Here is a 56,818-nt window from a genome sequence, read left to right on the forward strand (position 1 = left end):
ATGACGATGAACGTCTTCTTGGTCACAAACGGTTAGCAGCCATGGTCGGTCTCCCGCGGGGGAGCCCGACCATGACCCGACGTCAGGAACTCAACGATGACCACCACCACGTCCGCGCGGAACCGCGCGGCCCAACCTCAGCGTCGGAAGCAACGAAGCATCCGCCCGCGATTCGCCCCTTATCTCTTCAGCGCGCCGGCGGTGCTGCTCTACATCCTCTTCACGCTGATTCCGGTCGGCTACACGATCTGGATAAGCTTCCGCGCCTACCGGCTCGAAGGGTCCGGCATCGGCGGCCAGCGCGTCGACGTCTTCGCCGGCTTCGACAACTACGCGAGTGTGTTCGCGGACCCGGAGATGGCAGCGGGCTTCCTCCGGCTCGTCATCTACGGAGTCATCGCCGTTCCGCTCACACTCGGACTCGCTCTCCTCTTCGCCCTTCTTCTCGACGTGCCGGCAGTGAAGGCGAAGCGCTTCTCCCGCACGGCGATCTTCGTGCCGTACGCGGTGCCGGGCATCGTCGCCGCGCTGATGTGGGGGTTCATGTACCTTCCGAGCACGAGCCCGTTCTCCTACGTCACCCGATCGCTCGGCTTGGGGTCCATCCCCTTCCTGGAGAATCCCGGGCTTTTCGGCTCCCTCGCCAACATCGCGATCTGGGGAGGCGTGGGATTCAACATGATCATCATCTACACGTCACTGCGCGGGATTCCCGCCGAGCTGTACGAATCCGCCCGTCTCGATGGAGCCAGCGAGGTTCAGATAGCGCTGCAGATCAAGGTGCCGCTCACGCGGCCGGCGCTCATCCTGACTGCCGTGTTCTCGCTGATCGGGGCCCTTCAGCTGTACGGCGAACCGACAACCCTGAAGCCCTTGACCAGCCAGATCACTCAGACCTGGGCGCCCCTGATGACGATCTATCGCGATGCGTTCATGACAGACAACCTTCCCGCTGCCGCCGCGGCATCGACCGTGTTGGCACTGGGCACGCTGATCGTCTCGGCGTTCGTGCTCTGGGTGTCAAATCGCCGCAGGTTCGGAGCTCAGTCATGACGCGCACACTCGAGAACGTTGAAACGGGCCGGCGGGGATCTGCCCCGAGAATCGGCGCGCGGCCGAGTGCGTGGGGCCGGCTCATCCCGACCCTCATCCTGATCCTCGGATCGATCTACTGCCTGATCCCCGTGGCCTGGGTCTTCGTCGCCGCGAGCAAGACGAAGAGCGAACTGTTCACGACGTTCACCTTCGCCCCGGGCGGAGGGCTCTTCACCAACCTGGCCGACCTGTTCGCCTACGGAGACGGTCAGTTCGGTCTGTGGGCAGCCAACTCGGTTCTCTACGCGGGAGTCGGAGCGCTTCTGTCGACATTCGTCTCGACGATGGCGGGCTACGCCCTCGCGAAATACGAGTTCCGCGGCCGGAGCGTGATCTTCTACACGATCCTCGCGGGTGTGCTCATCCCGGGCATCACGCTCGCGATTCCGCAGTACCTGCTGTTGTCGCAGCTGGGGCTGGCGGGCAATCCGCTCTCTGTGCTCTTGCCGTCCATCATCAGCCCGTTCGGAATCTACCTGTCCCGGGTGTATTCCGCCTCGGCGATGCCGCAGGAGACCCTCGAGGCGGCGCGGATCGACGGCGCTTCGGAATGGCGGATCTTCCAGTCCATCGCCCTGCCGCTCTTGGTGCCTGGCATGGTGACCGTCTTCTTGCTTCAGTTCGTGGGGATCTGGAACAACTTCCTGCTTCCCTACGTGATGCTCTCCGACCAGAGCAACTATCCGTTGACCGTCGGACTCTTCACGCTTCTGTCGAAGGGTTCGGGGTCTCCCGCTCTCTACAGCCTCGCCATCACGGGCGCGGCAGTCTCGATCATTCCGCTCGTCGCGCTTGTGCTCTTCCTGCAGCGCTTCTGGAAGCTCGACCTGATATCCGGAGGAATCAAAGGATGACCACGACCCCGAGTCACCGACACTGGCCCACGGAAGGGCTGAGCTTCGGCGGCGACTACAACCCGGAGCAATGGCCTCGCGAGACCTGGCTCGAAGATGTGCGCCTGATGAACGAAGCCGGCGTCAACATCGTCACCCTGGGAGTGTTCAGCTGGGGCACTGTCGAGCTTGAGGAGGGACAGTTCGACTGGAGCGCGACCGACGAGATCATCGAGCTGCTCTGGGCGCACGGTATCGCGATCGACCTGGCCACCCCGACCGCTGCGCCACCCTCGTGGCTGCTCACCAGTCACCCCGAGATCCTTCCTCAAGACAAGGACCTCATCCCGCAGTTTCCCGGTGCGCGGCTCGGCTGGTGCCCCAGTTCGCCCGTGTTCCGCGACAAATCCCTGACGTTCGTCACCGAGCTCGTCAACCGTTACGCGCATCACCCCGCAGTCGCCCTCTGGCATGTCAGCAATGAACTCGGCGGCGGCAACGGACGATGCTACTGCGACGTATCGGCACGCGCTTTCCGGCACTGGCTTGAGAGCAAGTATTCGTCGATCGACGCGCTCAACAGCGCGTGGGGGAGCGACTTCTGGGGCCACCGCTACGGCAATTTCGACCAGGTGCACCCGCCGCGGGGCAACGAAGCGCAGAACCCGGCAGCCATACTCGACTTCGATCGGTTCTCATCCGACGAACTGCTCGGCCAGTTCCTCGCCGAACGTGACGTGATCAAGAGCGTCGATCCGAACGCTCTGGTGACCACGAACTTCATGGTCGGCCCCTCCCAGGACGTCGTGAACTATCCTCGCTGGGCCGAGGTCGTCGATGTCGTCGCGAACGATCACTACACGATTCCGGATGACCCTCACTCCGCCCAGGACATCGCCTTCTCGGGCGACCGCTCGCGAGGGATGTCCGCCGGCCACGGTCCGTGGCTCCTCATGGAGCACTCCGTCAGCGGCGGAACCTGGCATCGAGTCAACCGCTCCAAAGCGCCCCGTGAGCTGATCAGAAACAGCCTGGGCCACATCGCCCGAGGCTCCGACGGCGCCCTCTTCTTCCAGTGGCGCTCGTCTCCTTCGGGTGCGGAGCAATTCTTCTCGGGCATGGTTCCGCATGCCGGCACCGACAGCAAGATCTGGCGCGAGACCAAAGAGCTCGGTGGAATTCTCCAGAAACTCGGGGACGTCGCCGGCTCGAGGGTTGCGCCCGCCGAAGTCGCAATCCTCTTCGACGACGAGGCGGGATGGGCGTTGACCCGCGGCATGAAACCGCGGCACGGGCTCAGCTACGGCGCCGAAGCCAGGAAATGGCATCGCGCACTCTGGGAGAAGAACATCCCCGTCGACATCATCGGCCCCTGGGCCGACCTCACGAGCTACGAACTCGTCATCGTCCCGACCTTGCATCTCGTGGACGACTCGTCCGCGCGCAACATCGAATCGGTCGTGTCGAACGGTGGGACGGTCATCGTCACGTACCTCTCGGGGGTCGTGGACGAGAACGACCGGATTCGGCCCGGCGGCTTTCCCGGGGCGTTCTCCGAGCTCCTCGGGACATCCACCGAGGAGCACTTTCCTCTCCTCGACGGCGAGACGGTGCATCTGGACAACGGGGCCACCGCGACCGAATGGACCGAGCTCATGAGGGAGAGCGCTGACGCCGACGTGATCGCCCGCTACGCATCCGGGCCATTGGCGGGCTACCCGGCCATCACACGCTCGAAAGGGGACGGTGAAGGCGCTGCCTGGTATGTGTCCGCCAGTCTCGACGACGATGGCGTCCGATCGATGATCGACGAGATCACGCAGGATCGACAAATCACCGGGCTCCGAGTGCCGGAGGGCGTCGAGGCGGTCAGACGGCACCATGCAGAGGTCAGCTTCCTCTTTCTGACGAACCACACCAGCGAGCCGCTCAGCGTCGAGGCCGACGGCGTCGAGCTGGTGACGGGAACGACGACGAACGGCACCCTGCTGGTTCCTGCGGGCGAAGTCAGAATCGTCAGGGAAGAATCGTGAAGAGCGTCGCATCGCTGGACCCCGCCGCAACCGCTGCCGAAAGCCTGATCAAGGTCGCCGCAGGCGGAACGGCTGTCATCGTCTCGATCGCGGACGGCGTTCTTCCCTGCGTGCTCCATTGGGGCGCCGATCCCGGCCAGCTCGACGAGAACGATCTCCGGGAACTGAGCATCACCACGCGTCGAGGGGTGTCGTCGAGCGCGCTCGATCAGCCGTGGCCGCTCACCGTTCTGCCCACCGAGACCGACGGATGGGCTGGACGACCCGGATTCGTCGCAGAACAAGGCGACGAGCTGATCGTCGCGGAGTGGGACGACGTCAGCGTCGACGCACATCCATCGGGGCTCAGCTATCGGGCCGCGTCGCGGCAGCTCGCATTCGAGTACACGCTCAGAATCGACGAGGCGGGTCTTGTGCATGTGCACCAGAGTCTGGCCAATCTCAGTGGCGCTCCGATTCGAGTCGACGCCCTCGAAGCGACGATGCCCGTGGGTGGCCACGCCCAGGAGTTGCTCGACTTCACCGGACGATGGATTCGCGAGCGCTCGCCGCAACGGTCGCGGCTTCTGCAAGGCGCGCAGGTACGCGAGAGCCGACGAGGCCGGACCGGCCACGACTCGCCCTACCTGCTCATCCTCGGCACGCCCGGGTTCGACAACGGTCACGGTGAAGTCTGGGCGACGCATCTCGCGTGGAGCGGTGATTCCATCTATCGCCATGACGCGCTACCGGAGAGTGCGACGATCATCGGGGCCGGTGAGCTCCTGCGCCCCGGCGAGATCGTGCTCGAAGCCGGTGAGTCGTATTCGTCGCCGGAGACGCTGTTCGCGTGGTCTGATGCTGGACTCGACGGGCTGTCCCAAACGTTTCACCGGTCGTTGCGTTCACGACCAACGCATCCGGATACGCCGCGCCCTGTCATCCTGAACACCTGGGAAGCCGTGTACTTCGATCACGACGAGACGCGTCTTCAGAACCTCGCCGATGTCGCAGCAGGCATCGGCGTCGAACGGTTCGTTCTCGACGACGGGTGGTTCCACGAACGACGCAGCGACGATGCCGGGCTGGGGGACTGGTTCGTCGACCGCACTGTGTGGCCGCAGGGCTTGCACCCTCTCGTCAACCGCGTGCGGGCGAATGGAATGCAATTCGGTCTGTGGGTGGAACCGGAGATGATCAACCTCGATTCTGACCTGGCGCGAACGCATCCGGACTGGATCTTGGGCCCAACGACGCACCTGCCCCGAGCGTGGCGAAACCAGCAAGCCCTCAACCTGGCGATCCCCGAGGCGTGGGACACGGTCTTCGAGCGGCTATCCGCGCTCGTCGACGAATACTCCATCGACTACCTGAAGTGGGACCAGAACCGCGACCTGCACGAAGCGGTCCCCGCCGGACGAGCCGGGGTGCACGCGCACACCGCGGCCCTCTATCGCCTGCTCGATGCGCTGCGCTCGAAATATCCCCGGCTGGAGATCGAATCCTGCGCATCCGGCGGCGCGCGTGTGGATCTCGGCATCCTGCAGCGCACCGACCGGGTATGGGCGTCGGACACCAACGATCCACTCGAACGACTGAAGATTCAGCGCTGGACCGAACTCCTTCTGCCTCCGGAGCTGATCGGCAGCCACGTCGGGCCGCAACGGGCGCACACGACCGGCCGTCAAGCGGATCTCGGGTTCCGGATGGCCGCAACCGTCTTCTCCTCGCCGGGGCTGGAACTCAACATCGCCGACTGCGCGCCGGAAGAACTGTCCGTGCTCGCGAAATGGATCACGTTCTACAAGCGGCACCGCAAGCTCATCCATACGGGCACTCTCCTGCACGGGGACACCGGCGATTCGGGCACGGAACTCACCGCGGTCATCGGGGATGGTGCGCAGGTCGCGCTGTATCGCTACGCACGATCGGCCACCTCGGAATTCGCGACCCCGCCCCGGCTGCTGTTGCCGGGCCTCGACCCTGACACGCGCTATCGCGTCTCGGTCGTCGAAGGTCTGCCGCTGCCGTCGATGCGCGACGACTCGCCTCCGGTGTGGCTTCAGCGCCGTGAGGCGAGCGGAACGGGTCTCACGCTCGGGAGGGTCGGGCTGGCTGCCCCTCTTCTCAATCCGAGCCAAGCGCTCGTGCTCGAGGCCGTCGCCATCGACTAGCCGAGAACGCGCGCTAGCCCGTCGCGGGCGGCCTGCACGTAGCGGGGAACGAGGTCCGGACGGCGGGCGACCGCCCAGCGTGCCAGGTCCAGGTGCCTCAGCGCGCTCAGGGCGTCGAGGGTCGGCGCTGCTCGGACGGGATCGATTCCGGCGGCATGGGCGAAAGTACGGAAGGCAGCGAGAGGCACGGTGCCGGCGTCGACCGCCCACTGGTAGACCGTCAGCACGTCCGTCCACGGCGCCGGCCCTGTCGTCGCCGCGCCCCAGTCGATCAGCACCGGGGCGCCGGTAGCGGGGATGAGGTTGCGGGGAGCGAGGTCTCCGTGCGCCAAGCCGAACTCGAAGTCGGCACGGTCGAGGGAGGCGAGAAGGCCGGTGAGCCTACCCTGCTCGCTGGGAGGGTAGACGCCGAGCGCCAGAAGGTCGTCGTGCTCGTCGAGGGCGGCGATGTTGTACCGCACATGCTCCGCCCAGGCTCGCGGAAGGTCGCGGCCGAAACGCGAAAACAGCTCTTCCGGTGCATCGTCGCCGATCGGGAGCTGAGCGATCAGGGATGCGTACCGACCCAACCAGCGCCAGTGCTCGATCGGCTCCGCCGACGTCGCCTGGACATACTCGAGAACGAGGAATTCGACCCCCTCGTGAACGCCGCTGCCGAGCACCGCGGGCGACGGGATGCCGGCCGAGCGCGCGGCGCCGTAGCACCACTCCTCGAGAGGGAACTCGTTCGGGCGTGAGTCGTCAGCGGCGAACCGCACGACGGCATCCGCTCGATCGCCACTCACGCGAACGACGACATTCACCACCCCCGGCAGGGTCTCGGCCTGCTGCACGTCGAGCCCGAGCCCGCGCGCGACAGCGAGAGCCCGCGTCTCGTCGGTCGTCACTGGTCCCCTTTCCTCGGGCTGTTCGAATCTACGCCGTGACGGACGACCGCGCGCCGCGCGCCGAGGCGCGGCATCCAGGACGTTCGATCAAGCGGCCAGGACGTTCGGTGAGGCAGTGTAGCGACGCTTCGACCAGGCTGGTGCCATGACCGTCGACACCGCTTCCCTCCACGCGATCGAGAGCGCACCCACCCGCCGGGGCTCTTGGCTGGGCGTCGTCGCCCTGATGATCGGCATCTTCGCCCTCGTCACGAGCGAGTTCCTGCCGGCCAGCCTGCTCTCGCCGATCGCGACCGAGCTCGGAGTGTCCGACGGGACAGCCGGGCAGGCGGTGACGGCGACGGCGCTCATCGGGGTCGTCGCCGGGCCGGGCATCGGGCTGCTGTTCCCGCGGCTGAACCGGCGCTACCTGATGGTCGGGCTCGCACTGCTCGCCGCGCTCTCGAATCTGCTGGTGGCCGTCTCTCCCGAGTTCTGGATGCTGCTCGTGTCCCGGATGCTCCTCGGCGTCGCGATCGCGGGCTACTGGTCGATGGCGCTCGCCGTGACCGCACGGCTGGTACCGGCCGAGCACCTGGGGCGCGCGATGATGATCGTGAACACCGGTGTCTCGATGGCCACGGTCGTCGCGGTGCCGCTCGGCGCGTTCCTCGGCGCGCTGTGGGGATGGCGCGCGGTGTTCCTGTCGGTGGCGACCGTGGCCCTGGTCGCTGCGGTGATCATCTTCGTGTGCCTGCCGCCCGTCGCCGCCGCCAAGGAGGCGGGGGTGCGCTCGCTGATCGACACCCTGCGCTCGCCGGTGATGATCGTCGGGCTGGTCGCCGTCGTGCTCCTGGCTGGCGGTCACTTCGCGGGCTTCACCTACATCCGCCTCGGCTCGGCCGAGATCCCCGACCTCACGGCGGGCGGGCTGGCCCTCCTGCTCGCGATCTACGGCGCGGGCGGCTTCGTCGGCAACCTCGTGGCCGGCATCCTGGCTGATCGCCGGCTGCGGCTCGCGCTGGTGCTGATGCCGGCCATCCTCGGGGTGGCGGTGGCGACGTTCGCGATCCTGCCGGCGATCGTGCCCCTCGCGTTCGTTGCTGTGGGGCTGTGGGGGTTCGCGTTCGGCGGGGTGCCGACTCTGGTGCAGACCTGGTCGGCTCGCGTCGAGCCCGACCGGATGGAGGCAGCAGGCGGTCTCGTCGTCGCCGGATTCCAGATCGCGATCACGCTCGGAGCCGCGCTCGGCGGCCTGCTGGTGGATGGCGCCGGTGTGGAGGCGACGTTCGTCTCCGGTGCTGTCGCAGCGGTGCTGGGCGGCGTGCTTCTCGGCGCCGTCAGCCGGGGCGGTGCGCGCGTGCTGCCGGCGGCTGCCGACTAGCTCTCGAGCTGCAGGGCGCGCGCGGGCTGCAGGGCGCGCCTGGCCTGCGGGCCGCGCCGCCGCCACGACGCGGGGCTCTCGCCCGCATGGCGCCGGAACGCGCGGCTGAACGCGGCATCCGACCCGTAGCCCAGCCGGTGAGCGGCCTCGGCGATGCTCAGGCGCTCGTCGCCGAGCAGTCGCTCCGCCTGCTCCATCCGCAGCGCCGTGAGATAGCGTGACGGCGACTCTCCGACGAGCTCACGGAACCGCTCGGCGAACACCGATCGCGAGGAACGCGCGACCTGTGCGAGGCTCTCGATCGTCCACGCGTCGCCCGGGGCGCTGCGCATCGCCTCGATCGCGCGCGCGATGTGCGGGTCGCGCTGCCCGATGAGCCAGGTCTCGAGCGCACCGCTGTTCTCCGCCCACGACCGCACCGCCGCCACGCGATGAGAGTCGCGAACCGGTCCACGATGACGCTGGAACCCGGTCGTCCGTCGTTGTTGGCGACCGCGCGCACGAGGATCTCCACGAGCTGTGCCATGTCGGGGTCGCGCGTGCTGAAGCCACAGGCGAGGAGCACCTCGGGGAGCGCTCCGGCCAGGGGAGCGGTTTCGCATGCGCTGCACTGCAGCGCCCCGGTGACCACGGTCGCCGGCTCGACGGCGGTCAGCACGTGCGGCGCGACGCCGCTCAGCAGGAGGAAGTCTCCGGCTCGAAGGGTCTGCGTGCCGCCGGCAGCGCGGAGCTCGAGCGACCCGGCGACCACATAGTGGAAGCGCATCGAGCCGCCGGGGGAGATGATCCGCCTCAGAACGGAAAGCTCGATCCGGCTCGCCTCGAGGAGGCGCCACTCCAGCGTGGCCAGGGCGCGTTCCAGGCGGGTGTCCTCCGCGACCGCCATGAGTGTCATGAAGGACGGAACCATCGAACGGATGCGCGCATTCCCGCGCCGCAGGCCGGTGGTCGCGCGGCATCCGGGAATCGTTGAGTGACAACGTCACTGCCATCGCCACAAGCCGCCGCCGATGCGAACGGGATCGTTTTAGAGGGATGCGACAACCGAAGGGCGAAACGGTTGGCGCTTGGCTAGCATGTGCGGGTGCACATGATCTTTCGGACGATGCTTCACGCGGTGATCTCCCGGTTCGGGGCGCGGCTCGGGCACTGGGACGTCGCCTTCACGAAGTTCCGGGTGCTGCCGACCGACCTCGACATCCTCAAACACATGAACAACGGCGTGTACCTGTCGATCGCCGACATCGGGCGCTTCGACATGCTGACGCGCAACGGGGTGTGGGCGATCTTCAAGCAGCGCGGCTGGTATCCCGTGGTGGCGTCGGAGACGATCTCGTTTCGCAGGTCACTCGAACTGTGGCAGCCGTTCGTCGTCGAGTCGCGCCTCCTGGGCTACGACGAGAAGGCCGTGTACGTCGAGCAGCGCTTCACGGTCGACGGCGAGATCTACACACAGGCGTTCATCCGCGGACGGTTTCTGAAGCGCGGCGGCGGGGTCGTCACGATTCAGGAGTTGCTGGATGCCGTCGGCCCCGCGCCGACGGATGTCACCGTTCCCGCCTGGCTGCTGCAGTGGGGTGCGGATGCCGGTCTTCCGTCGACGCGTGCCAAGGCGCCCAGCGTGTGGAGCGATTGAGCGGCGGGTCAGACCGGCCCGAAGGCGAACCGGCGCTCGGGGTCCCAGTCGGCCCGGGCGACAGCCAACCTGTCGAACACCGCGGGCGGCCAAGCGTGCTCGAACGCGGCCTCGTCTGTGAGGCCGGCTGACCAGTTCACGTTCGTGATCGCCGAGATCTTGCCGGCGAGCGCGTCGGCGATGGCCGCCGCCCGGGCCGGTGCGGCCTCGGCGAACGTGGCCGGGTCGGCGGCGAGGGTGGACAGCGAGTAGAGGCTGTCGCGCCCGCCGACGGCGGTGCCGTCGGCGGTGTCGACTTTCGTCGCGCCGCCGAGCTGGCGGATCTCGACGGCGAGGAACGGCGAATCCGTTCCCGGCTTCACGAGCTCGTAGAGCGCCGACCCGTCTCGCTGGTCGAACGAGTCGAGCATGTGCCCTCTGAGCCAGCTCGGTGCGCCGACCTCGGGATCGTTGTGGATGGTCGCGACCGCGGTCGCAGGGATCTCGCCCACGAAATCGAGATAGACGGGAGCCGCCGCGCGCAGCGGGTCGAGCAGGCGTGCACCCTCCGCGGCCTCGCCCGGGTAGGCGAAGCGCACACTGAAGACGAACCGTCCGCGCAGCGGCGGGGGAGGCCCCTCCATGTCGGGCAGGTGCAGGAACACCGCCGAGGTCGTCGCGGTCTCCGGCAGCTGAGCCGACCAGTCGATCCAGGCCCGGAACGCCGCCTCGGCGTCGGGGGCGTCGAAGAAGATGCTGCCGGCGTAGAGGGTGCGCAGCGGCACGAGCTCGAGAGTCATCTCGGTGACGACGCCGAGGCCGCCCTTGCCCCCGCGAAGCGCCCAGAACAGTTCCGGATTGGTGTCGTCGTCGGCCGTCACGATCTCACCGTCGGCGGTGACGACGCGGAAGCCGCGCACCCAGTCGGCCGTGAAGCCGTGACTGCGGGCCAGGGGGCCGAGCCCGCCGCCGAGGCTGTAGCCGACGGCGCCCACGCTGGTGGACGACCCCGTGACCGGCGCCAGGCCGTGCTCGGCCGCGGCTGTGATCACCGGGGCCCAGCGGAGGCCGGCCCCGATCTTCGCGAGGCGGGTCGCGGGGTCGATGGTGAGCGAGCCCAGTGCCCTGGTGGAGATGATGAGGCCGCCGGTGATCGGGCTCTCGGAGCCGTGACCGGTGGCCTGGATGTGCACCGCCAGACCGTTCTCCCGCGCGAATCGGAGAGCCTCGACGACGTCGTCGTCAGAGGTGACGGCGACGACGATGTCGGGGTCGTGGACGACGGCCGGGTTGAAGCACGCGACCTCGGCTGCGAGGCCGGCATCGCCTCGCAGGTAGACGTTTCCCGACACTGCTTCGCGCAGGCGCGCGACTGAATCGGCTTCGAATGATGATCCCATGGGGCGACAGTATTGGAGGGGGCCGACATTGGGGAAGAGTGTGTGCTGCCGGTCAGGCGGCGTGACGTAGCATTCGTGCATGACCACCGCCACGCCTGTCGCCGCTTCCGCCGGCGCGCCCGTGGCGAAGACCGTGTACTCGCCGGCCGAGCCGGTGGACATCCGGGCGACGCTCGGAGTGCTCGGGCGCGGCCCGCACGACCCGACGACGCGGTGGGACGATCGAGGGATGTGGCGCACCTTCCGCACGCCGGAGGGGCCGGCGACCCTGCGCATCCTGAACCCCGGTGCGTCCGGCGCTGTCGAGGCCGCTGCCTGGGGCCCCGGCGCGGACTGGGCGATCTCGGCGGTTCCCGCGATGCTGGGCTGCGACGACGACTGGACCGGCCTCGACGTGCGCAGCACACCGCTGCTGCACGAGAGCCGCCGGCGCAACGCCGGGTTGCGCCTGACCCGCACGGGCCGCATGATCGAAGCCCTCATCCCGGCCGTCATCGAGCAGCGCGTGACGAGCCTGGAGGCATACCGGTCGTGGGCGAGACTGCTGCGCTGGTACGGCGAGCCCGCTCCGGGGCCGGCACCCGAGGGAATGCGCGTGGTGCCGACGGTCGAACAGTGGCGCGGCATCCCGTCGTGGGAGTGGCACCGTGCCGGGGTCGATCCCGGTCGCGCGCGCACCGTTCTGTCGGCGATGGCCGTGGCCGGCTCGCTCGAACGGGCGGCGGATGCGGCGGCGACCCTGGTCGAAGCGGCCATGAAGCTGCGCACGGTGACGGGCATCGGCGTCTGGACGGCGGCCGAGACGCTGCAGCGTTCGCACGGAGACCCGGATGCGGTGAGCGTCGGCGACTACCACCTCGCGCACTACGTGGGCGAAGCCCTGATCGGGCAGCGCGTCGACGACGACGGGATGCTCGAGCTGCTCGAACCGTGGACGGGTCACCGCCAGCGCGTCATCCGCCTCGTGCTGGCGAGTGGGCACCGGTTCGAGCGGCACGGCCCGCGCATCACGCTGCAGGAGCACCGCTGGCACTGAGCCGCGACGCCGCGACGCGGCGACGCCCTGACGCTCAGCGCGCTGGGCGGTGCGGGCGCAACTGTTCCGGCAGTGGGAACGGCACGGTGTAGTCGATGTGGGTGGCGGTCATGTCGCCCCAGTCTTCTTTCTTCACGCGGATCGCATCCGTCGACACCTCGGTGATCCGCACCCGCAGCCAGTGGCCGTCGTCGAGGCGCAGCTCGTACGGGTCTGCCAGGTAGCCGATGCCGTGCGCTTCGAGGGTCTCCTCGCCCTCGAGCCAGTCGACCACACCGGTCACCGGTCGCCCGAGCAGGTCGATGGCGACGAAACCGTGCCCTTCGGGGCGCAGCCAGCCCACGAGCTCGCGGTCACCGCGGCGATGTTCGATCCACTCGGAGGGCACAGGCATTCTTCGACCCTACCGAGTGCCGGCCCGGCTCAGGCGGATGTGTCGGACACGTCACGAGCGAGGCCGGCGTGGGCGGCGGCGTGCTCCCGGCGGAGGTCGTCGCCGAGCTCCCGGCAGAGGTTCTCGTAGTGTTCGAGCATCGCGGGGTGATAGTCGTTCCAGTCGGGCATCGGCCTGTGGGCCCGGGCGGCGATGAGCCTGTCCAGGTAGTAGTCCCACGCGACGCCGGTGTCGGCCTCCTCGCTCAGGTCGTGCAGACGCCGGCCGAACGTGACCGTGGTGCGTCCGCTCGCCTCGGTGAGGTGCAGATACATGCGCCAGGCGCTGTCGGACGGGCCGATGTCGGCCGCGAGCCTGTGCGGTGCCTGGCACTCGAGGATGGAGACGTTCTGCCACTCGGCGTCGTCGCCCTCGACCTTCATGCGGAACCGCGCCGCGCCCGTCGACGGGGTGCCGGTGAACTCGCCGAGCCACTCCGCGAGCCGCGGCGATCGGGAGAAATACGACCAGACGTCTTCGATGGGAGCCTTGAAGATCCTGTCGAGCACGACGTAGACGCCGTCGTCTTTGCGAACCAGTCGACCAGTGGGTTGCGGAATCATGATGCACCTCCAGCTGTTCCTCACACTAGTCACGTGAGGCCGCAAGCGGCAGTGCTAATGGTCCGTCTGGTCGTGGGCGGCGATGTCGCGGCCGAGGTCGTCTTCGATGAGGAGGTCGCGACGGACGTGATCGGAGCGGTAGGCGGCGCGGCCGAGCATGTGCGCGGTCATCGGCTGGGTGAGCAGCTGGAACGTCATGACGAGGATGGCCGTGGTCAGCACGCCCCAGGTCGGCACCTGCACGATGATGGCGGCGAGAACGACCGCCAGCCCGAGCACCTGCGGTTTCGTGGCCGCGTGGAGGCGGGTCAGCACATCCGGAAACCGCACGATGCCGATGCCGGCGGCCATCGAGAGGAATCCGCCGACAAGGATGAGGAGACCGACGACGATCTCGCCGACGCTCACGACGCATCCTGCTTCGACATGAAGCGCGCGATCGAGATCGAGCCGACGACCGCGAACATCGCGAGCACGAGCATGATGACGAGCGTGTCGACGTGCTTGTTGATGGCCATCTCGGCGCCGAGGGCGCAGATCGCGATGGCGAGCAGCACATCCGTCGCGAGCGCCCGGTCGAGGATCGAGGGACCGCGGATGATGCGGTAGACGGCAGCGATTGCGCCGATGCCGAACATGATGCCGGCGATGATGCTGACGTAGTTGAGGAAGGTCATTCGCGTGCTCCAATCGTGTGATCGGTGTTGCGGCGCTCGCGACGGGCCCGCCTGACCGAAGCGGCCTGTTCGCGGGTGCCGATGGCGAGCACGATTCTCTCCTCGGTGCCGAGGACGTCGTGGCGCACGCGCTCGATGTCGGCGTGCGTGCGGGTGCCGAGTGCGTGCAGGTACAGCAGGCCGCGCTCGCGGTCGATGTCGACGACAACGGTGCCCGGCACCACCGAGATCGCTTCGGCGGTGAGGGTGGTGACCAGGTCGGAGCGGGTGAGCAGCTGCACGGCGATGATCGAGTTGATCGGCTTCCACCGCGGATTCAGCGCAAGGGCTGCGACCTGCAGGGAGGCGATCGTGACGTCGTAAGTCATGCGCAGCCCGAGCAGAAGTCCGCGCCAGACGTTGAATCGGCCGCTGAGCAGAACAGGGGGAAGGTAGAGCGCGCGCGTGACGCCGACGGCGAGCAGCACGCCGGTGACGACGGTGAGCACGGTGATCTGATCCCAGAGGAAGACCCACAGCACGACCAGCGCGACGAGCAGGGGAAGCTGCCGCCACACGGAACGCCAGCGCGAGACCTCCGTCGACGGTTTCATCGCACACCTCCCGGGAAGACCAGGGACACGTAGGTGTTCGGGTCGAGGAGGTCGGCGGCAGCGCGGCCGGTGAGGTCGAAGAGGGGGCCGGCGAAGACCGTGAGGCAGATCGTGACCATGACGAGCACGCTCGTCGCGACGACCATGAGCACCGGCGTCGTGCGGGTGGCGGTGACTGTCGCGCCCTCGGGGGCTTCGACGACCGAGCCGAGCAGCGCCGACTCGTAGCCTTCGAGCTGCGAGCGCGGGCGCCAGAACGCCATGTTCCAGAACCGGGTGAGGGCGTACAGGGTGATGAGCGAGGTGATCGCGCCGACGCCGATGACCACCCAGATCAGCCACGCATCGGGGCCGCCCCGGCCTGCGCTCTCGGCGCCCGCGAGGAACAGGCCGGTCTTGCCGAGGAAACCCGAGAACGGCGGGATGCCGCCGAGGTTGAGAGCGGGGATGAAGAACAGCACTCCGAGCAACGGCGACGCCTTGAGCAGGCCGGCGAGTCTGTTGATCGAGGTGGCCCCGCCGAACCGCTCGATGAGCCCGGTTGTGAGGAACAGCGTGGTCTGAACGGTGATGTGGTGGACGACGTAGAAGATCGTCGCCGCGAGCCCGAGCTGACTCATCAGAGCGATGCCGAAGATCATGTAACCGATGTGGCTGACGAGCGTGAAGGAGAGGAGCCGTTTGATGTCGGCCTGGGTGAGCGCGCCGAGGATCCCGATCAGCATGGTGAGCCCGCCGATGACGAGGAGCAGCACCGACAGGTCGCTGTCTTTGAAGATCACGGTCTCGGTGCGGATGATCGCGTAGACCCCGACCTTGGTCAGCAAGCCGGCGAACACGGCGGTCACAGGCGCAGGCGCGGTCGGATACGAATCGGGCAGCCAGAACGACAGCGGGAACACCGCGGCCTTGATGCCGAACGCGGTCAGCAGCAGAAGATGCAGCATGAGCTGCACGCTGCCGGGGAGCTCGGCGAGACGCACCGAGAGCTGGGCGATGTTGACCGTTCCCGTCGCGCCGTAGATGAGGCCGATCGCGCTGAGGAAGAAGAGCGACGAGACCAGGCTCACGATGATGTACGTGACGCCGGCCCGGATGCGCTCGCCGGTGCCGCCGAGGGTCAGCAGCACGTAGCTGGCCGACAACAGGATCTCGAAGCCGACGTACAGATTGAACAGGTCGCCGGCGATGAACGCGTCGAACACACCCGCCGACAGGATGAGGTAGCTCGGGTGGAAGATCGAGACCGGCGTCTCCCGGTGCTGATCGGCTATCCCCTGGCCGATCGAGTACGCGAGCACGACGAGCAGCATGATCGCCGAGATCACCAGCATGATCGCCGAGAGCCTGTCGACCACGAGCGTGATCCCCCACGGGGCGTTCCAGCCGCCGATGTAGACGACCGCGGGACCGGTGGTGTCGACCGCGATGAGCAGGGCGACGGCGACCACGGTCACGGCCGTCAGAGCGCCGAAGCTCACGGCGATCTGCGCGCGGCGGTGACGCCCGAGGATGAGGGCCGACGCCGCTCCGAGCAGAGGGATCAAGACGACGAGGGGCACGAGAACGGCGGTCATCGCGGAGCCTCCTCGTCGCTCGCGTCGATGATGTCTTGGATCGCCTTGTCGTCCGCGGCCGAGCTGCGGATGAGGTCGGCGGCATCCTCGGCGTCTTCGGCGTTCTCCGACTCGTCGTCGATGAGGTCGCCCTTCTCGCCGAGCTGCGCGAGCCACCACGACCGGTAGATCAGGGCGAGCATGAAAGCGGTGATGCCGAGGTTGATGACGATCGCCGTGAGCACGAACGCTTGAGGCAACGGGTCGGAGATCCTCTTCGGGTCGACGCCGTCACCGAGCAGCGGCGCGAGTCCCGGTGCGCCGCTCATCAGGTAGATGAGGATGTTCACGGCGTTGCCCACGAGCAGGAATCCGATCAGCACGCGCGTCAGACTGCGCTCGAGCATGATCGAGATGCCGGCGCCGAACAGCACGGCCATCAGCACGACGAGGGTGAGGGATGCGGTCACGCGCGGCTCCTCTCGGAGTCGTCGGCGTTCTCGGCCTGCTGCTCCTCTTGCCTGTCGACCTCGCCGCCGAGGGAGCGGAGGATGTCGAGCACGAGCCCGACGACCACGAGGTAGACACCGACGTCGAACAGGGTGGACGTGCCGATGGAGATGGTGCCGAGCACAGGGATGTCGGTCTCGAACCACGCGGAGGTGAACACCGGTGCGCCGAAGAACAGGGAGCCCGTCGCGGTGGCGGCGGCGAGCAGCAGGCCGGTGCCGAGCAGACGCCCCGCGTCGACCGGCGCCGCCTCGCCGAGCTCGTACCGCCCGCCGGCGAGGTAGCGCGCGACGAGCGCGAGGCCCGCGAGCAGGCCGCCCGCGAATCCGCCGCCTGGGGAGTTGTGGCCGACGAAGAGCAGGAACACGGAGACGACGATGGCCGGGTGGAAGAGCAGCCGCACGAGCACCTCGATGAGGATCGAGCGGTTGCGCGGCGAGATGGTGCGGCCGGCGAGCAGCCAGGTCTGGCGGGTTCCTGCGGCCTCGCCCGGCGCATCCGTCTCGCCCTCGGTGTCGGCGAGGCTGGTGCGCGGCGCCCGGATGCTGCGCGCGGCCTCGGGCACTGGCTGCAGGCGATCGCGGCGATTCAGCGTGAGGTGGCCCGAGTCGAGGCGGGGAGCGCCGCCGGTGCGGCCCGACACGAAGATCAGGCTGGCGACGCCGGTCGCGACCGCGACGAGCACCGAGATCTCGCCGAGGGTGTCCCAGGCGCGGATGTCGACGAGCATCACGTTCACGATGTTCTTGCCGTGGGCTTCGAGCGAGAGCACGGGGAGGCCGTCGGCGATGGTGGGCCGGATGCGCGCGCCGAGCGCGACGAGGCCGAGCACGGCCATCACGATTCCGGAAAGGGCGCCGATGATCCCGCGCGCCACCTTCTTCACCGGGGGATGACGCTGGGCGATCTGTTTCGGCAGGCGCCTGAGCACGAGCACGAACACGACGAGCACGATCGTTTCGACCAGTGCCTGCGTGAGTGCGAGATCGGGCGCGCCCGACATCCCGAAAAGCAGCACGAGGCCGTAGCCGGTGACGCTCACGAGCAGCACGGCGGTCATCCGCTGACGCACGGTGGCCGCGGCGACCGCGGCGACCGCCATGACCAGCGCGAGGAAGGGCTGGGTCGGATAGTCCCAGAGCCGGATGCCGTCGGGCCACGACGTGTTCAGCAGGGATGCGGTGCCCAGGCCGCCGACGAACACGCCGACGATGATCGCGAGGTAGCCGGGCAGACCCCGCTGCTGGATGGCGGTGGTGATCGCGGCGGCGACTCGGTCGACGACCGAGACGATCCCGAGGTATCCGCGGGCCGAGTCGACCATCGGCGCGACGGCGGCCTGGAGGCGGGCCACCCGCTGCCGGCCCCAGACCAGCAGCGCACCGAGGGCGAACACTCCGGCCGAGATCGCGAGCGCCGGTTCGAGGCCGTGCCAGAGCGCGAGGTGGTAGTCGTGTCCGCCGGGCAACTCGTCGGAGTAGCCGGCGAGGACGGGCTCGATGAACGGCACGGCGAACGCGGCGACCAGGCTAGCGGCGGCGAGGATGCCCGGCGCGACCACGATGCCGCGGCCGGCGGCGTGCAGCGGGGTCGCCTCGACGCCCTGTTTCTTGAAGAACGCTCCCCAGACGAAACGCACGGTGTATGCGACGGTCAGTACGGAGCCGGCGATCGCACCGAGAAGAGCCACCCACACCCAGGGGTCGCCGTGGCCGGCCGCATCCAGGAACGAGGTGAACACGGCCTCCTTCGCCACGAAGCCGAGCAGGGGCGGCACCCCGGCCATCGACGCGGCGGCGATGAACGCGATCGTGGCGACAGCGGGCATCCTGCGCCCGAGGCCGGAGAGTTTGCGCCAGTCGCGGGTTCCCGCCGCGTGGTCGACGATGCCGACGACCAGGAACAGCGCGGCCTTGAACAGGGCGTGCGCGAGCAGCAGGGCGACGCCCGCCAGCGCGGCGTCGCGCGTGCCGAATCCTGTGACCATCACGAGAAAGCCGAGCTGACTGACCGTGCCATACGCGAGAAGGAGCTTCAGGTCGTATTGGCGCAGCGCCCGCCACCCGCCGACCAGCATCGTGAGCGCGCCGAGCCCGATGACGATCGGATGCCACACCTCGAGCGGGGCGTATCCGGGCGCCAGGCGCGCGACCAGGTAGACGCCGGCCTTCACCATCGCGGCCGCGTGCAGGTACGCGCTCACCGGGGTGGGGGCGGCCATCGCCGCGGGGAGCCAGAAATGGAACGGCACGAGAGCGCTTTTGGAGATCGCGCCGAGCAGCACCAGCGCGATCGCCCACTCGCCGGCGCCGCCGGTGACCGGATGCGCGACGAGCTCCGACAGCGACGTCGTGCCGCCCTGCACGGCCAGGATGACGAGCCCGACGAGCATCGCGAGGCCGCCGAAGGTGGTGACGGTGAGCGCCTGCAATGCCGCCCCGCGGCTCTCCTTGCGACCGGTGTAATGGCCGATGAGCAGGTAGGAGAGCACGCTCGTGGCTTCCCAGAAGGTGAAGAGGATGAACACGTCGTCGGCGGTGACGAGTCCGAACATCACGCCGGCGAAAGCGAGCAGCAGCGCGGCGAACCGGCCGAGAGCGGGCTCGTCGTCGGCGAAATAGTTCATGCAGTAAAGCAGCACGAGCGTGCCGACGCCGGTGACGATGAGGGCCAGCAGCAGAGCAAGGGGGTCGAGCCGGAAATTCAGGCCGATGTCGAGCGCAGGGATCCACGGAACGTTCTCGACGACCGGTTCTCCGGAGAGCACGCCCGGAAGCCAGGTGAGCAGCAGCACGAACGCTGCCGCCGGCAGAACGGCGATGACGGCGAAGACGCGCCGACCGAGCAGACGGGTCAGCATCGGCGTCGCGAGGGAGAGCAGAGCGAACGCTGCGAGGACGGCGATCATTCATCCTCCTGACGTCGAACCCGAGGTTCCATTCTGTCAGTTCGCACAGCTCACTCGCTGGGCGGTCAGCTGTCGAGCACGGCCATCGCGGCGTTGTGCCCGCCGATGCCGCTCACCGCCCCGCCGCGCCGCGCGCCGGAGCCGCACAGCAGGATTCGCGGGTGCCGTGTCGCGACACCCCAGCGCTCCGCGGCGGTGTCGAGCGCGTCATCGTCTTCAGCGAACGGCCAGGAGAGCGGCCCGTGGAAGATGTTGCCCCCGGGCATGTTGAGCGCGCGCTCGAGGTCGCGCGTGGTCTTCGTCTCGATGCACGGCCGCCCCTCGGCGTCGGTCAGCAGCAGGTCTTCGACCGGCTCGGCGAGCACCGAGTTCAGGGAGGCGAGCACTGACTTCTGCAGACGCTCGCGGGTGGCGTCGTTGTTCGCATCCGTGAGCCAGCGGTCGGGGGTGTGCAGGCCGAAGACGGTGAGCGTCTGGGCGCCCGTGGCCGCGAGGTCGGGGTCGAGGATGCTCGGGTCGGTGAGCGAATGGCAGTAGATCTCGCAGGGGAGGCGCTCGGCCATCACGCCGCGAACCGCACCGGTGTATGCGGTTTCGAGCTGCTCGTACGTCTCGTTGATGTGGAACGTTCCGCCGAAGGCGGCGGCCGGATCGATCGTCTCGTCCCGAAGGCGGGGCAGCCGCTTCAGCAGCAGGTTCACCTTCACCTGTGCGCCCTCGGCGGTGGGGCGGGGAGGCTCCGGCTGTTCCCCGAGCAGCCGGTCGAGCACGTCGGGGGCGACGTTGGCGAGCACATGACGGCCGACGACCCGGCGATCGTGCTCCTTGCGGCGATAGTCGACGGTGCCGTCGGGACTCAGCGCGGTGACCTCGGCGCCGGTGACGATGCGCGCTCCGGCCTCGACGGCGACGCGGGTGAGTTCGCCGGTCACCGTACCCATGCCGCCGACGGGCACATCCCAGTCCCCGGTGCCGCCACCGATGACGTGATAGAGGAAGCAGCGGTTCTGGGCCAGGTCGGGTTCGTGCAGGCTGGCGAACGTGCCGATGAGCGCATCCGTGGCCACGACCCCTCGCACCACGTCGTTGCTCAGACGCGACTCGATGAACTCGCTGATCGGGCGCTCGATCATCGCCTGCCACAGCTCGTCGTCGCCGAGGAGCGACTTCGCCTCCGTGCGCGTGAGCAGCGGCTCGGTGACCGTCGGCCAGAGTGCGCGCGCCACCTCGGACGTCGCTTCGTAGAACCGGGAGAAGGCCTCGGCGTCCTCGCCGGCTCCGATGCGGGCGAAGGATGCGGCGGTCGCCTCTGCGTCCTGGTTGTCGATGAGCAGCCCAGCGCCATCGGGGTCACCGGGAACGGGTGTGTAAGAGGAGTAACGCCGGCGGGCCAGCTCGATCTTCAGCCCGAGGTCGTCGATGATCCGCTGCGGCAGCAGGCTGACGAGGTAGGAGTAGCGCGACAGCCAGGCGTCCACGCCGTCGAACGCCTGCGCGCTGACCGCCGCGCCGCCCACGGAGTCGAGCCGTTCGAGCACGATCACACTGAGTCCTGCCTTCGCGAGATACGCCGCGGCGGTGAGGCCGTTGTGGCCTCCGCCGACGATGACGACGTCGTGGGTGGGTTCCGCCCCGGATGCGGTGGACCAGGTGGTGGCTTCGGTCATACCAGCGAGCCTAAGGCGTGTCGGCGGAGGTCTGCCATGCTCGCGCGGCGGCTCGCTAGCATGGGCCGCATGCCCATCAAACTCGAGAACGTCGCCATCGCCGTACGAGACCTCGAAGCAACGATCTCCTTCTTCACCGACCTCGGCTTGACGGTTCTCGGCCGAGACACCGTGAGCGGCGAATGGGCCGACACCGCTGTCGGCCTCGACGGCAACCACGCCAAGATCGCGATGCTCCAGACCCCCGACGGCAACGGCCGCCTCGAGCTCTTCGAGTACATCCATCCCGAGGCGATCGAGACGGAGCCCACCCTTCCCAACGAGATCGGCATGCACCGTGTCGCGTTCTCGGTCGACGACATCGACGACGCGCTCGCGATCGCGGCCAAGCACGGCTGCTACCCCCTCCGAGGTGTAGCGACCTACGAAGACGTCTACAAGCTGACCTACGTCCGCGGCCCGAGCGGCATCATCGTGATGTTCGCCGAAGAGCTGCAGAAGAACTCGTCAGGGTCGTAGGTCGGAACCGGAGGCCGCGACAGCGCGGGCGAGGGCTTCCCGGCACGCGACGACTCCGGGACGACTGGCCGACGAGCGTCTGGCCGAGGTGAAGATCGAGCGGCGCGGTGTTCCGGGCAGCGCGGTGAGCCGCACGCTCGGCGACCCGCCCGCCCACACCAGGTCGGGCAGGATGCCCACGGCCGCTCCCGAGGCGATCAAGCGGATGTGCGCGATGAGGTCAGCGGTCTCGAACCGCACATCCGGCTCGAATCCGGCCTCGCGACAGAGTTGAACGGCCCACGTGCGTGCCGCCGTGCCCTGCGGTTCCATCACCCAGGGGAGCCCCGCCGCCGCTTCGAGTGAGCGCGCGGCGACCCGGGCATCCGGATTCGCCGATGTGGCAAGACGGATGCTGTCGCTCGCGAGCTCGACCCGGTCGAGGTTGGAGCGCAGGCGGCGCGTGTTGCCGGGATACTGCTCGGCGATCACCAGGTCGAAGTCGCGGGCCGACACCTCGAACAGGCCGAGCTCGGGCTCGCGTTCGGTCACCTCGACGCGGAGGTCCGGGTAGTCGGCGGCCAGCAGGTTCAGGGCGGCGGGCACGATCGCGTGCGCTGCGGACTGGAACACCGCGATCCGCACGACGCCGGCGACCGTGGTGAGCGACGAGGCCAGATCGGACTGAGCCTCGTCGAGCAGATCGAGGATGCGGGCCGTGTGCTCGACGAGGATCTCGGCCTGCGCGGTGAGCTGCACGCGCCGTCCGGCCTTCGCGAGCAGTGGCACTCCGGCCTCGCGCTCCAGGGCGGCCAGTTGCTGGGAGACGGAGGACGGACTGTACGCCAGCGCCTCCGCCACACCGGTGACGGTTCCGCGGAGCTTGAGCTCGTGCAGGAGACGAAGGCGGCGCACGTCGAGCATAGGACCTCTTTGTTCGCTTCTACCGAACGATATCGTTCAAGAACATTCGCTTTTACTAATCAGAGAATAGCCCCACACTGTTTCCACAGCCCGCAGTTCTCCACATCGTGACCGCCGCGGCGCTTCCCTTCGACAGCGAGGAATACAGTCGTGAGCATGGTTGATCACTCGGATGGTGTCGAGGTCCGCCCGTCGCAGATCGCCGGCGAGGCGGTGGAGCTCGTGCGCACCTGGCTGGCGCAGAGCACGGCACCCGGCGCGGATGGTTCGGTGCCGAAAGACGACCCGGCCGCCGAGCGTTTGGCCGGCGTGCTGAAAGATCCGCACGGTCTCGACTTCGCGGTGGGTTTCGTCGACGGGGTCGCGCGCCCGCAAGACAAGTTCGTAGCGGGGTACAACCTGCAGAAGGTCGCCAAGAGCATCCCGTCGTTCCTGCCCTGGTACATGCGCTTCGCGATCTGGCTCGGGGGAGTGTTCGGGCCGGTTCTGCCGTGGGTCGTCATCCCGATCGCGCGGCGGGTGCTGCGGCGGATGGTCGGCCACCTCGTGGTCGATGCGTCACCCGAGAAGCTGGGGCCGGCCATCGCCCATCTGCGCCGGCCGTCCGACCCGGCCGGGCACGGAGCCCGGCTGAACCTCAACCTGCTCGGCGAGGCGGTGCTCGGCGAGGCGGAAGCGGCACGCCGGCTCGAGGGAACCCGCGTGCTCCTCGCGAGGGACGACGTCGACTACGTGTCGATCAAGGTGTCGTCGATCGCGTCGCAACTCTCGATGTGGTCGTTCGACGAGACGGTCGAACGGGTCGTCGAACGGCTCACCCCGCTCTATCAGCTCGCCGCGAGCTCGCCCAAGCCCAAGTTCATCAACCTCGACATGGAGGAGTACCGCGACCTCAACCTGACGATCGCCGTGTTCACGGGCATCCTCGGCAAGCCGCAGTTCGCCGGGCTCGAAGCCGGCATCGTGCTGCAGGCCTATCTCCCGGATGCGCTCGACGCGCTGCAAGGGCTCACCGAGTGGGCGACCGCGCGCCGGATGGGAGGGGGTGCGCCGATCAAGGTGCGCGTGGTCAAGGGCGCGAACCTCGCGATGGAGCACGTCGACGCTGCGATCCACGGCTGGCCGCTTGCCACATACAGCACCAAGCAAGACACCGACACCAACTACAAGCGAGTGCTCGACTGGGCGCTCACACCGGAGCACACTGACGCCGTCAAGATCGGTGTCGCAGGCCACAACCTCTTCGATGTGGCCTATGCGTGGCTGCTCGCCTCGCGCCGGGGCGTCACCGGCCGCATCGACTTCGAGATGCTGCTCGGAATGGCCACGGCACAGGCCGAAGCGGTGAAGAAGACAGTCGGGTCGCTGCTGCTCTACACGCCGGTGGTCAACCCGGCCGAGTTCGATGTCGCGATCTCCTACCTCATCCGCCGGCTCGAAGAGAACGCGAGTCAGGAGAACTTCATGTCCGCGGTGTTCGAGCTCGACTCCGATCCACAGCTGTTCGAGCGTGAACGGCGCCGGTTCCTCGCCTCCGTCGCGGAACTCGAAGCCGATCGAAGTCCGCGCGGAATGGCGCCGCTGCCCAACCGCCGACAAGACCGTGTGCGCGAGTGGGAAGACGCGGATGCGGAGGCGTTCACCCGCCCAGCCGCCCCCGCGGTCGGAGAGACGTCCGCCGATGAAGGTCTGACGAGCGTCGTGCTCGGTCTGCAGCGCGGATCGCGGGGCGACGCGTCAGTGCTCGCTCCGGGCGGCGGATTCAAGAACGCGGCCGACACCGACCCTTCGCTCGCTGCGAACCGCGCGTGGGGCCGCAAAATTCTGGCGCGGTCGGCATCCTCGGAGTTGGGTGTCGAGACCATCGCGCGCGCCGCCGTCACCGATGCGGCGGCGCTCGACGCGCTCATCCGCACGGTTCAGATCAACGGTGAGGCCTGGGGGCGTCGCAGCGGGTTCGAGCGCGCCGCCGTTCTCGATCGCGCGGGGTTGGCGCTCGCGGCCAACCGAGACCGGCTCATCGAGGTCATGGCAGCGGAGACCGGCAAGACGATCGCGGAGGGCGACCCCGAGGTCAGCGAGGCGATCGACTTCGCGCACTATTACGCTGCACGCGCGCGCGAACTCGACACCGTTCAGGGCGCGACCTTCGTGCCGTCCCAGGTGACCGTCGTCACGCCACCGTGGAACTTCCCGGTCGCCATCCCGGCCGGTTCCGTGCTGTCGGCGCTCGCCGCGGGCAGCGGCGTGATCATCAAACCGGCGCCGCAGGCCAAGCGGTCGGCCGCGGTCATGATCGAAGCGCTGTGGGAGGCTGGTCTGCCTCGGGAGCTGCTGGCGCTCGCGGATGTGCCCGAGAACGACCTGGGGCAGCGGCTCGTCGCCGACCCGCGAGTCGACAGGGTCATCCTCACCGGAGCGTATGAAACAGCCAAGTTGTTCCGGTCGTGGCGGCCCGACCTGCCGCTGCTGGCGGAGACCAGCGGCAAGAACGCGATCATCGTCACGCCGAGCGCCGATTACGACCTGGCCGTCGCAGACATCGTGAAGAGCGCGTTCGGCCACGCGGGGCAGAAGTGCTCGGCGGCCAGCCTCGTGATCCTCGTCGGGTCGGTGGCGAGTTCCGAGCGCTTCCGTCACCAACTGGTCGACGCGGTGACGAGTCTCCGTGTCGGGTACCCGCAAGATCCCACGAGCCAGATGGGTCCGCTGGTCGAGCCCGCGTCGGGAAAGCTCCTCCACGCGCTCACGGCGCTGGGCGCCTCCGAGGAGTGGCTGGTCAAGCCGGAACGGCTCGACGAGAGCGGCAAGCTCTGGTCGCCGGGCGTGCGCACGGGAGTTCAGCCCGGGTCGTACTTCCACCTCACCGAGTTCTTCGGGCCGGTGCTGGGAATCATGTCGGCGAAGAACCTCGATGAGGCGATCCGTTTTCAGAACGTGATCGAATACGGCCTCACGGCGGGACTCCACTCGCTCGACGCCGAAGAGCTTGCGCTGTGGCTCGAGACCGTCGAGGCGGGCAACCTCTACGTCAACCGCGGCATCACCGGCGCGATCGTGCAACGGCAGCCGTTCGGCGGATGGAAGCGCTCCTCCGTCGGCACGGGAACGAAGGCCGGCGGCCCGAACTACCTGTTCGGTCTCGGGTCGTGGAAGCCGGAGGCGGGCAGCTCCAGCACGAGCCTGCACCTTCGCGGCCTCGACCCGCGCGTGACCGCCCTCATCGAATCCGGCCAGTCGTCGATGGACTACACCGCCTTCGATCTCGTGCGGCGGTCCGCACTCAGCGATGCGATCGCGGCGGCGAACGAGTTCCACACGGTCAAAGACGTCTCCGGCGTCGGGGTGGAACGCAACCTGTTCCGCTACCGGCCGGTACCCGTGACCATCCGTCTCGCCGAAGACGGCGAGCTGCCGCAGCTCCTCCGCGTCATGGCAGCGGCGACGGTGGCCCGTTCGCCCTTCACCGTGAGCAGCTCGGTGAAACTCCCGCGAGCCATGCACCAGTTGCTGCGCGAACGCGACGTGGAGATCACGGTCGAGAGCGAGGCGCAGTGGCACAAGAGGCTCGCGTCGAGCACGGTGCGACCACACCGCATCCGGTTGATCGGCGGGGACGCGACTGCGCTCGCTCAGGCGATCGGTGGAACGCCCGACGTCGCGATCTACGCCAACCCGGTGACCGCGTCAGGACGCGTCGAAGTCCTGCCGTTCGTGCACGAGCAGGCGATTTCGATCACCGCCCACCGGTTCGGCAACCCGTCGACGCTGTCAGAGGGCGTCATCTAGCCGCAGGCCTGGCGAGGCCACGCGAACATGGGAATAGTGTGAAGCATGGCCATTCCTCGCGTACCTCTCAACAACGGCACCAGCATCCCGCAGATCGGGCTCGGCACATCGCCCCTCGACGACGCAGAAGTCGAACGCGCCGTGATCGAAGCGGTCGCGGTCGGCTACCGGCACGTCGACACCGCCGCGAAGTACGGCAACGAAGTCGGGGTCGGCCGCGGAATCGCCGGAAGCGGAGTTGCTCGCGAAGAGATCTTCGTGACCACCAAGCTCGACGGTGGCTATCAAGGCGACGACCGGGCCATCGCCGGGCTCGACGCCTCCCTCGAACGCCTCGGCCTCGACTACGTCGATCTGCTGCTCATCCACTGGCCGTTGCCCGCCCGCGACGAGTTCGTCTCCACCTGGAAGACCTACGAGAGGCTGCTCGCCGCGGGAAAGGCCCGCGCGATCGGTGTCTCCAACTTCAAGCCGGCGCACCTCGACAAACTCATCGCGGAGACCGAAACTGTGCCCGCGGTCAACCAGATCCAGATCAACCCGAACGTCACCCGGCACGAGCAGCGGCAGTACGACGCCGAGCACGGCATCGTCACCGAGTCGTGGAGTCCGCTCGGCGCCGGCGGCGACCTGCTCGCCTCGCCCGTGCTCGCGCGCATCGGCGAACGGTACGACAAGACGCCGGGACAGGTCGTGATCAGGTGGCACCTCGACAACGATCTGGTGGTGATCCCCAAGTCCAAGACCCCACAGCGACTGGCCGAGAACCTCGACGTGTTCGACTTCTCGCTCGACGCCGACGACCTCGCCGCGATCGCGACACTCGACAAGGGCCCGGATGCCGGCGTCGACTCCGACGTCTCCGGTCACTGACGCGAGGCCGGTCACTGACGCGAGGCCGGTCACTGACGCGAGGCGCACTGGTCGGCCTCACCCATAACTGGACGGAGAGCTAGACCCGACCCAGAAAGGCATCGATCGCAGCCCAGGTCGCCTCCGGCGCTTCAAGGTGCGGGAGGTGTCCGGCCGCCGGGATCTCGACGAACTCGGCGCCGGGCACAGCCTCGGCGACCGCACGCCCGTACGCGGGCGTGACGACCCGGTCGCTCGCACCCCAGACCATCAGGGTCGGAACGTTGACCGCACCGAGCCGGCTCAGCAGCGTGGGATCGCTCATGCTCGTGCCGGCGATGACGGCCATGGTGCGCCCGTTTCCCTGCTGCACGGCACGCTGCTCATCCGTGAACCGGGCAGGGTCGAGGTAGCCGCGCTCCGGGTCGTGCCACGCGACCTCGGCGAGACCGCGGGCGTCGAGCGCGAAGAAGTCTGCGATCGGCTGACCCTCCACCACCACCCCGACGCCGTCGATGTCGATCACGCCGCCGATCAGCCCGGCGAATCGCTCGTCGGACGCGGCCTGCAATGCCATCTCGAGCGCGACCCAGCCGCCGATCGACGAGCCGATCACGACGACGTCGCGCTCGCCGTGGTCGAGGAGCCGCGCGAGATACGCCTGAGCGAGGTCGGCGACGGAGGCGATGGACTCCGGCCGCGGGGTTCCGTCCCAGCCGGGATGGGTCGGCGCGAAGACGTGCATCGCGGTAGCGAGGTGCCCGACGATCGGGGCGACGGTCTGCGGTCCGCCGCCGCCGTGCAGCACCAGCGCCGTGCGCGCGGCGGGGTCACCGGCCTGGACGACCGGGAGGTCTTCGGGGAGAAGGGCTTCCATGATGTTCCTATCTAAGCATGTTTATATACGAATGTTGATACGATAGCACCATGACGACAGATCTGGAAACGCTCGGACACGCCATCAAGCGTGCGCAGTACCGCAACCACCGCACGATGGACGAGGCGCTCCGAGTGGTCGGCGTCAGTCTCGTGCAGTGGGATGCGCTGCGCGCCATCCAGCGCACGCCCGGCGCCTCCAGTCACGACCTCGCCGTTGCGACCTTCCAGAGCGATCAGGCGTTCGGAACGCTCGCCACCCGGCTCGTCGATCGCGGACTCATCACCCGCACGGCGGGTCGAGGGCGCCGGCTCGAGCACGTGCTCACCGAAGCAGGGCGGGCGGCGCTCGATGAAGGCCGCGACGTAGCGTCGGGGGAGCTTGACAACCTCTTCTCGCCACTCGCCGAGAAGCAGCGAGCCGAGTTGCTCCAGCTGCTCGAGCTGCTCGCCGGGGAATCGCCCCTGCGGGGGTAGCTCAGTCTTCGGCGGCCGCGGCCGGCGAGCGCGCGCCCTCGCGCGCCCAGCCGCGGCGGAGGTTCGCGAAGATGGTCCGCAGCGAGTCGGTCGGCGATGGCTCGCGAGCGGCGATGTCGGGGGACTCGAGGATGAAGCGCGCGAGTGCCCGCAGGTCGGCGCTCTGCTCCTCCCGCCATTCCTCGGCGAGTGCCGCGGCCAGCGCATCCTCGCAGTCGGTCCACTTCTTCCGCACGTAGGCGCGGAGCTGCGGCGTGGAGAAGATCAGGTCGAGAAGCTGCCGGGAGTCCCGGTCATCGCGGTCGAAGGGGAGCCGGTTATCCATGAATGACTCGATCGCGCTCAGTGGGTCGGTTCCTGCGGGGCGGTCGCTCACGGCCTGCAGGAGTGCCGCCGCGCGATCCTCCTCCTGCTCGAAGAGCAGGCCCACCTTCCCGGCGGGGTAGTAGGTGAAGAGTGTCGTCAGCGCGACGCTTGCCTCGTCGGCGATCTCGGCGACGGTCACATCGTCGAAGCCCCGCTCCAAGAACATCCGCACCGCCGCCTGGTGGATGTCGCGGCGGGTCTGCGCCCTCTTCCGCTCGCGGAGCCCTGTTCCTGCTGCCATGGGAAGAGTCTAGACGGTTGACCCGAATGCCACCAAATATGGTATTACTAGTTTTCTGTAGTCATTACAGAAATCGAGTACGACTCGACGGCAGACGCGAAGGAGTAAGCCATGAACACGACGGCGATCGTCAATACCCGGATCTTCGATGGGGAGGAGGTCATCCCCGCGACGTCGGTGGTGATCGAAGGAGAACGAATCAAGTCGATCGGCGGCGACATCCCCGAAGACGCGCTGATCGTCGACGGCCGCGGGGGCACGCTGATTCCCGGCCTGATCGACTCGCACGTGCACACGTCGTACGAGGCGCTCCAACTCGCTCTCACCTTCGGGGTCACCACCGAGCTCGAGATGCAAGGGATGTTCACCAAGCACAAGCGCGCTCACGTGACCGACGACGATCGGGTCGCCGATGTGCGCTCGGCAGGCTTCGGGATCACGCCACCCGGAGGTCATCCCAGCGAGCTGATGGGCGGGGACGACGGCGAAGACGCGCCGTGGGACGGGGATGACGCTGCCGACGGTGCGGCAGCCGACGCCTGGGCCGGCCTGGTGATGCCGTTCTCGACGACGCCCGAAGAAGCGGTCGGCTACATCCCCCGTCTCCAGGCGGCCGGCTCGGACTACATCAAGTTCATGATCGACGACGGCACGGTCGAGGGCGCGCCCGGGCTTCCCCTGCTCGACGACGCGACGATCGCCGCAGGCGTCGCGGAGGCCCACCGTCTCGGTCTTCTGACGGTCGCTCACACGCTCACGGTCGACGCGACCGAGTCGGCGATCTCCGCAGGCATGGATGGCCTGGTCCACCTGTTCATGGATCGGCCTCACACGCCGAAGATCATCGACGCCATCGCGGCATCGGGCGCCTTCGTCGTGCCCTGTGTGGTTCTGAACGCGTCGATGATGGGGATCTCGGCAGCCGAGTTCGCCGCAGACCCGCGGGTCGGTTCCAAGCTCGACGACGCCTGGACTGCGACGCTGCTGAGCAGCTACGACAAGTATCCGCAAGGTGACCTCCCGGCCGTTCTCGCGTCGGTGCGTGCCCTCCATGAAGCGGGGGTCGACATCCTCGTCGGCACCGACGTGTCGTTCCCGCTGCCGATGTTCGGTGGGATGGCGCACGGGGCGAGCGTGCACCACGAGCTGCAGCTTCTCGTCCGCGCCGGGCTCACGCCCACGCAGGCGCTCCGCGCTGCGACCGCGACGCCCGCCCGCCGGTTCGGCTTGGGCGACCGCGGGCGCATCCGGGAGTCCCTGCGCGCCGACCTCGTGCTCGTCGACGGAGACCCCACCACCCGCATCTCCGACACCCTCGACATCCGCCAGGTCTGGCGCCGCGGAACCCCCCTCTTCGACGCCTGACCCCGCCCCAAAGCAATCGAGTACAGGAAGAATGCTCTCAAACAGCGCGTTTGGGAGCATTCTTCCTGTACTCGATTGCGATTAAGGCAGTGGGGCATCGCGCGCATCCCGACGCTCGTGCTCGCGGGTTCGGGCGCGGCGCAAGGCGACGGCCGCGGCGGCGAACGCCGCCGGGATCACCAACCCGAAGGCGGCGCCGAGGGCCACATCATGCACGTAGTGCACCCCCTGGGCGACGCGACCGACGGCCAGGAGTGTGGCGAGCGCGACGACTGCCCAGCTGAGCCACGCGCGTTCGACCGCGACCGCGATGACGACCGCCGCGCCGAATGCGAGGGCAGCGTGATTCGACGGCAAAGACCAATCGCCTGCCGGAGGGCACTCCGTCTGCGATGGCCAGCGGGTGCACGGCCGCGGCTGGGCGAAGAGGAACTTCGCCACCTCACTCGCGGCATACGCGGCGACCACTCCCACAGCGCTTGCGCCCAGGCGAGCGCGACGCTCCGGGTGCCGAAACCAGGCTAGGAGCCCCGCCGCGATGGTCGCGGCCGCCAGCAGCATCAATCCCAGCTCGGAGACGACCTCGACATGAGCGATGCCCGAGCCTGCTGACGCCAGCCAGCGAGTGGCGACAACGCTGAGGCTGCCGGGAGCGGGGATGAGGAGCAGCGCGACGATGAGCGCGAGCGCCGCGAGGAAGGGAAGGGGGCGGCGGCGAAGCGGGGGTGCGATGGGCATAGCCACGACCATAAGGCGGCCGTCGCGGGATGGCATCGGCCGCGGGATGGAGGTGCCATCGGAGCCGAGATGGACGCGCCACCCGTCGTGCCGCTGCTAAATACGCGAACGCTGTGAAGAGAAAGCCTTGCGCTTCTCCGCGCCGGTCGGTTATGGTCAGTCATACTATGACGTCCTATAACGTATTAGAACGTCGACCGGAAAGGAACCTATGAGCACCGCTGTTCTGTCCACCGACATCGACACGATCGAGTCGCAGCTCTCCGCAGCCCGCACGGCCATCGCCGAGCGCGCGGCCGTCACCAACGTGATCCTCACGGCGTGCGGAGGCTCGTACGCCGTGATGCTGCCGGGCGAGTACTTTCTGAACACCCGCGCCGGGGCCGTCGAGGCTCACGCGATCAACGCCGCGGAATTCACCTCGCGGGCATCGCGACTGGCCGGCGAGCAGAGCGTCGTCGTGCTCTGCTCGCACTCGGGCACCACCCCGGAGACTGTCGCCGCAGCCGAGCACGCCCGCACCGCCGGTGCGCTCACCGTCAGCTTCACCAACGACCCGACGTCGCCGCTGGCGCAGGCGTCCGAGTTCGTGATCCCGTATCAGCACGGACCGGAGAAGAGCGAAGCCCACGTCGCGCCCGCGCTGCTCCTGCGTCTGCTGGCCGGGCTGCTTGAGGCTCGCGAGGGCACCGCTCTCGTCGAGCAGGTCGACGCCGCGGTGGCGCAGCTTCCCACCCTGGTGCCGGCCGTTCGGGATGCGCACGCCGGCCCGGCCGACAAGTACGGCCAGGACTACAAGCACGAGCCGCTGATCTACACGCTCGCGGCCGGCTCCAACTACGGCAGCGCGTACTCGTTCGCGATCTGCCTCCTGCAGGAGATGCAGTGGATCCATTCCGCCGCCATCCACGCCGGCGAGTACTTCCACGGACCGTTCGAGGTCACCGACCGCGACGTTCCGTTCATCGCCCTCCTCGGTCTCGATGAGACCAGGGGCGTCGAGCAGCGCGCTGTCGATTTCGTCACCTCCCACTCCGACCGTGTGCTCGTGATCGACGCTGCCGAGTTCGGGCTGGAGGTCGTGGAGGAGTCGCTGCGCGGCATCCTCGCCCATCTCCTCTTCAACGTCGCGCTGCGCGCGTACGCCGATGCCCTCGCGGATCACCGCGGTCACCCCCTGAGCGTGCGTCGCTACATGTGGCGCATGGAGTACTGAACCCAGAAAAGGAGCACCACCATGCGCGTTTCCCTTCGCCGCGTCGCCGCTGTCGTCGTCGCCGCCGCGCTCCTCACGCCGCTCGCGGCCTGCAGCGCGAGCGGGAGTGACGGTGACAAGCACGTGACCCTCGAGTTCTTCCACCGTTGGCCCAACGAGCCGAAGAACACCTACTTCAAGGATCTGGTGGCCGAGTTCGAGAAAGAGAACCCGGACATCACGATCAAGACCGAGAGCGTCCTGAACGACGCGTACAAAGACAAGGTGAAGGTGGTCGCCGGTTCGTCCGACGCCCCCGACGTCCTGTTCTCGTGGAGCGGGTCGTTCCTCGACGAGCTCGTCAAGGGCGGCAACGTCATGAAACTCGACTCCTGGCTGAAAGACAACCCGGAGATCAAGGACCGGTTCTACGAGAGCCAGCTCACGCCGATGCAGGTGGATGGGGTGCAATACGGTCTGCCCGTCGACATGCAGGCGAAGCTGTTCTTCTACAACAAGGACGCCTTCGCGAAGCTGGGGCTGAAGGTCCCGACCACCTGGGACGAGTTCATCGACGTGCTCGACGCGATCAAGGACTCGGGCCAGACGCCGATCGAGTTCGGCGCCAAGGAGCAGTGGACGATCGCCCACTACATCGGCACCCTCAATCAGCGCGTGCTGCCGGAGAAGACCTTCGAGTCCGACATGTCGGCGGCGAAGGGGACGTTCGAGAACAAGGGATACACCACGGCGCTCGACCGCTTCGCCGAACTGACGAAGTACATGAACGCCGACATGACCGCCGTCGGACACGAGACCGCGCGCAACGCGTGGATCGCCGGCGACGCGCCGATCATGTATCTCCAGGGGTCCGAGGTCAACTACATGAACGACGTGGCGTTCGACTACGGCACCTTCAACTTCCCGTCGGTCGACGGCGGCAAGGGGGATTCGCAGCAGTTGACCGGCGCGCCGGAGGGCTTCGTCGTCTCCGCGAAGACGAAGCACCCGAAGGAGGCGCTGCGGTTCCTCGACTTCATGCTCAACAAGAAGAACGGGCAGGCGTTCACCGAGAAGACCGGTGAGCTGAGCGCGGTGAAGGATGCGGTGGCCGACTCGGACGCACCCGCCATCCTGAAGTCGATCGCCGGCGACATCGTCAAAGCATCCGCGATGACGCCCTGGCTCGACAACGCGTACGACCCGCAGATCGTCACGGCCTACCTCAGCCAGACGCAGATGCTCCTCGGCGGCCAGCGAAGCCCCGAGGACGTGATGGACGAAGTGCGCGCGACCGCGAAGCGCGTGCGCGACGCGTCCTGATCCCGCGCCCCGGCGGCCGCACACCTCCTGTCGGCCGCCGGGGACGCAACCCCCAATTTCTCAGCTCAGGAGCAAGATGCGTCTTCGATCCCGGTCTGTGAGCGCGTTGCTGTATGCCGCGCCCGCGATCCTCCTCATCGCCGTGTTCGTCTACTACCCGCTCGTCGCCAATGTCGGCTTCGGCTTCTTCCGGTTCAGCGCCGGAGGTTCCGGGATGGACTTCGTCGGCCTCCAGAACTACGTCAGGCTGTTCTCCGACCCCGTCGTCGGCACCGCGCTCGCCAACAATGCCGTGTACGCCGTGGTCTCGGTGCTGCTGCAGGTCTTCGGCGGCTTGATCGTGGCGGCGTGGCTCACCCGGGCGGTGGGCCGCAGGATGGGCGCTTTCCTCCGCAGCGTCTACTTCCTTCCCGCCGTCATCTCCATGACGGTCATCGCCCTGCTTTTCACGTTCATCTACGACTCGCGCCAGGGTCTCCTCAATTCTCTGCTCGACGCTGTCGGGCTGGACGGCCTGAAGCATGCCTGGCTGGCCGACCCGTCGACCGCGATGGGCTCGGTCATCGCGGTCTCGCAGTGGCAGAGCATCGGCTACGTCTGCATGCTCTACGTCGTCGCGCTGCAGCAGATCCCGGAGGACTTCTACGAGGCGGCCTCCCTCGACGGAGCCGGCGGCATCCGCCAGTTCTTCTCGGTGACCGTGCCGCAGGCCCGGGAGATGATCTTCGTCGCCATGATCCTCACGGTGTCCGGTGCGATGACCGTGTTCAGCGAGCCATACATCCTCACCGGTGGCGGGCCGGGAACGACCACGCAAGTGCTCGCGACCTACATGTACAACCAGGGCTTTTTCCAGAACCAGATGGGGTACGCCTCCGCGATCGCGAGCCTGATCTTCGTGATCACGCTCGTGCTGTCGCTCATCCAGATGCTCTCGTTCCGCACAGGAAAGGACTGAGATGGCCCGCTTGCGCCGCACACCGGTCTACCTCGTCCTCGCCGTTTACGCGGTCGTCGTCGCGTACCCGCTGCTCTGGATGCTCGGCAGCTCGTTCAAGTCGTCCAAAGAGATCTATGCCGACCCGTGGGGACTCCCGTCGGTCTGGATGGTGCAGAACTACGCCGAAGCCTGGAACAAGGGCATCTCGGCCTATTTCCTCAACTCGCTGTTCGTCACGATCGTGGCGACGGTCGCCACCGTGGCGTTCGCCGCCCTCTGCGCCTACGGCATGACGATGCTCTCCCACCGTGGGGCGAACATCCTGCTGGTGATCGCGCTCGGCGGGCTCGTCGTCGCGCCGCAGGTGAGCCTCATCCCGCTCTACCGGTTGCTGGATGCGCTCGGCTTGCTCAACACGAGTTGGGCGATGATCGTGCCGTATGTCGCGTTCCGCCTTCCGATGGCGATCCTGCTCATCCGGTCGGTGTTCCTCGCCGTGCCCCGCGAACTGGTGGACGCGGCCACGATCGACGGCTGCTCGTCGTTCCAGATCTTCCGTTCGGTGTACCTGCCGCTCAGCAGATCTGTGCTGGCGACGGCGGCCGTGCTCACCGCGTACTTCGCGTGGAACGAGTTCCTCTTCGCGATCGTCTACGTCGACTCGGATGAGCTGAGGACCATCCCCGCCGGCCTCATGTCGTTCCGGGATGCGCTCTCCACCGATTGGGGTGTGCTGCTCGCAGGTCTCGTGCTGGCCGCGCTCCCGATCGTTCTCGTCTTCCTCTTCCTTCAACGCTACTTCGTTGCCGGCGTCGCGGCCGGCAGCGTGAAAGGCTGAAACCGATGCATACCGCAGACTCCCTCCTGGCCGAACTCAGAACGGTCGCGCCCGGTGCCGTCGCCGGCGTCGGCGACAACGTGCTCGACTGCTACGTGCACGAGCACGTCGCGTATCCGGGCGGCAACGCGCTCAACGTCGCCGCGTACTCGGCGCTCCTGTTCGGCTCCCGGGCGGCGTACACCGGCATCGTCGGAAACGATCGTTTCGCCGACCACCTGCTCGGCGTTCTCGACGCGATCGGCGTGCAGACCCCGCAGGTGCGGCACGCGGTCGGCGCGAACGGGATGGCCTTCGTGGCGCTCGACGGCGACGGCGATCGACGGTTCGTGGGATCGAATCATGGCGGGGTGCAGCACCGGCTGCGGCTGCGGCTCACCGAGCACGACCTCGACCAGCTCGGCGGGTTCGGCAGCGTCCACACCTCGGCATACTCGTCGATCGACGACGCTCTGCCGCAGCTCTCCGAGCGCACGAACGTGTCGTTCGACTTCTCGACTGAGCGAGACCCTGACCGCATAGCCCGGATCGCCCCGTCGCTCAGTGTCGGGTTCTTCTCCGGCGAGGGTCTCAGCTCCGGTGAGGTGGATGCGCTCGGCGCGTTCGCGATCGGCGCCGGGTGCTCCAGTGCAGTGGTGACCCTCGGGTCGCGCGGGGCCAGGGCGTTCGAGGGGGCGGACGCGACATCGGTCGCGATCCGTCCGGTCGAGGCCGTCGACACGCTCGGGGCCGGGGATGCGTTCATCACCGGCTACCTCGCCGCACGGGATGCGGGCGCCGACCTGGCGCAGCGGCTTCAGACGGCCTCCGCATCCGGTGCCGTCGCCTGCTTGTACCGTGGGGCGTTCGGTTACGCTGTGGATGCGGGTGAGGACGCGTTGGCGCAGATGTCCCGCGTGTACGAGACGTAGTCGTACGAGACGGTGCGAGGAATCCCAGAGGAGCGTTGGTGATGGAACGGACCGCCCCGCCCCTTCACGAGCAGGTGCGGAACGTGCTCATCCACTCGATCGAGTCGGGCGAGTTCCCCGACGGCAAGCTCCCTTCCGAGACGCAGTTGTGCGAACGGTTCGACGTGAGCCGCATCACGGTGCGCCGCGCGGTGAGCGACCTCGAGTCGATGGGCGTCGTCACCCGTCAGCAGGGTCGGGGCACCTTCGTGGTGCAACGGCCGGTCAGCCTCGGCACGATGTCGGTGCAAGGCTTCTCCGATCAGCTGGTCGGCAGCGCGACCCCGACCAGGCGCATCGTCGGGTCGGAGGTCTTCGATGCTGACCAGGCCGCCGCTGACGTGTTCGGGGTCGCCGTCGGGTCACCGATGTTCCGCCTGATCCGGGTGTTCAGCATCGACCGCCTCCCGGTGGGGATCGACGACAGCACGTACTCGCTCGACCGTTACCCGGGATTCGACCAGCGCGTCGGCGACGAGACGTCCACCTACCAGGTGCTGCGCGACGAGTACGGTGCACGCATCGCCAAGGTGGAACGCGTCATCGGGATCGCCTACACCGACAAGCAGACGGCCGAATGGCTGGAGCGACCCGACAACGACCCGATCATCCTCATCGAGAAGGTCGCCTGGGACGAGTCGGGCACCGTGGTGCACACCTCGCGGGTTCGCAGTGTTCCCTCACGGATGACGCTTCGCACGGTCGCCGTGCAACCCGCCTCTCAAACGTGACCCACTCTGCAATCGAGTACAGGAAGAACGCTCTCAAATAGCCGGTTCGAGAGCATTCTTCCTGTACTCGATTGCAGAGGGGGGGTCAACGGGGCGTCAGCGGGGCGGATGCGCGGCGAGGGCGGTGCGCGCGAGGGCGAGCGCGGCGTCGGCGCCGAGGCCGAGGTCGGCCATGCGCTCGGCGAACGCGGTGGCCGCGGCGGCCGCCGCCCGCTCGGTGGCGTCGCGCGAAGCGATGAAGGTGCCGGCGCGGCCGCGGGTCTCGACCACGCCGTCCGCCTCCAGTTCGCGGTACGCGCGCGCGACGGTGTTGGGGGCGAGGGACAGCGCATCCGCGAGCGCCCGTACTGGCGGCAGGCGAGTGCCGACGCCGGCGTCGCCGGAGCTCGCGGCGTCGGTGATGAGCCGCTTCAGCTGCTCGAACGGCGGGACGGAGGATGCGGCGTCGAGCCCTCCGGTGAGAAAGGTGGGAAGCGACGCGGAAGGCTGCGGTGTCATTCTTCTCCATCGGCGTTCGGGGCGGTCGGCGCAGTTGGGGCGTTCGGGGCGGTTTCGCTGAACGGGAGCACGACGGTCGCGACGAGTCCGCCGTCTTCGGCGTTCGCCAGCACGACGCTGCCGCCCGCCGATCCGGCGAGGGCGGCGACGATGGCGAGCCCGAGTCCGCCGCCCGAGTGCCCGGTGCGCGACGCTTCGGCGCGCGTGAAACGGTCGAGGGCCACGGGGATGAAGTCGGCGGGCATCCCGGGCCCGGTGTCGTGCACGGTGAGGATCGCTTCGGCGTCGGTCGCGGTGAGTTCCGCGGTGACCGCGCGGTCGGCAGCGGATTCGGGTGCTGCGCTCAGCGCGGTCACCGCGTTGCCGATGAGGTTGTCGAGGATGCGCCCGAAATCCGTGACCGACAGCGCCACCGACCGCCCGGTCGCCGGCCGATCTTTGGGACGGTAGTCGAAGTCGATGGAGATGTCGGGCGCGCCGCTCTCGTCGTCGGACGACGGGGCGAGCAGCCGGGCGCGATCGATCGCGTCGGCGAGCTCGTCGGTGAGGGTGCGCCAGTCGGTTCGTCCGCTGGAGGGGCCGGCCTCGATGCGCGAGAGCGCAAGCAGGTTGTTCGCGAGCTGACCGAGCCGGATGGTCGTCGCGTGCGCCGAGCGGATGGCCGCGAGCAGCGCATCCGCGTCTCCCGCGTCGAGTTCGGCCAGCTCGAGCTGCCCACGCACGACGGCGAGCGGGGTGCGCAGTTCGTGGCTCGCATCCGACACCATCTGACGCTCACGGTCGGCGGAGGCGCGCAGCCGCACGATCAGGCCGTTGAGGGTGGTCGCGAGCTCCGCCAGCTCGTCGCGGGCCGGGCCGACGGGGAGGAGGCCGGTCGAGGAGACGTCGGCGATGCGCTGCGCCTGCTCGCGCATCCGGCTCACCGGGCGAAGCGCCGCACGGGCCAGCAGCCACGACGCTCCACCGAACCCGAGAACGAGCACGGTCGCTCCTAGGGCGAGCGCGACGGTCAGCCGGTCGAGGATGAGGTCGGTCGTCTCTTCGTTGCGGGCGGCGATCACGAAGACCGTTCCATCCTTCGTCGGCACGCTGCGCACGAGCACGAGGTACCGCTCGTCGCCGGTCTGGAAGGCGGCCGGCTCGGCACCGAGGTCGAGCAGTTCTGGCACGCGGCGTTCCAGCGCGCTGGGCAGCGTCGAGCCGAGCACGCGGCCGTGTTCGCCGACGATCGCCAGCTCTTGACCGCCCCCGGGCAGCGAGAACGGCCCGGCCGGGTCGGTCTTCAGCGCCTGGGCGGGCGTCGCGACGTCGCTGTTGAGGAGAGTGACCGTCGCGTTGTGCAGAATCGAGGCAACGCCGAGGCGCACGACCTCGACGGCGACCAACCCGAACAGGGCGGCCACGATCAGACTCCCGAGGGTGATGCGGGCCGTGATCGAGAGCCGGCGCACCCAGTTCACGGTCGCGCCGTCACGAAGTCGCTGGGCTGCTCGCGGCCTCGGCACTCGGGGCGGCTTGCGCGTTTCTCGCGTCGAGCCGGTAGCCGCGGCCGCGCTCTGTGATGATCGCCAGCCCTGCGCCCGCCGATTCGAGCTTCTTTCGCAGATACGACACGTACTGGTCGATCACGTTCGTGCCGATGTTCTCGCTCGTTCCCCAGACCGTCTCGAGGATGTCGGAGCGCGAGAGCGTCTTGTCGGGGTTGGTCGCGAACAGGCGCAGCAGGGTGAACTCCCGGCGGCTGAGCGGCATCTCGGTGCCGGCGATGAGCGCGCGGTGCTCGTGCGAGTCGATGGTGAGCCGGCCGACGGTGACCTGCGGGCGCATCCCGCTCGGCTCGCGGCGCAGCAGTGCCCGGATGCGGGCCGCCAGTTCGGCGAAAGCGAACGGCTTGGTGAGGTAGTCGTCGGCGCCCGAGTCGAGACCGTGCACCCGGTCTTCGATGGCGTCGCGTGCGGTCAGCAGCAGGATCGGCATCGGGTTGCCCGCCTCGCGCACGTGGCGGCACAGCTCGAAGCCGCTCATCCCGGGCAGCATCACGTCGATGGCGGCGGCGGAGAACACGTCTCCGCGAAGAGCGATGAGGGCGTCGACACCGTTCGTGACCAGCGTCACGTCGTAGCCTTCGGCGCTCAGACCGCGCTCGACGAGGCCGCCCATGTCGGGATCGTCTTCGACAACCAGCAGTTTCATGCGTTCATCGTGCCACCCTTTGCCGTGGTGGTGCTCGATATGCGCGGCTTCGGCGACCGGGGATGCTGTGGGTTCTCACAGTCCCGCGGCCGGCCCGGAGCGAAGCGTGCCGGTCACCCCGCTTCGACGACGCCTTTGAGGCCGTCGAGTGTCGCGGCCCAGTTGGCGGACATCCGCTCGGCCTCAGCGCTGTCGGCGCAGCCGTCCTGGGTGATCGTGACGCGGCTGCCCTCCCCGTCGGCCGCGATCGCGTACGTCACGTTCTGGTAGCTGGCGGGCTCATCCGGTTTACCGCTGAGCGGGCTGTAGTACGACGTGACGAGTCGGGTCGGCGGTGTGATCTCCAGGATGACGCCCTTGTCTTCATACGGCTTGCCCTCCCATTCGCCGCGGTAGACGATCGGGCTGCCCTGCCGCCAATCGGTCTCGACCCGGGTGCCGTAGAGGTATTTCGCGATGGACTCCGGGTCGGTGATGGCGTGCCACACGGCGTCTGGTGCTGCCGCGACCGTCGTCGTCGCTTCTGCTGTCTCGGTCATGGTTCCAGCCTGCCCGCATCCCGGGCCGTTGGCTTGAACAAAAGCGACGGCGCGAACAGAACGACGGCGCGCGGACCCTGGCGTCAGTCGCGGCCGCGGTGGATGAGCCGCGAGAGCACGATCGCACTGCGCGTGTGGTCGACGTTCGGGGCCAGACGCACGCGCTCCAGTGCCGCTTCGAGGCTGGGGATGTCGCGCGAACGGATGTGCACGATCGCGTCGGCGCTTCCGGTGACGGTTCCGGCGTCGACCACTTCGGGCACGGCAGACAGGATTCGCAGCAGCTCGTCGGGCGCGACCGTTCCACGGCAGAACAGCTCGACGTACGCCTCTGTGCTCATGCCGTCGATCGTGGGGTCGACCTGGATCGTGAATCCGCGGATGACGCCGTCGGCCACCAGGCGGTCGACGCGGCGCTTCACGGCCGAGGCGGACAGCCCCACCACGGAGCCGATGTCGCCGTAGCCGGCGCGCGCGTTCTGTCGGAGCAGGTCGAGGATGCTGCGATCGAGGTTGTCCACAGCGCAAGCATACGGTGGATCGTTGCGTGCACACCGAGGATGACGCATAGATCCTGCGCGACGTTTCGCTGCGTGAATCGCCGAACTCTGGCGATTCCTTGCGCGAATCAGCCGATATCCGCACACAATCGTGTGTGAAACTTGCTGCATGTCGATGATTCACGAGGGTGCGGAGCCACGCGTGCAGCGCCCGGAACGCACCGGCACCGCACGGTCGGTGCTCATGTGCCGCCCCGAGCACTTCACGGTCGTCTACCGGATCAACCCGTGGATGGATCCGCAGTCCCCGACCGACACCGCCCTCGCCGTTCGGCAGTGGGAGCAGTTGCGCCGCGTCTACACCGACCTCGGATTCGACGTGCAGCTCATCGATCCGATCCCCGGTCTGCCCGACATGGTCTACGCGGCCAACGGCGGATTCGTCATCGACAACATCGCCTACGGCGCGAGCTTCACCTACGCGGAGCGACAGCCCGAGGGCCCCGCCTACATGGACTGGTTCAGGGCCGAGGGGTTCGAGGTGGCCGTGCCGGAGAACATCAACGAAGGGGAGGGCGACTTCCTGCTGGTCGGCGACACGATCCTCGCCGGAACCGGTTTTCGAAGCGCCACCGCCAGTCACGCCGAGCTGGCCCGCATCTCCGGGCGCGACGTGGTGAGCCTCTCGCTCGTCGACCCGAACTTCTATCACCTCGACACCGCGCTCTCCGTGCTCGACAGCACACCGGGCCGCGAGCACATCGCCTACCTCCCCGGCGCGTTCGACGAGCCGAGCCTCGCCGTGCTGCGGGAACGCTACCCCGACGCCATCCTCGTGAACGACGAAGACGCATCCGTGCTCGGTCTCAACTCCTTCTCCGACGGCTACAACGTGGTCATCGCCTCGCGCGCCACCGACTTCGAGCGCCAGTTACGCGAACACGGATACAACCCGATCGGCGTCGACCTCTCCGAACTCCTGCTCGGCGGCGGCGGAGTGAAATGCTGCACCCTCGAGCTGCGACGGTGAAAGGACAGCCCATGACGAACGACACCCTGAGCGTCGACACGGTCGCACACCGCATCCACGCCGAGTCCGCAGCTCCCACCCCGCGTCAGGCGGAGGCCATCGAGCGCGAGGAGGCGCACGCCGCGCACAACTACCACCCGCTGCCCGTGGTGGTGGCGGAAGGGAACGGTGCCTGGGTCACCGACATCGACGGGCGCCGCTACCTCGACTGCCTGGCCGCATACTCCGCGGTCAACTTCGGGCACTCCAACCCGGTGTTGCTGGATGCGGCCCGCGCGCAGCTCGACCGGCTCACGCTGACCAGCCGCGCCTTCCACAACGACCAGCTGGGCCCGTTCGTCGAGGCGCTCGCGGCGCTCGCGGGCAAAGACATGGTGCTGCCGATGAACACCGGAGCCGAGGCCGTCGAATCGGGCATCAAGGTCGCCCGCGCCTGGGGTTACCGCGTCAAGGGCGTGCCCGACGGCCGAGCGAACATCATCGTGATGGCAGGAAACTTCCACGGGCGCACCACCACCATCGTCAGCTTCTCCGACGACCCGACGGCACGCGACGGTTTCGGGCCCTTCACGCCCGGCTTCCGCACGGTGCCGTACGGCGACGCCGACGCGCTCGCCGCCGCCATCGATGACGACACGGTCGCCGTGCTGGTCGAGCCGATCCAGGGCGAGGCGGGCATCCTGGTGCCGCCGGCGGATTTCCTGCCGGCCGTGCGTGCGCTCTGCGACGAACACCGCGTGCTCTTCATCGCCGACGAGATCCAGTCGGGTCTCGGGCGCACCGGCGCCACGTTCGCGTGCGATCTGGTCGGTGTCGTTCCCGACCTGTACCTGCTCGGCAAGGCGCTGGGCGGCGGAATCGTCCCAGTGTCGGCCGTGGTCGGCAACGCCGATGTGCTCGGCGTGCTGCAGCCGGGTGAGCACGGGTCGACGTTCGGCGGCAACCCGCTGGCCGCCGCGGTGGGCAGCGCTGTGGTCGCGATGCTCGCATCCGGTGAGCCGCAGGAGCGCGCCCGACTGCTCGGGCAGCGCCTGCACGCGGGACTCGAGCGCTTGATCGGCCACGGCGTGCTCGCGGTGCGGGGCGCCGGGCTCTGGGCGGGGATCGACATCGATCCGACCCTGGCCACCGGACGCGAGGCGTGCGAGCTCCTGCTCGAACGCGGGCTGCTCGCCAAAGACACGCACGGCTCCACCATCAGGCTCGCGCCCCCGATCGTCGTCGACCCCGCCGACCTCGACTGGGCCGTCGACCAGCTGGCCGCCGTGCTGCAAGACCTGTCCGCCCGGTGACCCGACACCGCTGACAGCGGGCGGATGCGCGGCGACCCGAAGCCCGCATCCGCCCAATTCTGCTGAATCACTGCGTTTCGTCGCGGCGCGGTGGGAGCATGTCTCACATGAGCAATACAACATCGCAAAAGCAACCGCCGGAATCCGCCGACGCGGGCAAGACGTTCTTCGGTCAGCCGCGGTCGCTCGCGAACATCTTCGGCGTGGAGATGTGGGAGCGGTTCTCGTTCTACGGGATGCAGGGGATCCTGCTCATCTACCTCTACTACTCCGCGTCGAAGGGCGGCCTGGGCATCGACCAGGCCACAGCGGCCGGCATCGTGGGCGCGTACGGCGGGGCGGTGTACCTGTCGACGATCCTCGGCGCCTGGCTGGCCGACCGGATGTTCGGGTCGGAAAGAGTGCTGTTCTGGAGTGCCGTCGTCATCGTGGCGGGCCACCTTTCGCTTGCGGTGCTGCCGGGTGTGTCGGGGGTCATCGCGGGCCTGATCTTCATCGCCATCGGCAGCGGCGGTCTGAAAGCGAACGCCACCCGCATCGTCGGCACGCTCTACGACGAGCATGACAGCCGGCGGGATGCGGGCTTCTCGCTGTTCTATCTCGGCATCAACCTCGGCGGGTTCTTCGGGCCGCTGCTGACCGGCCTCCTGCAGACCACGTTGGGGTTCCACTGGGGCTTCGGTCTTGCGGCGGTCGGTATGACGTTCGGCCTCATCCAGTACTCGCTGGGCCGCAAGCGTCTTCCCGCCGAAGCGCACGAGGTGCCCAATCCGTTGCCCGCGTCGAAGCGCGCCAGGGTGATCTGGATCGCGGTCGCCGCTGTGGTCGTCATCGTCGTACTGGTGCTCACCGGAGTGATCACGGCGAAGAACCTCGCACTGATCGTCATCGGAGTGGTGATCGTGGCGACCATCGCCTACTTCGTGGTGATCCTCGGTTCGAAGCTCGTCGGCGCCACCGAGCGCAGCCGGGTGCTCGCGTTCATCCCCCTGTTCGTCGTCAACGCGGCGTTCTGGTCTCTGTACCAGCAGCAGTTCACGGTGCTGACGATCTACTCCGACGAGCGCCTCAACCGAGACCTGTTCGGGTGGATGTTCCCGGTGTCGTGGGTGCAGTCGATCAACCCGATCTTCATCATCATTCTGTCGGGCGTCTTCGCGGCGATCTGGACGAAGTGGGGCGACAAACAGCCGTCGACCCCGCTCAAGTTCGCCGCGGGAACCGTGGTGATGGGTCTGGCCTTCCTCCTGTTCCTGATCTGGGCCGGTGGCGGCGAGAACAGCACGCCGCTGCTCGCGATGGTGGGCATCCTGTTCGTGTTCACGGTCGCCGAACTGCTCATCTCGCCGGTCGGGCTCTCGGCGACGACGAAACTCGCGCCACACGCATTCCGTGCGCAGATGGTGGCGCTCTACTTCCTGTCGGTCGCGCTCGGCACGGCGGTGGCTGGGCAGCTCGCCAAGCTCTACACGCCCGACACCGAAGGCATCTACTTCGGCATAATCGGGGGCATCGCCATCGTGATCGGCGTGGTGCTCGCGCTCATCAGTCCCTGGGTGCTGAAGCTGATGCGTGGAGTTCGCTGAGGCGGGGTCGCACGTGCCGCCGTTCGGGCGTACCGTCCCGGCCATGAGCGACGAACGACGAGACGAGCAGGTGCCCGACGTGTCCGCGGCGATGCCGGGAGAGGACGCTCAATCGAGCGTCGGCGGTGCGGCCCCGGACGCATCCGCGGTCGGGCGGCTGGGGGAGAACGCGGAGCCGGGACTCGACGGAGCGGCCGGCGGCGGCGGTGGCGACTCTGTCGCCGACGACAGCGAGGTGCTGGGCGGTGCAGCGCCCGATCCCAGTAACCCGGCCAGCAAAGATCCGAGCGAGTGGGTGACGGGCGACGAGCCGATGACCGGTGCGCAGGCCAGCTACCTGGACACCCTGGCACGGGAGGCGGGCGAGGAGCTTCCCGCCGACCTCACCAAGGCGCGGGCCTCCGAAGAGATCGACCGGCTGCAGGAGAAGACCGGGCGCGGTCGCTGACGAGACAGCCCGGCGATGGTGGACAGAGCGCCCACCGCCATCACGCACAGGCGCGGTCGAACGTGACGCAATGGGGCGCTACGCGACCTCTAGAACGAACAGGATGAACGCCAGAAAGCGACCGCTCGGGCGCCCCTCGAATTCCTCCGGGAAGCGCTCGTAGGCCGCAGGCGACGGAGCCGGCTCGCTGATCGTAGTGATACGAAATCCTGCCTCGGTGAAGGCGTCCGTCATCGCGTGGAGGGGCCTGTCCCAGAACGTCAGCTCGGCCCTCTCGCCGCCGAGATCCCACACTTCGGTCCGGGAACGCACGCCGAAGTACTCGGACGAACCGCCACCGAGCCGGTCACCGAGGAAGACGGCAGCAGGATGCTCCTCCGACACGATCAGCCTCCCACCCGGCCTCAACACGCGTCGGAACTCACGCAGGGTCGATGCCCAGTCCTTCAGGTAATGCAGCGCCTGAGAGACCACCACATCGTCGAAGGCGTCGTCGGCGAATGGGAGCGTCTCCCCGAGGTCAGCGAGCAACAGGTCCGCTTCTTGACCGAGTCGGAGGCGTGCTTGTTCGAGCATTCCCGCGCTGGAGTCGAAACCGGTGACGACCGCACCTGCGTTTCGCAGGTCGGCGAAGACCGGCCCCGAACCGCAGGCGGCGTCGAGGATGCGACGGCCGCTCACATCGCCCGCCAGCTGCCGCAGCGCTGGACGGTTGTAGTACTCGTTGAGCAGGCTCGACTCGTTGAACTCGGCGTAGCCTTCCGCGATCGCGTCGTATCCGGCCTTGCTCGCTGTCGAGTTGGAAGTCTCCGTCACGCTGCTCATCGTCGCACGAGTGTGAGGAACGGAGCGGAGATCGGCGAACGGTGGCGGATAGGCGACTCGGGCAGGATCGGCGCGGTGCTGCGCTGACCCTCGCCCAGAACGTATACCAAAATACGCGTTATGAAATGGGTGTTCTACCCCTCTCATAAGTTGTGCAGGGGATAGCAGCAACGCTTTGGGGCATGTCACGCGCTACTCCTACGATCGGGCCGCTCAGCTCACAACTGCGACGGAAGGCTTCTTGAAGGATGCGAAACCCTCGGCCGCCGTCAATGTAACCACTGCATACGGTTACGACAAGGACGGGAATCTCACGACGGTCACCGACCCGAACGGTCACGCCACCGCGTACACGTTCGACAAGGCCGGCCGGCCGCTGACGGAGACGAACGCCGTGGGCAACACGACCCGCTACTCGTACACCGCGTCCGGGCGCGCCGCATCCGTCACCAACGGGGCAGGCCAGACCACCCGCCTCACCTATGACAAGAGGGGCGACCTCACCCGGCAGGATCTGGCCGGTCAGGCGGCAACGTTCGAATACGACCGCAATCAGAACCTCATAGCGATGGTCGACCCCACCGGCACCACGGGATTCATCTACGACAAGAACGGGCGCCAGACCACTCAGATCGACCAGGCCGGTGGCCGTCTCAGCTCCACCTTCGACAAAGCCAGCCAGCTCACCTCCCTGAAGCTGCCCACCGGGCAGACGTTGGGCTACACCTATGACAAGGCGGGCCGGGTCACCTCGCAGAGTTCGCCGTGGGGTGCTCTCACCTACGGTTGGGATGCGGCGTCGAACCTGACCGAGCTCGCCCGCTCCACGGGCGTGACCACCTCGTACGGTTACGATTCCACAGATCGGGTCACGAGCATCCTGCATCAGACGCCTGAGCCGACGGACGTGGAGCCGACCGCGACTCCGACCCCGCTGCCGGTCGTGTCGAGGCAAGCGAACGGCTGCACCACGGTCGCCGCCTACCTGGGCGAGCGCAGCAACCCGGGCGCCGGGGCGAACAAGCAGTGCAAGATGACGAACGCCTACCTCGGCGACCGCACCCTGCCGGTGCCGGCGAACCCCGTGCCAGATGGCGGCTCGCTCGAGTACAGGTACGCCTACAACGCCGACGGCAGTGTCACCCGGGCCGACCGCACCATCATGGAACCCGCGATCGTCGGCCTTCCGACGTCAACGGATGCGGCTCCGGCGGATACTTCGGTCGCTCCGGCCGCGCCGAAGGCCACGACGCGGTCGATGGCCTATAAATACGACGCCCTCGACCGCTTGACCGCGTCCACGAATTCGACCGGCGAGAAGAACAGCTACGGTTATGACGCCGCCGGCAACCGCACGAGCTGGAAGCGAACCGGAACGGCCTCGAGCGACTTCACCCAGTCGGCGTCGTTCAGCAACGCGAACCAGCTCACCCGCACCGACACCACGGGTGCGAACGCGGGCATCGCCAGCTACGGCTACGACGGCGCAGGCAACCGCACCGCCCAGTCGGTCGGCGGAACCGGAACCAGCTTCAGCTACGACCCGACCGGCCGCACCACCTCGGTCGACCGGAACGGCCGCAGCACGACTTACGCCTATGACGGTCTCGGTCGCCAGGCTTCCAGCACTGACACCACCGAGTACGGTTCCAGCACCACGCGCACGGTCTCCGCCGGGCTCGCCCCCGTCCAGCAGTCGGATGACCGCCACGGAACGACCACTCTGGTGCGCGACGCCGCAGGCAACCTCGCCGCACACGTCACCGGCGCAGGCGTCGCGACCTGGGATCTCCTCGACGGCCTCGGCTCCACCGTCGCCGGCGCCACCGGTTCTTCGATCACCCAGCTCGCCTCCTACTCCGACTGGGGTGTGCAAGAGTTCGCCACCGACGGCTGGTCGTCTCCCGAGGGCTACACCGGCGAAGCGAGCGACGCCACGCAGGGCCTGAACCACTACTACGCCCGCAGCTACGATCCCTCCGCCGCGACTTGGACGGCGCCGGACACGTACCGCGGGCTGCTGGCCAGCCCGCAAACGCTCGCCCGCTACGCCTATGTCGGCAACAACCCGACGACCTACATCGACGTTCTCGGGAACTTGTGCGCAAAGCGTGGGCCGGGGGATGCCCTCCCTCTCGGCTGCGGCGCCCCGCCCGTGCAGGCATACAACAATGTCACGATGCCGCCGCCCGCACCGCCGTACGTGCCCAAGAAGGCCGATCCCAAGCCCAAGGGGCCCAATGACAAGAACCTTGAGTCTGCAAAACATTCTCAGTGGGATTCGATGGTCATCAATTGGAACAAAACGTGGAAGAACGTCGGCCCCAACTGGGACAAAACATGGGCGAATTTCTTCGATACCCCACAGGCGCGAACGTGGGATCCCTTCCTCAAATGGGTAGGAGAACACGCAGGAATGACCGGAATGTATTGCGGCGTGCTTCTGTGTGTCCAGATCGGTTCAGATGGATTCGGAATCGGGCCTGCCGTCGGAGCGGGGGCGTCGATATCAGCGGGAGCGAGCACTGGGGGCCTTAGCGGCCTTGGCGTCTCGGTAGGGTGTTGGGCCGCGGATGGTGTGGGCGCGTACGCATCCTATTCACGTGATTGGGAAGGGCGACAGAGTCCAGATGTAGGTATCACCACCGGAGCCGGAGCCGGCTGCAGTGGACTCATCATGTGGTATTGGTAATTGGAGACTCGATGAATCTTTTGATGCTCATAGCGGGCTGTGTCGCCTTGCTGGCGGGCGCGGCCAGCGTTATGTTTAGAGAGGCTATTGCGAGGCACAATCGGCGCAATATCGAGGCAAGGTTCGGGTCGAATTACCCTGCAGCTAAACGTTCAACACCGTGCCTAATGGCGTGGCTTGGATGTCTGTCAGCAATTCTTGGGGTGTCCCTACTAGTCAAAGCGATCCTTGGTTGAAGCCAATATTCACGCTGTTAACGAGCACGGCTCCAACTATCGTTCGGGCCTTGGGATAAGTAACCGGCACGTGGACGGTTTATGGGCAGACACCTGCCGGAGGAATGCTGTGAAGAATCGCAGTATGCGACCCGGCCAGAGTGAAACCAGCATAAGACGGCGCCTGATGTTATCTCGATCGTTACTCATACTTTTCGCCGCTGGGAACGCCGCTGTCGAGGTTATCTCGATGCTGTCGAGTGACTGGTCGGCACTTGCCGACCGCTACAACGCAACGCTTATTGCCAAAGGCAATGCTCCTACGGCCGTTACAGACGCGATTTTCACGGCAACGTTCGCGGGCAGGCCACATAGTCGCCTTGGTATTGTGGGTTGTCCTGCCCCTGTTGATTGCGCGTTGGCTTCGCCGCAAGGGCCCATGGTCGTGGATTCTGGCCGTGCGCAATCTTGCCTTCCTGCTTTCGTGTTTCGGAAACGCGACCAGATTGTGGCTCGCGCTTCCGCTCCTCATTGCCGGAATTGCCACTCCGCCCCAGAAGCGCCGCCGCCGTTGTGCATCCTCTCCCTCGGGAGGGGCTAGCGACTCGTGCTCGTCTTGTTCGTCGTGTTCGCGGTGTTCTCGGCATTGATGATTTGGCGAATGGAAACACTTCGCAGAAATGCGATCGACATCTCAGACATCCACGGGCGCGTGGCGGGCAAACGGATCGCGCCAGAACAGGGAACCATCGGCGCTGGCGAGATCGGCGCCATCTCCCTCCTTCCCATGCACGTCATCCCGGAATCTCGCATACTTCGCATCGACACGGCTCGCGGTGAACGAAACGTTGTCGTAGACGCCGAAACGTTCGCGGGCTATGAAGTCGGGGATGCATTTCCCTAGAGCGCCCAGCCCACTGGTGTCCGGCTTGAGCTCAGGCACCCGACCGCGGTCAGGCGGCTGGAAAGAGCGTTGCGATTCTCTAAGACGATGCAGGTATTGAAGATGGGAAGTAGAAGCGCCGATGAAAGCGACTAGCTCGTCACGCTTTTCGCGTAACTGGATACGTGCACGGTGGGCGCCGATTGTGGGTGACTATTTCGCAAGCAGAATAGCGAAGACGTTTGTTGCACCGAAACTTGCACTTTGCGTGCTCCCCTTCTATTGGGTTGTTGGAGCCGCACACGCCCTGAGCATGGGCCCGACCAGAGAGTGGCTCGGTTTTGCGACCGGGATCCTGAATATGTTGCTCTTCGCGCTCGCCTTTGCTTGGGCAATCGCGCTATACAGAGTCCGCGCATCCTCGCGTCAGGAACTCGAGCATGCTGGTCTGAAGCCGACGTCGCGTCCGGCTCTCCTCAGCACGTCACGATTCCGGGAGTGGTGCTCGAAAGAGGAGATATCGAAAAGCAACATAGTCATCGCCCTCGTGCGTTTACGTTGATTGCCAGGTAAGGCGCTTCCGCATGGTGGTTTCAAACGCAAGGTGGTCAGCAGTGAACAGAATCGTCGGCGTGTGGACTCCGCTGGTGGGGAATGGTTGCGCGCGCTGGTTGGCACGAGCGCACGCACCGCTTCTCGTGCTGTTTGTCACCATTGTGGTTTCGTGGCCGATTGGCGTTCTTCGCGCAATTTCGTCGGGTAGCCTCCAGGAGGCGTTATCGGTCGCAAATGGCCTGGTATTTCCCCTCCTGGTGGCAGAGCTGGTTGTGTGGGGGACGCTACTCGCGAATCGTCGACGCAAGGTCGGGTGGGTTCTGCGCGCGTCGGGGATGGACTTTGCAGGTTTACCGCCGGTGATGACGGCTACACGATTCGCGCGGTGGTGTCGCGCAGAATCGCTCGCCTTGCCCGAAGTACGCGCCGCTCTCATGAGTTCGTTTGACTAGTGCTTCGCTCTCGCCGCTGATCGGTGCCGGTGCCGGGTGCCGGGTTCGCGGCACAGCCGGTATTGGGACGAGCAGGCATGCAATCGCTTGCCAGCAAAACGTACCGGCACGGCTGCTCGCGCGCGGTCCGTTTGCTCGCCGACTCTCGGCGCTCTGATCCCTCTTCACATCGTCTGCGCTGTCCTTATGGGACTCGACCTCCTGCTGGTTGACCGGCCAAACCGAGACGCGTGCGGCGATCGACGCTGTGCTCCGCTAGAACAGTGGCAGCATCCTCTCGGCGGCAGACCGTCGCACGAAGACCGGGATCGTGTCGAGCGGAACGTCCACGGTGACCGTCGTGCCGCCGTCGAACTGTTCGCCGGTCCACGCATCCACCCAGGCGCCGGCCGGCAGGTAGACCGGCCAGGTCGTCGCACCCTCGGAGAGGACGGGGGCGATGAGCAGATCGTCTCCGAGCATCCACTGCGGCTCCGTCGACCAGACCGCGGGATCGGCCGGGTGGTCGAAGTAGAGGGGGCGCATGAGCGGTCGCGCGGTCGCGATGGTAATCGCGGCCTGCTCTGCGAGATAAGGCACGAGCCGTTCGCGAAGTTGCGCGTATCGGCGGAAGATCGGGATGACCCGGTCATCGCCCGAACGCTCCTGGATGTTCCACGGGGTGCGGTCGCGCGACGGCGTGCGGTGATGGTTGAACTCGGAGTGGTACTGCATGATCGGCACGAACGTCGCCGCCGCCGAGGAGCGGAGGAACAGCTCGGCGCTCGGCACGTCACCGGAGAAACCGGCAAGATCCCAGCCCCAGTAGACGATGCCGCTGGCCGCCGCGGAAAGACCGGCGACCATCGACCAACGGAACGCTTCCCAGGTGGAGTTCTCGTCGCCGGCCCAGAACGCTCCGTGCGCCTGCGAACCCGTGAACCCGGCACGGCTGAACGTGACGGGCGCCTTGCCCGCCGAGCGGAGCAGGTCGCCGTAGGCGGCAGCGTACGCGACCGGGAAGGTGTTGTTCTTCTCGTCGCCGCGCCTGCAGTCGAGATAGACCAGGTCGCTGCCCCAGGCGTGCTCACCACCGTCGGTCTTGAAGCCGTCGACGTCGATCTCCTCGACCAGGTAGCGGCGCTTCTCGGTCCACCAGTGGGCAGCGCGCTCGTCGGTGAGGTCTGGCATCAGCCCGAGCGGGAACCACCAACCGCGGTTGCGGTAGGGGCGCAGACTGCCATCGGGCGCCTCCTCCAGGATGAGGACGTTCTCGCGGATTGCGGCGGCCGCGTCGGCGGCGACCTGGTCGCGGGGGTGGGGGCGCATCTTGATCAGGGGAATCTGCCACAGGTGCAAGCGGATGTCCCTGGCGTGCAGTTCGTCCGTCATCGCCTTAGGGTCGGGCCAGGCGCCGTCGGCCGGAAACTCGAAGTCGGCAAGGCGGTGCGGTGCGCCGTCTTCTGTCACAGCGGCGCGTGCATCCCGGAACGCCGTGAAGGTGCTCTCGTCGCTCCACGCCTCGATCACCACGGAGCCGACGGGGATGTCGTGCTCGCGGTGCAGGTCGACCTGGCGTATGACCTCGGCCTGCGTGTTCCACTCGTTGCCGCTCGCCCACAGCCGGAACACCCAGTCGGGCAGTTCCGTCGGCGAGCTCGCTTGGGCGAGGAAGCCGCGCAGAACGTCGGTCGGTGAGCCGTCGAAGAACGCGACGGTGAGCAGGTCCGCTCCGGCCGCATCGTATGGCGCATCGACCTCCGCCTCCACCTGCAGCTCCGACGGAGTGGACGCGCCGATGTCGAACCACACGCGGCGCGACGTCCTTACGTGAAAACCCCATCCGTCGCCGCCGACGACGTGGGCGAACGGCATGGGCAGATACGTCTTACGCTCTGCGCCCTGGTTCTTGTACTGCTCGAACACCACGGAGTCGAGCTGCGCGCCGCGGTGGTCGAGGGCGTCGTAGCGTTCACCGAATCCGGTGACGTGCTCGCCGTCGGCGAGGGGCACGGCGAAGCGGATGCGCCTGGCCCGCTCACCGTCGTGGAGCACCGAGACCGAGCCGGGGACGATTCGGGATGCGCCGGTAGCTGCGACACCGGCCTCGACGGGCTGCCACCGGGCGGCCCGGAAGGTGAACCAGCGGGTGCGCTCGGTGCGTCCGTCGGTGTGGCCCGCGGTGAAGCGGTAGCGGTAGGTGCCGCCGAAACGCAGTTCCGGCGTCTCGACCTGCCAGCCGCCGACCGCGCGCGCGAGCCGGGCCTGGGCGGAGGCGAGATGGCCGCCGTCCTCTGTGCGTCCGCGCGAGGAACTGGCTACGCGGGCGAGGGGGAGGCTCTGCGTCTCGATGGTTCCCGCCTCCGGACGCCACTCGAATTCGGCCGTCACTGTCTCCACGGTTCCGCTCGCACGCACGCCGAGCACCGCGGTGGCTCCCGCCTCGGGCACGACCGGCGAGCGCTGCTCGGTGTCGACGGAGTACGGGTGGCCGGAGCCGGAGGGGCGGTGGCGGATCATCGGGTCGGTCCTTCCGAGAGGGGCTGAGAGTCGAGCGTGCGTGCGGAGTCGAGTTCGACGGCGAGGCGGATGAGCATGGCGTGGCTCCACAGGAGTGGGGTGGCGACGGTGCCCCACCGGTCGATCCACTCCTGGCGCATGCCGGGCGCGATCAAATGGCCATCGACCTGCTCGGGGAGTTCGAGGGCAGGCGTCGCGGTTGAGGCAACCCAATCGAGCAGCTCCGCGGCACGCTCGGCGTTGCCGGCCGCGGTGTGTGCGAGACCGAGGAAGCAGCTGAGAATGGGCCACTGGCCACCGCCGTAGAACGTGTCGCCGAGGTAGCGGTGCACGCCGCGTTCGACGGTGAGCTGTCGCTCGAGCGCGTCGACAGTGGCTGCGGCGAGTGGCGACCGTGCGTCCACCACTCCGAGCGGGGCGACGGCCGCAGCGAGGCTGCCGTCGACCGTTGCGACGTCGAGCCATTTGGTGAGGTGGCCGTCACGCACGCCGCGGTCGGCGATGACGCCGCCGATCGCCCGGGATGCGGCGATGGCTTCGTCGGCGCGCGTGCCGGTGATCAGCCCCGCCCTCACCGCCGCGCTCAGACCGGCCGAGACACACGCAAGCGTTGACACGTGCACGTGCTCGCTGTGCTCCTCCCACCAGTCGTAGCAGGGGCGGGCCCAGGAGCAGACGAGATAGTCGACCGTCAGCTCGGCCGCCTTCTGCCAGGGCGCGAGGTCGAGTCCGTGCCGGGCGGCGTGGGCTACGAGAGCCCAGAGCCACGTGCCGTACCCGTCGAGCTGAAAGTCCCACCACTCGTCCGTGCCGTCTTGGCCGTCGTAGGTGAACCGCGCGGGCAGCATGCGGTCCCCGCTCGGTGGCCGGCCGGCGCGGGTCTCGTCGACGATCCAGTCGATGTGATCGGCACGCGACGTCAGCACCCCCGCGCACCAGCCGAAGAACGCGGTTGCCGAGCGTTCGTCGCCGTAGGCGGACATCCCGTCGGCGATGAATGAGCCGTCACGAAACCAGCAGTAGCCGGCGTACGCGGAAAAGGTCGGGCTCGCCGGGTATGCGCCCTCGGGCGTCTGCAACACCTCGATCAGCCGGTGACCGAATGAGGCGAGCTCTGCGATGCGAGCGAGCTGAACCGGCGGGGTGGTGGTGATGGGCACGACGGCCTTTCTGGATGGAGTTTCGGATGCGTGAATCGCAAGTTGCGTGGTCCGGCCGGTCCCGGGGGGGGGTGCCCGGCCGGGCCACGGGTGGTGCGCGGTCCTACTTGAGGAGCGCGTCGACCTGCTTCGCGGTCGTCGGGATCGTGTCGGCGGTCTTCGACCGGCCTGCCGCGATCTCGCCGAGCGCGTTCGTCACGTCGTCCTGGACCTTCTGCGAGTTCGAGCCGAGGTTCGGGGCGGTGGCGATGTGCTCGAGCGAGTCGAACACGGCCTTGCGGTTCGCCGGCGTTCCGGCCGTGAGGTACGGCTTCAGCAGGGACTCGTCAGAGATCGCGGGAAGCTCCCAGCCTGCCTTGAGCCGAACATCCACCATCGTCTTCGAGCTGGACAGGTAGGTCGCGAACTTCTGCGCGGCATCCTTGTGCTTGGAGTCGTTGGATACGGCGGCCGCGTTGGAGAACGTGGCGCTCGCCTTCTCCGTGTCACCGGGCTCGACCGCGACATCCCAGCCGAACGGAAGCGTCCCGAGGGTGCTGAACATCCAGATGCCCGTGTGCCACATGGCGAGTTTGCCCGACTTGAACAGGTTGGAGTCGAAGTCGGGTGTGCCTGCTCCGTCTGCGGCGGAAGGCATGGTCACGCCGCTCTTGCCCGCGAGCCAGTCGGCGGCCGTCTTCCCCTCGTCGGAGTCGAAGTCGGACTTCTTGCCGTCCTTCGTCAGGAACGAGCCACCCGCCTGCTGCACAGTCTTGTAGTACTCGTTGTAGGTGATCGGCTGGTAGTCGCCCCAGACGCCGGCTCCCTTGTCGGTCAGCTTCTTCGCGGCCGCCTCCTCATCGGCCCAGCTCCACGAGTCGGTCGGGTACGCGATGCCCGCTTTGTCGAAGAGGTCCTTGTTGTAGAACAGCACCACGTTGGAGAACGACGTCGGCAGGCCGTACTGCTTGCCGTCGGTCTTGTATGTGTCGAGCACCGAGGTGCGATACGCCGCGGAGTCCACCCCGTCGAGCGGGGCGAGCACTCCGTCGGCCGCCAGGTTGGCGTAGCTGCCGAGGTCGACGTCGAACACGTCGGACTGCGTGCCGGCCGAGAGGTCGGTCTGCAGCTTGGTGAAGTAGTTGGCGTAGTCGGTGGTCGACACCTTCACGGTGATCTCCGGATTCGCCTTCTCGAACGCGCTCACGATGGTGGCGAGGTTCTTCTCATTGCCGCCGTTCGAGATGAAGTTCGAGTATGTGATGGTCGTCTTTCCTCCGTCGGAGCCGGATGCGCTGCATCCGCTCATCCCGACGGTGGCGAGGGCTGCGACCGCGAGTGCTGCGGTCGCGGCGAGTTTCTTGTTCATGTGTTTGCCTATCTCCTTTGATACGGATGGTGCGATTGCTGCTGCGGTGACGGGTGGATGTGGTGGGGAGCGCGGGCTACTTCAAGCCGGTGCCTGCGACGCCCTGGACGATGTATTTCTGGGCGAAGACGTAGAGCGCGAACATCGGGATGATGCTGACGACCGATCCGGCCATGAGCACGTCCCACTGGGTTGAGAACTGTCCTTGCAGGCTGGTCAGCGCGACGGGAAGCGTCTGCATCAACGGGTCGCGCAGAATGATGAGCGGCCAGAGGAAGCTGTTCCAGGTGTTGAGGAAGCCGAAGACCGCGAGGGTGGCGAGAGCCGGGCGCACAAGGGGGAGCACGATCTGGAAGAACACCCGGAAGTGGCCTGCCCCGTCCAGTGTCGCCGCCTGGTCGAGTTCGTAGGGGACCGTGCTGATCGCCTGCCGGAGCAGGAACACCCCGAATGCCGAAGCGATGGTCGGGAGGATGGCGCCCGCGTACGTGTTGATGAGGCCGAGCGACTTCATCTCCACGAACAGCGGGACGATGAGCACCTGGAACGGGATCATCATCGTCGCCAGGTAGAGCACGAAGATGGCGCCACGGCCGCGAAATGGCATCCGGGCGAACACGTAGGCGGCCATCGAACTGGTGACCAGCTGGAAGAGGGTGCTCACCACGGCGATGAGCA

The 56,818-nt window shown here is 67.5% G+C and carries 50 protein-coding genes and 1 pseudogene (1 of these 51 cut by a window edge); 24 read left to right on the top strand and 27 right to left on the bottom strand.

Features of this window, described 5'->3' with window-relative positions; all coding sequences use genetic code 11:
* Positions 1–96 precede the first annotated feature (96 nt).
* The 4 genes from ACFVWR_RS12040 to ACFVWR_RS12055 are packed head-to-tail and all read left to right on the top strand — an operon-like array spanning position 97 to position 6,114.
* Positions 97–1,053 (top strand): carbohydrate ABC transporter permease, encoded by a 957-nt coding sequence (locus ACFVWR_RS12040; RefSeq protein WP_387211934.1) that lies wholly within the window; start codon positions 97–99, stop codon positions 1,051–1,053.
* A complete protein-coding gene (locus ACFVWR_RS12045; protein ID WP_387211937.1) occupies positions 1,050–1,949 on the top strand; it encodes a carbohydrate ABC transporter permease in 900 nt (299 codons plus the stop codon). The genes ACFVWR_RS12040 and ACFVWR_RS12045 overlap by 4 nt, the downstream gene beginning before the upstream one ends.
* On the top strand, positions 1,946–3,961 hold the full coding sequence (locus ACFVWR_RS12050) for a beta-galactosidase (protein ID WP_387211940.1): 2,016 nt from the start codon (positions 1,946–1,948) through the stop codon (positions 3,959–3,961). The genes ACFVWR_RS12045 and ACFVWR_RS12050 overlap by 4 nt, the downstream gene beginning before the upstream one ends.
* Positions 3,958–6,114, top strand: coding sequence for an alpha-galactosidase (locus tag ACFVWR_RS12055; protein WP_387211943.1), 2,157 nt, complete (start codon positions 3,958–3,960; stop codon positions 6,112–6,114). Before ACFVWR_RS12050 ends, ACFVWR_RS12055 begins: the two co-directional genes overlap by 4 nt.
* Here ACFVWR_RS12055 and ACFVWR_RS12060 read toward each other — a convergent pair.
* Positions 6,111–7,001, bottom strand: a complete 891-nt coding sequence (locus ACFVWR_RS12060) for a phosphotransferase (protein ID WP_387211946.1) — start codon at positions 6,999–7,001, stop codon at positions 6,111–6,113. The genes ACFVWR_RS12055 and ACFVWR_RS12060 overlap by 4 nt on opposite strands.
* 145 nt (positions 7,002–7,146) lie before the next feature.
* Here ACFVWR_RS12060 and ACFVWR_RS12065 point away from each other — a divergent pair, with 145 nt between their 5' ends.
* Entirely contained in the window at positions 7,147–8,364 is a 1,218-nt protein-coding gene (locus ACFVWR_RS12065; RefSeq protein ID WP_387211949.1) for an MFS transporter, read from the top strand.
* Here the strand turns inward: ACFVWR_RS12065 and ACFVWR_RS12070 are convergent.
* Both ACFVWR_RS12070 and ACFVWR_RS12075 read right to left on the bottom strand, forming a co-directional pair.
* A complete protein-coding gene (locus tag ACFVWR_RS12070) occupies positions 8,361–8,792 on the bottom strand; it encodes a helix-turn-helix domain-containing protein (RefSeq protein WP_387211952.1) in 432 nt (143 codons plus the stop codon). The two genes, ACFVWR_RS12065 and ACFVWR_RS12070, sit on opposite strands and share 4 nt — an antisense overlap.
* Before the next feature lie 17 nt (positions 8,793–8,809).
* A pseudogene (locus ACFVWR_RS12075) lies at positions 8,810–9,274 on the bottom strand (cupin domain-containing protein); the annotation flags it as partial.
* 180 nt (positions 9,275–9,454) lie between these two features.
* On the opposite strand from ACFVWR_RS12075, the gene ACFVWR_RS12080 reads away from it, so the two are divergent.
* Positions 9,455–10,000 carry a thioesterase family protein gene (locus ACFVWR_RS12080; RefSeq protein ID WP_387212116.1) on the top strand — a complete coding sequence of 182 codons (546 nt, stop codon included), beginning with the start codon at positions 9,455–9,457 and terminating at the stop codon, positions 9,998–10,000.
* An 8-nt stretch (positions 10,001–10,008) separates the two neighbouring features.
* Here the strand turns inward: ACFVWR_RS12080 and ACFVWR_RS12085 are convergent, their stop codons facing one another.
* Entirely contained in the window at positions 10,009–11,379 is a 1,371-nt protein-coding gene (locus ACFVWR_RS12085) for an FAD-binding oxidoreductase (RefSeq protein ID WP_387211955.1), read from the bottom strand.
* A 79-nt stretch (positions 11,380–11,458) separates the two neighbouring features.
* Here ACFVWR_RS12085 and ACFVWR_RS12090 point away from each other — a divergent pair, with 79 nt between their 5' ends.
* The gene (locus ACFVWR_RS12090) at positions 11,459–12,415 is read left to right on the top strand and encodes a DNA-3-methyladenine glycosylase family protein (protein ID WP_387211958.1); all 957 of its coding nucleotides are present in this window, start codon (positions 11,459–11,461) and stop codon (positions 12,413–12,415) included.
* Positions 12,416–12,449: 34 nt separating this feature from the next.
* Here ACFVWR_RS12090 and ACFVWR_RS12095 read toward each other — a convergent pair whose 3' ends face one another.
* The 9 genes from ACFVWR_RS12095 to ACFVWR_RS12135 form a co-directional block, all read right to left on the bottom strand.
* Positions 12,450–12,809 (bottom strand): hypothetical protein, encoded by a 360-nt coding sequence (locus tag ACFVWR_RS12095; protein WP_387211962.1) that lies wholly within the window; start codon positions 12,807–12,809, stop codon positions 12,450–12,452.
* A 29-nt stretch (positions 12,810–12,838) separates the two neighbouring features.
* Positions 12,839–13,411, bottom strand: a complete 573-nt coding sequence (locus tag ACFVWR_RS12100; RefSeq protein WP_387211965.1) for an SRPBCC domain-containing protein — start codon at positions 13,409–13,411, stop codon at positions 12,839–12,841.
* A 54-nt stretch (positions 13,412–13,465) separates the two neighbouring features.
* Positions 13,466–13,819: a monovalent cation/H(+) antiporter subunit G gene (mnhG, locus tag ACFVWR_RS12105; RefSeq protein WP_387211968.1), complete on the bottom strand. Its 354-nt coding sequence runs from the start codon at positions 13,817–13,819 to the stop codon at positions 13,466–13,468.
* On the bottom strand, positions 13,816–14,088 hold the full coding sequence (locus ACFVWR_RS12110) for a monovalent cation/H+ antiporter complex subunit F (protein ID WP_387211971.1): 273 nt from the start codon (positions 14,086–14,088) through the stop codon (positions 13,816–13,818). The genes mnhG and ACFVWR_RS12110 overlap by 4 nt, the downstream gene beginning before the upstream one ends.
* Entirely contained in the window at positions 14,085–14,681 is a 597-nt protein-coding gene (locus ACFVWR_RS12115) for a Na+/H+ antiporter subunit E (RefSeq protein WP_387211974.1), read from the bottom strand. The genes ACFVWR_RS12110 and ACFVWR_RS12115 overlap by 4 nt, the downstream gene beginning before the upstream one ends.
* Positions 14,678–16,258 carry a Na+/H+ antiporter subunit D gene (locus ACFVWR_RS12120; RefSeq protein WP_387211977.1) on the bottom strand — a complete coding sequence of 527 codons (1,581 nt, stop codon included), beginning with the start codon at positions 16,256–16,258 and terminating at the stop codon, positions 14,678–14,680. The genes ACFVWR_RS12115 and ACFVWR_RS12120 overlap by 4 nt, the downstream gene beginning before the upstream one ends.
* Positions 16,255–16,707, bottom strand: coding sequence for an NADH-quinone oxidoreductase subunit K (locus tag ACFVWR_RS12125; RefSeq protein ID WP_387211980.1), 453 nt, complete (start codon positions 16,705–16,707; stop codon positions 16,255–16,257). The genes ACFVWR_RS12120 and ACFVWR_RS12125 overlap by 4 nt, the downstream gene beginning before the upstream one ends.
* Positions 16,704–19,655 (bottom strand): Na+/H+ antiporter subunit A, encoded by a 2,952-nt coding sequence (locus ACFVWR_RS12130; protein WP_387211983.1) that lies wholly within the window; start codon positions 19,653–19,655, stop codon positions 16,704–16,706. Before ACFVWR_RS12130 ends, ACFVWR_RS12125 begins: the two co-directional genes overlap by 4 nt.
* A gap of 65 nt (positions 19,656–19,720) precedes the next feature.
* On the bottom strand, positions 19,721–21,322 hold the full coding sequence (locus tag ACFVWR_RS12135) for a phytoene desaturase family protein (protein WP_387211986.1): 1,602 nt from the start codon (positions 21,320–21,322) through the stop codon (positions 19,721–19,723).
* Positions 21,323–21,391: 69 nt separating this feature from the next.
* Here ACFVWR_RS12135 and ACFVWR_RS12140 point away from each other — a divergent pair, with 69 nt between their 5' ends.
* Complete coding sequence (locus ACFVWR_RS12140) at positions 21,392–21,841, top strand: VOC family protein (protein ID WP_387211989.1); 450 nt, start codon at positions 21,392–21,394, stop codon at positions 21,839–21,841.
* Here ACFVWR_RS12140 and ACFVWR_RS12145 read toward each other — a convergent pair.
* Positions 21,830–22,744, bottom strand: coding sequence for a LysR family transcriptional regulator (locus ACFVWR_RS12145; RefSeq protein ID WP_387211992.1), 915 nt, complete (start codon positions 22,742–22,744; stop codon positions 21,830–21,832). The genes ACFVWR_RS12140 and ACFVWR_RS12145 overlap by 12 nt on opposite strands.
* A 156-nt stretch (positions 22,745–22,900) precedes the next feature.
* On the opposite strand from ACFVWR_RS12145, the gene ACFVWR_RS12150 reads away from it, so the two are divergent.
* Together ACFVWR_RS12150 and ACFVWR_RS12155 are read left to right on the top strand one after the other, a co-directional pair.
* On the top strand, positions 22,901–26,533 hold the full coding sequence (locus ACFVWR_RS12150; protein WP_387211995.1) for a proline dehydrogenase family protein: 3,633 nt from the start codon (positions 22,901–22,903) through the stop codon (positions 26,531–26,533).
* Between the two features lie 45 nt (positions 26,534–26,578).
* Positions 26,579–27,406, top strand: coding sequence for an aldo/keto reductase (locus tag ACFVWR_RS12155; RefSeq protein WP_387211998.1), 828 nt, complete (start codon positions 26,579–26,581; stop codon positions 27,404–27,406).
* 79 nt (positions 27,407–27,485) lie between these two features.
* On the opposite strand, the gene ACFVWR_RS12160 is transcribed toward ACFVWR_RS12155, so the two are convergent.
* Positions 27,486–28,262 carry an alpha/beta fold hydrolase gene (locus ACFVWR_RS12160; RefSeq protein WP_387212001.1) on the bottom strand — a complete coding sequence of 259 codons (777 nt, stop codon included), beginning with the start codon at positions 28,260–28,262 and terminating at the stop codon, positions 27,486–27,488.
* A 50-nt stretch (positions 28,263–28,312) separates the two neighbouring features.
* Here ACFVWR_RS12160 and ACFVWR_RS12165 point away from each other — a divergent pair, with 50 nt between their 5' ends.
* Entirely contained in the window at positions 28,313–28,738 is a 426-nt protein-coding gene (locus tag ACFVWR_RS12165) for a MarR family winged helix-turn-helix transcriptional regulator (RefSeq protein ID WP_387212004.1), read from the top strand.
* Between the two features lies 1 nt (position 28,739).
* On the opposite strand, the gene ACFVWR_RS12170 is transcribed toward ACFVWR_RS12165, so the two are convergent.
* Positions 28,740–29,345, bottom strand: a complete 606-nt coding sequence (locus ACFVWR_RS12170; protein WP_387212007.1) for a TetR/AcrR family transcriptional regulator — start codon at positions 29,343–29,345, stop codon at positions 28,740–28,742.
* Between the two features lie 111 nt (positions 29,346–29,456).
* Here ACFVWR_RS12170 and ACFVWR_RS12175 point away from each other — a divergent pair, with 111 nt between their 5' ends.
* On the top strand, positions 29,457–30,710 hold the full coding sequence (locus tag ACFVWR_RS12175) for an amidohydrolase family protein (protein WP_387212010.1): 1,254 nt from the start codon (positions 29,457–29,459) through the stop codon (positions 30,708–30,710).
* Positions 30,711–30,791: 81 nt separating this feature from the next.
* Here the strand turns inward: ACFVWR_RS12175 and ACFVWR_RS12180 are convergent, their stop codons facing one another.
* Positions 30,792–31,448: a phosphatase PAP2 family protein gene (locus tag ACFVWR_RS12180; protein WP_387212013.1), complete on the bottom strand. Its 657-nt coding sequence runs from the start codon at positions 31,446–31,448 to the stop codon at positions 30,792–30,794.
* A 211-nt stretch (positions 31,449–31,659) separates the two neighbouring features.
* Between ACFVWR_RS12180 and ACFVWR_RS12185 the strand changes: the two genes are divergently transcribed.
* The 6 genes from ACFVWR_RS12185 (at position 31,660) to ACFVWR_RS12210 (ending at position 37,425) form a co-directional block, all read left to right on the top strand.
* Positions 31,660–32,664, top strand: coding sequence for an SIS domain-containing protein (locus tag ACFVWR_RS12185; protein WP_387212016.1), 1,005 nt, complete (start codon positions 31,660–31,662; stop codon positions 32,662–32,664).
* A 21-nt stretch (positions 32,665–32,685) separates the two neighbouring features.
* Entirely contained in the window at positions 32,686–33,966 is a 1,281-nt protein-coding gene (locus ACFVWR_RS12190; protein ID WP_387212019.1) for an ABC transporter substrate-binding protein, read from the top strand.
* A 97-nt stretch (positions 33,967–34,063) separates the two neighbouring features.
* On the top strand, positions 34,064–34,924 hold the full coding sequence (locus ACFVWR_RS12195; protein ID WP_387212022.1) for a carbohydrate ABC transporter permease: 861 nt from the start codon (positions 34,064–34,066) through the stop codon (positions 34,922–34,924).
* A gap of 1 nt (position 34,925) precedes the next feature.
* Positions 34,926–35,744 (top strand): carbohydrate ABC transporter permease, encoded by an 819-nt coding sequence (locus tag ACFVWR_RS12200; RefSeq protein WP_387212025.1) that lies wholly within the window; start codon positions 34,926–34,928, stop codon positions 35,742–35,744.
* A gap of 5 nt (positions 35,745–35,749) precedes the next feature.
* On the top strand, positions 35,750–36,655 hold the full coding sequence (locus ACFVWR_RS12205; RefSeq protein WP_387212028.1) for a PfkB family carbohydrate kinase: 906 nt from the start codon (positions 35,750–35,752) through the stop codon (positions 36,653–36,655).
* A gap of 41 nt (positions 36,656–36,696) precedes the next feature.
* Positions 36,697–37,425 carry a GntR family transcriptional regulator gene (locus ACFVWR_RS12210; protein ID WP_387212030.1) on the top strand — a complete coding sequence of 243 codons (729 nt, stop codon included), beginning with the start codon at positions 36,697–36,699 and terminating at the stop codon, positions 37,423–37,425.
* 96 nt (positions 37,426–37,521) lie between these two features.
* On the opposite strand, the gene ACFVWR_RS12215 is transcribed toward ACFVWR_RS12210, so the two are convergent.
* The 5 genes from ACFVWR_RS12215 to ACFVWR_RS12235 all read right to left on the bottom strand — a co-directional run bounded on the left by ACFVWR_RS12215 (position 37,522) and on the right by ACFVWR_RS12235 (position 41,176).
* Entirely contained in the window at positions 37,522–37,923 is a 402-nt protein-coding gene (locus ACFVWR_RS12215; protein ID WP_387212033.1) for a GntR family transcriptional regulator, read from the bottom strand.
* A complete protein-coding gene (locus ACFVWR_RS12220; protein WP_387212036.1) occupies positions 37,920–39,428 on the bottom strand; it encodes an ATP-binding protein in 1,509 nt (502 codons plus the stop codon). Before ACFVWR_RS12220 ends, ACFVWR_RS12215 begins: the two co-directional genes overlap by 4 nt.
* On the bottom strand, positions 39,394–40,116 hold the full coding sequence (locus ACFVWR_RS12225) for a response regulator transcription factor (protein ID WP_387212039.1): 723 nt from the start codon (positions 40,114–40,116) through the stop codon (positions 39,394–39,396). Before ACFVWR_RS12225 ends, ACFVWR_RS12220 begins: the two co-directional genes overlap by 35 nt.
* Before the next feature lie 113 nt (positions 40,117–40,229).
* Positions 40,230–40,655 (bottom strand): SRPBCC domain-containing protein, encoded by a 426-nt coding sequence (locus tag ACFVWR_RS12230; RefSeq protein WP_387212042.1) that lies wholly within the window; start codon positions 40,653–40,655, stop codon positions 40,230–40,232.
* Between the two features lie 83 nt (positions 40,656–40,738).
* Entirely contained in the window at positions 40,739–41,176 is a 438-nt protein-coding gene (locus tag ACFVWR_RS12235) for an Lrp/AsnC family transcriptional regulator (RefSeq protein WP_387212046.1), read from the bottom strand.
* A gap of 148 nt (positions 41,177–41,324) precedes the next feature.
* Between ACFVWR_RS12235 and ddaH the strand changes: the two genes are divergently transcribed.
* From ddaH to ACFVWR_RS12255, 4 genes are all read left to right on the top strand, one after another.
* Positions 41,325–42,185: a dimethylargininase gene (gene ddaH, locus ACFVWR_RS12240; RefSeq protein ID WP_387212049.1), complete on the top strand. Its 861-nt coding sequence runs from the start codon at positions 41,325–41,327 to the stop codon at positions 42,183–42,185.
* Positions 42,186–42,196: 11 nt separating this feature from the next.
* A complete protein-coding gene (gene rocD / locus ACFVWR_RS12245) occupies positions 42,197–43,477 on the top strand; it encodes an ornithine--oxo-acid transaminase (protein ID WP_387212052.1) in 1,281 nt (426 codons plus the stop codon).
* A 107-nt stretch (positions 43,478–43,584) separates the two neighbouring features.
* Positions 43,585–45,063, top strand: a complete 1,479-nt coding sequence (locus tag ACFVWR_RS12250; protein WP_387212055.1) for a peptide MFS transporter — start codon at positions 43,585–43,587, stop codon at positions 45,061–45,063.
* A 235-nt stretch (positions 45,064–45,298) separates the two neighbouring features.
* Positions 45,299–45,511 (top strand): DUF3072 domain-containing protein, encoded by a 213-nt coding sequence (locus ACFVWR_RS12255; protein ID WP_387212118.1) that lies wholly within the window; start codon positions 45,299–45,301, stop codon positions 45,509–45,511.
* Positions 45,512–45,589: 78 nt separating this feature from the next.
* Here the strand turns inward: ACFVWR_RS12255 and ACFVWR_RS12260 are convergent, their stop codons facing one another.
* Positions 45,590–46,327 (bottom strand): class I SAM-dependent methyltransferase, encoded by a 738-nt coding sequence (locus ACFVWR_RS12260; RefSeq protein ID WP_387212058.1) that lies wholly within the window; start codon positions 46,325–46,327, stop codon positions 45,590–45,592.
* 250 nt (positions 46,328–46,577) lie between these two features.
* On the opposite strand from ACFVWR_RS12260, the gene ACFVWR_RS12265 reads away from it, so the two are divergent.
* Positions 46,578–49,028, top strand: coding sequence for an RHS repeat-associated core domain-containing protein (locus ACFVWR_RS12265; protein ID WP_387212061.1), 2,451 nt, complete (start codon positions 46,578–46,580; stop codon positions 49,026–49,028).
* 822 nt (positions 49,029–49,850) lie between these two features.
* Positions 49,851–50,147, top strand: coding sequence for a hypothetical protein (locus tag ACFVWR_RS12270; RefSeq protein ID WP_387212064.1), 297 nt, complete (start codon positions 49,851–49,853; stop codon positions 50,145–50,147).
* Between the two features lie 1,241 nt (positions 50,148–51,388).
* Here the strand turns inward: ACFVWR_RS12270 and ACFVWR_RS12275 are convergent.
* The 4 genes from ACFVWR_RS12275 to ACFVWR_RS12290 all read right to left on the bottom strand — a co-directional run.
* On the bottom strand, positions 51,389–53,632 hold the full coding sequence (locus ACFVWR_RS12275) for a TIM-barrel domain-containing protein (protein ID WP_387212067.1): 2,244 nt from the start codon (positions 53,630–53,632) through the stop codon (positions 51,389–51,391).
* Positions 53,629–54,792 carry a glycoside hydrolase family 15 protein gene (locus tag ACFVWR_RS12280; RefSeq protein WP_387212070.1) on the bottom strand — a complete coding sequence of 388 codons (1,164 nt, stop codon included), beginning with the start codon at positions 54,790–54,792 and terminating at the stop codon, positions 53,629–53,631. Before ACFVWR_RS12280 ends, ACFVWR_RS12275 begins: the two co-directional genes overlap by 4 nt.
* 103 nt (positions 54,793–54,895) lie before the next feature.
* Entirely contained in the window at positions 54,896–56,140 is a 1,245-nt protein-coding gene (locus ACFVWR_RS12285; RefSeq protein WP_387212073.1) for an ABC transporter substrate-binding protein, read from the bottom strand.
* 76 nt (positions 56,141–56,216) lie between these two features.
* On the bottom strand, positions 56,217–56,818 hold the 3' portion of the coding sequence (locus tag ACFVWR_RS12290) for a carbohydrate ABC transporter permease (protein ID WP_387212076.1). Its footprint extends 214 nt past the window's final position; the window shows 602 of its 816 coding nt (coding positions 215–816); the start codon falls outside the window, past its right edge; its stop codon occupies positions 56,217–56,219.

Origin of the sequence: Leifsonia sp. NPDC058292 (genome assembly GCF_042880955.1) — a bacterium.
Taxonomy (GTDB): Bacteria; Actinomycetota; Actinomycetes; order Actinomycetales; family Microbacteriaceae; genus Leifsonia.

What these genes read in the sequence shown, in the direction of transcription:
- ACFVWR_RS12130 (WP_387211983.1), bottom strand. Translation starts at nt 19,655, where the DNA reads ATGATCGCCGTCCTCGCAGCGTTCGCTCTGCTCTCCCTCGCGACGCCG.
- ACFVWR_RS12285 (WP_387212073.1), bottom strand. Translation starts at nt 56,140, where the DNA reads ATGAACAAGAAACTCGCCGCGACCGCAGCACTCGCGGTCGCAGCCCTC.
- rocD (WP_387212052.1), top strand. Translation starts at nt 42,197, where the DNA reads ATGACGAACGACACCCTGAGCGTCGACACGGTCGCACACCGCATCCAC.
- ACFVWR_RS12115 (WP_387211974.1), bottom strand. Translation starts at nt 14,681, where the DNA reads ATGAAACCGTCGACGGAGGTCTCGCGCTGGCGTTCCGTGTGGCGGCAG.
- ACFVWR_RS12210 (WP_387212030.1), top strand. Translation starts at nt 36,697, where the DNA reads ATGGAACGGACCGCCCCGCCCCTTCACGAGCAGGTGCGGAACGTGCTC.
- ACFVWR_RS12180 (WP_387212013.1), bottom strand. Translation starts at nt 31,448, where the DNA reads ATGCCCATCGCACCCCCGCTTCGCCGCCGCCCCCTTCCCTTCCTCGCG.
- ACFVWR_RS12175 (WP_387212010.1), top strand. Translation starts at nt 29,457, where the DNA reads ATGAACACGACGGCGATCGTCAATACCCGGATCTTCGATGGGGAGGAG.
- ACFVWR_RS12145 (WP_387211992.1), bottom strand. Translation starts at nt 22,744, where the DNA reads ATGCTCGACGTGCGCCGCCTTCGTCTCCTGCACGAGCTCAAGCTCCGC.
- ACFVWR_RS12135 (WP_387211986.1), bottom strand. Translation starts at nt 21,322, where the DNA reads ATGACCGAAGCCACCACCTGGTCCACCGCATCCGGGGCGGAACCCACC.
- ACFVWR_RS12085 (WP_387211955.1), bottom strand. Translation starts at nt 11,379, where the DNA reads ATGGGATCATCATTCGAAGCCGATTCAGTCGCGCGCCTGCGCGAAGCA.
- ACFVWR_RS12040 (WP_387211934.1), top strand. Translation starts at nt 97, where the DNA reads ATGACCACCACCACGTCCGCGCGGAACCGCGCGGCCCAACCTCAGCGT.
- ACFVWR_RS12165 (WP_387212004.1), top strand. Translation starts at nt 28,313, where the DNA reads ATGACGACAGATCTGGAAACGCTCGGACACGCCATCAAGCGTGCGCAG.
- ACFVWR_RS12160 (WP_387212001.1), bottom strand. Translation starts at nt 28,262, where the DNA reads ATGGAAGCCCTTCTCCCCGAAGACCTCCCGGTCGTCCAGGCCGGTGAC.
- ACFVWR_RS12190 (WP_387212019.1), top strand. Translation starts at nt 32,686, where the DNA reads ATGCGCGTTTCCCTTCGCCGCGTCGCCGCTGTCGTCGTCGCCGCCGCG.
- ACFVWR_RS12205 (WP_387212028.1), top strand. Translation starts at nt 35,750, where the DNA reads ATGCATACCGCAGACTCCCTCCTGGCCGAACTCAGAACGGTCGCGCCC.
- ACFVWR_RS12275 (WP_387212067.1), bottom strand. Translation starts at nt 53,632, where the DNA reads ATGATCCGCCACCGCCCCTCCGGCTCCGGCCACCCGTACTCCGTCGAC.
- ACFVWR_RS12215 (WP_387212033.1), bottom strand. Translation starts at nt 37,923, where the DNA reads ATGACACCGCAGCCTTCCGCGTCGCTTCCCACCTTTCTCACCGGAGGG.
- ACFVWR_RS12065 (WP_387211949.1), top strand. Translation starts at nt 7,147, where the DNA reads ATGACCGTCGACACCGCTTCCCTCCACGCGATCGAGAGCGCACCCACC.
- ACFVWR_RS12200 (WP_387212025.1), top strand. Translation starts at nt 34,926, where the DNA reads ATGGCCCGCTTGCGCCGCACACCGGTCTACCTCGTCCTCGCCGTTTAC.
- ACFVWR_RS12110 (WP_387211971.1), bottom strand. Translation starts at nt 14,088, where the DNA reads ATGACCTTCCTCAACTACGTCAGCATCATCGCCGGCATCATGTTCGGC.
- ACFVWR_RS12225 (WP_387212039.1), bottom strand. Translation starts at nt 40,116, where the DNA reads ATGAAACTGCTGGTTGTCGAAGACGATCCCGACATGGGCGGCCTCGTC.
- ACFVWR_RS12230 (WP_387212042.1), bottom strand. Translation starts at nt 40,655, where the DNA reads ATGACCGAGACAGCAGAAGCGACGACGACGGTCGCGGCAGCACCAGAC.
- ACFVWR_RS12155 (WP_387211998.1), top strand. Translation starts at nt 26,579, where the DNA reads ATGGCCATTCCTCGCGTACCTCTCAACAACGGCACCAGCATCCCGCAG.
- ACFVWR_RS12050 (WP_387211940.1), top strand. Translation starts at nt 1,946, where the DNA reads ATGACCACGACCCCGAGTCACCGACACTGGCCCACGGAAGGGCTGAGC.
- ddaH (WP_387212049.1), top strand. Translation starts at nt 41,325, where the DNA reads ATGTCGATGATTCACGAGGGTGCGGAGCCACGCGTGCAGCGCCCGGAA.
- ACFVWR_RS12090 (WP_387211958.1), top strand. Translation starts at nt 11,459, where the DNA reads ATGACCACCGCCACGCCTGTCGCCGCTTCCGCCGGCGCGCCCGTGGCG.
- ACFVWR_RS12150 (WP_387211995.1), top strand. Translation starts at nt 22,901, where the DNA reads ATGGTTGATCACTCGGATGGTGTCGAGGTCCGCCCGTCGCAGATCGCC.
- ACFVWR_RS12120 (WP_387211977.1), bottom strand. Translation starts at nt 16,258, where the DNA reads ATGACCGCCGTTCTCGTGCCCCTCGTCGTCTTGATCCCTCTGCTCGGA.
- ACFVWR_RS12170 (WP_387212007.1), bottom strand. Translation starts at nt 29,345, where the DNA reads ATGGCAGCAGGAACAGGGCTCCGCGAGCGGAAGAGGGCGCAGACCCGC.
- ACFVWR_RS12045 (WP_387211937.1), top strand. Translation starts at nt 1,050, where the DNA reads ATGACGCGCACACTCGAGAACGTTGAAACGGGCCGGCGGGGATCTGCC.
- ACFVWR_RS12250 (WP_387212055.1), top strand. Translation starts at nt 43,585, where the DNA reads ATGAGCAATACAACATCGCAAAAGCAACCGCCGGAATCCGCCGACGCG.
- ACFVWR_RS12100 (WP_387211965.1), bottom strand. Translation starts at nt 13,411, where the DNA reads ATGATTCCGCAACCCACTGGTCGACTGGTTCGCAAAGACGACGGCGTC.
- ACFVWR_RS12080 (WP_387212116.1), top strand. Translation starts at nt 9,455, where the DNA reads ATGATCTTTCGGACGATGCTTCACGCGGTGATCTCCCGGTTCGGGGCG.
- ACFVWR_RS12185 (WP_387212016.1), top strand. Translation starts at nt 31,660, where the DNA reads ATGAGCACCGCTGTTCTGTCCACCGACATCGACACGATCGAGTCGCAG.
- ACFVWR_RS12140 (WP_387211989.1), top strand. Translation starts at nt 21,392, where the DNA reads ATGCCCATCAAACTCGAGAACGTCGCCATCGCCGTACGAGACCTCGAA.
- ACFVWR_RS12095 (WP_387211962.1), bottom strand. Translation starts at nt 12,809, where the DNA reads ATGCCTGTGCCCTCCGAGTGGATCGAACATCGCCGCGGTGACCGCGAG.